Annotated in this window: 44 protein-coding genes and 1 tRNA gene; 25 read left to right on the top strand and 20 right to left on the bottom strand. The window is 68.5% G+C overall.

Annotated features, from left to right (window positions below; all coding sequences use genetic code 11):
• The 3 genes from EBL85_RS10185 to EBL85_RS10175 all read right to left on the bottom strand — a co-directional run.
• Window positions 1–582 (bottom strand): glucokinase (locus EBL85_RS10185; protein WP_190288067.1); only part of this gene is annotated, 582 nt, incomplete at its 3' end.
• Window positions 583–711: 129 nt separating this feature from the next.
• Window positions 712–1,014 (bottom strand): sulfur globule protein CV3, encoded by a 303-nt coding sequence (locus tag EBL85_RS10180; protein ID WP_369964128.1) that lies wholly within the window; start codon window positions 1,012–1,014, stop codon window positions 712–714.
• A 236-nt stretch (window positions 1,015–1,250) separates the two neighbouring features.
• Window positions 1,251–3,158 carry a bifunctional diguanylate cyclase/phosphodiesterase gene (locus EBL85_RS10175; RefSeq protein ID WP_123139346.1) on the bottom strand — a complete coding sequence of 636 codons (1,908 nt, stop codon included), beginning with the start codon at window positions 3,156–3,158 and terminating at the stop codon, window positions 1,251–1,253.
• A 365-nt stretch (window positions 3,159–3,523) separates the two neighbouring features.
• Between EBL85_RS10175 and EBL85_RS10170 the strand changes: the two genes are divergently transcribed.
• From EBL85_RS10170 to EBL85_RS10155, 4 genes are all read left to right on the top strand, one after another.
• Window positions 3,524–4,267 carry a glutathione peroxidase gene (locus EBL85_RS10170; protein WP_123139347.1) on the top strand — a complete coding sequence of 248 codons (744 nt, stop codon included), beginning with the start codon at window positions 3,524–3,526 and terminating at the stop codon, window positions 4,265–4,267.
• Window positions 4,268–4,452: 185 nt separating this feature from the next.
• On the top strand, window positions 4,453–5,844 hold the full coding sequence (gorA, locus tag EBL85_RS10165; protein ID WP_123142851.1) for a glutathione-disulfide reductase: 1,392 nt from the start codon (window positions 4,453–4,455) through the stop codon (window positions 5,842–5,844).
• 148 nt (window positions 5,845–5,992) lie between these two features.
• Complete coding sequence (gene dusA / locus EBL85_RS10160) at window positions 5,993–6,982, top strand: tRNA dihydrouridine(20/20a) synthase DusA (protein ID WP_123142850.1); 990 nt, start codon at window positions 5,993–5,995, stop codon at window positions 6,980–6,982.
• 15 nt (window positions 6,983–6,997) lie between these two features.
• Window positions 6,998–7,876, top strand: a complete 879-nt coding sequence (locus tag EBL85_RS10155) for an EamA family transporter (RefSeq protein WP_123139350.1) — start codon at window positions 6,998–7,000, stop codon at window positions 7,874–7,876.
• Window positions 7,877–7,883: 7 nt separating this feature from the next.
• Here EBL85_RS10155 and EBL85_RS10150 read toward each other — a convergent pair whose 3' ends face one another.
• Window positions 7,884–9,485, bottom strand: coding sequence for a bifunctional aminoglycoside phosphotransferase/ATP-binding protein (locus EBL85_RS10150; protein ID WP_123142849.1), 1,602 nt, complete (start codon window positions 9,483–9,485; stop codon window positions 7,884–7,886).
• A gap of 114 nt (window positions 9,486–9,599) precedes the next feature.
• On the opposite strand from EBL85_RS10150, the gene EBL85_RS10145 reads away from it, so the two are divergent.
• Complete coding sequence (locus EBL85_RS10145) at window positions 9,600–9,800, top strand: DUF2892 domain-containing protein (RefSeq protein WP_123139352.1); 201 nt, start codon at window positions 9,600–9,602, stop codon at window positions 9,798–9,800.
• A 39-nt stretch (window positions 9,801–9,839) separates the two neighbouring features.
• Here the strand turns inward: EBL85_RS10145 and rimO are convergent, their stop codons facing one another.
• Complete coding sequence (gene rimO / locus EBL85_RS10140; RefSeq protein WP_200189299.1) at window positions 9,840–11,144, bottom strand: 30S ribosomal protein S12 methylthiotransferase RimO; 1,305 nt, start codon at window positions 11,142–11,144, stop codon at window positions 9,840–9,842.
• 335 nt (window positions 11,145–11,479) lie between these two features.
• On the opposite strand from rimO, the gene EBL85_RS17205 reads away from it, so the two are divergent.
• The 5 genes from EBL85_RS17205 (at window position 11,480) to EBL85_RS10120 (ending at window position 15,111) form a co-directional block, all read left to right on the top strand.
• Window positions 11,480–11,617 (top strand): hypothetical protein, encoded by a 138-nt coding sequence (locus EBL85_RS17205; protein WP_165913451.1) that lies wholly within the window; start codon window positions 11,480–11,482, stop codon window positions 11,615–11,617.
• A gap of 94 nt (window positions 11,618–11,711) precedes the next feature.
• On the top strand, window positions 11,712–12,194 hold the full coding sequence (locus EBL85_RS10135; protein WP_123139354.1) for a peptidylprolyl isomerase: 483 nt from the start codon (window positions 11,712–11,714) through the stop codon (window positions 12,192–12,194).
• 95 nt (window positions 12,195–12,289) lie between these two features.
• The gene (gene ispH / locus EBL85_RS10130) at window positions 12,290–13,237 is read left to right on the top strand and encodes a 4-hydroxy-3-methylbut-2-enyl diphosphate reductase (RefSeq protein ID WP_123139355.1); all 948 of its coding nucleotides are present in this window, start codon (window positions 12,290–12,292) and stop codon (window positions 13,235–13,237) included.
• A gap of 130 nt (window positions 13,238–13,367) precedes the next feature.
• On the top strand, window positions 13,368–14,456 hold the full coding sequence (gene thiO / locus EBL85_RS10125; protein WP_123142847.1) for a glycine oxidase ThiO: 1,089 nt from the start codon (window positions 13,368–13,370) through the stop codon (window positions 14,454–14,456).
• Between the two features lie 579 nt (window positions 14,457–15,035).
• Window positions 15,036–15,111, top strand: a tRNA-Thr gene (locus tag EBL85_RS10120).
• An 18-nt stretch (window positions 15,112–15,129) separates the two neighbouring features.
• Here the strand turns inward: EBL85_RS10120 and EBL85_RS10115 are convergent.
• The 5 genes from EBL85_RS10115 to EBL85_RS10095 are packed head-to-tail and all read right to left on the bottom strand — an operon-like array spanning window position 15,130 to window position 18,117.
• Window positions 15,130–16,011 carry an ATP-binding protein gene (locus EBL85_RS10115; RefSeq protein ID WP_223806116.1) on the bottom strand — a complete coding sequence of 294 codons (882 nt, stop codon included), beginning with the start codon at window positions 16,009–16,011 and terminating at the stop codon, window positions 15,130–15,132.
• Window positions 16,008–16,856: an ATP-binding protein gene (locus EBL85_RS10110; protein WP_123142846.1), complete on the bottom strand. Its 849-nt coding sequence runs from the start codon at window positions 16,854–16,856 to the stop codon at window positions 16,008–16,010. The genes EBL85_RS10115 and EBL85_RS10110 overlap by 4 nt, the downstream gene beginning before the upstream one ends.
• A 3-nt stretch (window positions 16,857–16,859) precedes the next feature.
• On the bottom strand, window positions 16,860–17,351 hold the full coding sequence (locus tag EBL85_RS10105) for a NifB/NifX family molybdenum-iron cluster-binding protein (RefSeq protein WP_123142845.1): 492 nt from the start codon (window positions 17,349–17,351) through the stop codon (window positions 16,860–16,862).
• A gap of 23 nt (window positions 17,352–17,374) precedes the next feature.
• Window positions 17,375–17,743 (bottom strand): NifB/NifX family molybdenum-iron cluster-binding protein, encoded by a 369-nt coding sequence (locus EBL85_RS10100; protein ID WP_123139360.1) that lies wholly within the window; start codon window positions 17,741–17,743, stop codon window positions 17,375–17,377.
• Window positions 17,743–18,117 carry a DUF134 domain-containing protein gene (locus EBL85_RS10095; RefSeq protein ID WP_123139361.1) on the bottom strand — a complete coding sequence of 125 codons (375 nt, stop codon included), beginning with the start codon at window positions 18,115–18,117 and terminating at the stop codon, window positions 17,743–17,745. Before EBL85_RS10095 ends, EBL85_RS10100 begins: the two co-directional genes overlap by 1 nt.
• Before the next feature lie 240 nt (window positions 18,118–18,357).
• Between EBL85_RS10095 and petA the strand changes: the two genes are divergently transcribed.
• From petA to EBL85_RS10060, 7 genes are all read left to right on the top strand, one after another.
• Entirely contained in the window at window positions 18,358–18,951 is a 594-nt protein-coding gene (gene petA, locus EBL85_RS10090) for a ubiquinol-cytochrome c reductase iron-sulfur subunit (RefSeq protein WP_123139362.1), read from the top strand.
• 157 nt (window positions 18,952–19,108) lie between these two features.
• Window positions 19,109–20,092, top strand: a complete 984-nt coding sequence (locus EBL85_RS10085) for a hypothetical protein (protein WP_123142844.1) — start codon at window positions 19,109–19,111, stop codon at window positions 20,090–20,092.
• 81 nt (window positions 20,093–20,173) lie between these two features.
• Complete coding sequence (locus EBL85_RS10080) at window positions 20,174–20,728, top strand: ankyrin repeat domain-containing protein (RefSeq protein ID WP_123139364.1); 555 nt, start codon at window positions 20,174–20,176, stop codon at window positions 20,726–20,728.
• A 392-nt stretch (window positions 20,729–21,120) separates the two neighbouring features.
• Entirely contained in the window at window positions 21,121–21,579 is a 459-nt protein-coding gene (locus EBL85_RS10075; protein WP_123139365.1) for an SRPBCC family protein, read from the top strand.
• A 51-nt stretch (window positions 21,580–21,630) separates the two neighbouring features.
• Complete coding sequence (locus tag EBL85_RS10070; RefSeq protein WP_123142843.1) at window positions 21,631–22,089, top strand: PAS domain-containing protein; 459 nt, start codon at window positions 21,631–21,633, stop codon at window positions 22,087–22,089.
• Between the two features lie 778 nt (window positions 22,090–22,867).
• On the top strand, window positions 22,868–23,764 hold the full coding sequence (locus EBL85_RS10065) for a hypothetical protein (RefSeq protein WP_123139367.1): 897 nt from the start codon (window positions 22,868–22,870) through the stop codon (window positions 23,762–23,764).
• Complete coding sequence (locus EBL85_RS10060; RefSeq protein WP_123139368.1) at window positions 23,761–24,078, top strand: BolA family protein; 318 nt, start codon at window positions 23,761–23,763, stop codon at window positions 24,076–24,078. The genes EBL85_RS10065 and EBL85_RS10060 overlap by 4 nt, the downstream gene beginning before the upstream one ends.
• Window positions 24,079–24,094: 16 nt before the next feature.
• Here the strand turns inward: EBL85_RS10060 and EBL85_RS10055 are convergent, their stop codons facing one another.
• Window positions 24,095–25,432: a sodium:alanine symporter family protein gene (locus EBL85_RS10055; protein WP_123139369.1), complete on the bottom strand. Its 1,338-nt coding sequence runs from the start codon at window positions 25,430–25,432 to the stop codon at window positions 24,095–24,097.
• Window positions 25,433–25,642: 210 nt separating this feature from the next.
• Between EBL85_RS10055 and EBL85_RS10050 the strand changes: the two genes are divergently transcribed.
• From EBL85_RS10050 to EBL85_RS10040, 3 genes are all read left to right on the top strand, one after another.
• On the top strand, window positions 25,643–26,317 hold the full coding sequence (locus EBL85_RS10050; protein ID WP_123139370.1) for an inner membrane-spanning protein YciB: 675 nt from the start codon (window positions 25,643–25,645) through the stop codon (window positions 26,315–26,317).
• A 1-nt stretch (window position 26,318) separates the two neighbouring features.
• On the top strand, window positions 26,319–26,630 hold the full coding sequence (locus EBL85_RS10045; protein WP_123142842.1) for a YciI family protein: 312 nt from the start codon (window positions 26,319–26,321) through the stop codon (window positions 26,628–26,630).
• A 122-nt stretch (window positions 26,631–26,752) separates the two neighbouring features.
• Window positions 26,753–27,589 carry a peptidylprolyl isomerase gene (locus EBL85_RS10040; RefSeq protein WP_123139372.1) on the top strand — a complete coding sequence of 279 codons (837 nt, stop codon included), beginning with the start codon at window positions 26,753–26,755 and terminating at the stop codon, window positions 27,587–27,589.
• Window positions 27,590–27,635: 46 nt separating this feature from the next.
• Here the strand turns inward: EBL85_RS10040 and EBL85_RS10035 are convergent, their stop codons facing one another.
• The 9 genes from EBL85_RS10035 to EBL85_RS10000 all read right to left on the bottom strand — a co-directional run bounded on the left by EBL85_RS10035 (window position 27,636) and on the right by EBL85_RS10000 (window position 40,863).
• On the bottom strand, window positions 27,636–28,418 hold the full coding sequence (locus EBL85_RS10035) for a carbonic anhydrase (protein ID WP_123142841.1): 783 nt from the start codon (window positions 28,416–28,418) through the stop codon (window positions 27,636–27,638).
• Between the two features lie 4 nt (window positions 28,419–28,422).
• Window positions 28,423–28,695 (bottom strand): segregation and condensation protein A, encoded by a 273-nt coding sequence (locus EBL85_RS10030; RefSeq protein ID WP_123139374.1) that lies wholly within the window; start codon window positions 28,693–28,695, stop codon window positions 28,423–28,425.
• Between the two features lie 363 nt (window positions 28,696–29,058).
• A complete protein-coding gene (locus EBL85_RS17080) occupies window positions 29,059–30,573 on the bottom strand; it encodes a P-loop ATPase, Sll1717 family (RefSeq protein ID WP_148040530.1) in 1,515 nt (504 codons plus the stop codon).
• Between the two features lie 102 nt (window positions 30,574–30,675).
• Window positions 30,676–32,943, bottom strand: coding sequence for an NAD-dependent DNA ligase LigA (gene ligA / locus EBL85_RS10025; RefSeq protein ID WP_123142840.1), 2,268 nt, complete (start codon window positions 32,941–32,943; stop codon window positions 30,676–30,678).
• A complete protein-coding gene (locus tag EBL85_RS10020; protein WP_123142839.1) occupies window positions 32,940–33,665 on the bottom strand; it encodes a cell division protein ZipA C-terminal FtsZ-binding domain-containing protein in 726 nt (241 codons plus the stop codon). The genes ligA and EBL85_RS10020 overlap by 4 nt, the downstream gene beginning before the upstream one ends.
• Before the next feature lie 342 nt (window positions 33,666–34,007).
• Complete coding sequence (smc, locus tag EBL85_RS10015; protein ID WP_123142838.1) at window positions 34,008–37,499, bottom strand: chromosome segregation protein SMC; 3,492 nt, start codon at window positions 37,497–37,499, stop codon at window positions 34,008–34,010.
• 92 nt (window positions 37,500–37,591) lie between these two features.
• A complete protein-coding gene (mepA, locus tag EBL85_RS10010; protein ID WP_123142837.1) occupies window positions 37,592–38,425 on the bottom strand; it encodes a penicillin-insensitive murein endopeptidase in 834 nt (277 codons plus the stop codon).
• A gap of 43 nt (window positions 38,426–38,468) precedes the next feature.
• Window positions 38,469–40,262: an SLC13 family permease gene (locus EBL85_RS10005; RefSeq protein WP_123142836.1), complete on the bottom strand. Its 1,794-nt coding sequence runs from the start codon at window positions 40,260–40,262 to the stop codon at window positions 38,469–38,471.
• 13 nt (window positions 40,263–40,275) lie between these two features.
• Entirely contained in the window at window positions 40,276–40,863 is a 588-nt protein-coding gene (locus EBL85_RS10000; protein WP_123142835.1) for a hypothetical protein, read from the bottom strand.
• 84 nt (window positions 40,864–40,947) lie between these two features.
• Between EBL85_RS10000 and EBL85_RS09995 the strand changes: the two genes are divergently transcribed.
• From EBL85_RS09995 to EBL85_RS09975, 5 genes are all read left to right on the top strand, one after another.
• The gene (locus EBL85_RS09995; RefSeq protein WP_123142834.1) at window positions 40,948–41,625 is read left to right on the top strand and encodes a Fe2+-dependent dioxygenase; all 678 of its coding nucleotides are present in this window, start codon (window positions 40,948–40,950) and stop codon (window positions 41,623–41,625) included.
• A gap of 180 nt (window positions 41,626–41,805) precedes the next feature.
• Window positions 41,806–42,345, top strand: a complete 540-nt coding sequence (locus EBL85_RS09990; RefSeq protein ID WP_005222440.1) for a glycine cleavage system protein R — start codon at window positions 41,806–41,808, stop codon at window positions 42,343–42,345.
• A gap of 81 nt (window positions 42,346–42,426) precedes the next feature.
• Window positions 42,427–42,897, top strand: a complete 471-nt coding sequence (locus EBL85_RS09985) for a peroxiredoxin (RefSeq protein WP_123142833.1) — start codon at window positions 42,427–42,429, stop codon at window positions 42,895–42,897.
• Between the two features lie 224 nt (window positions 42,898–43,121).
• Entirely contained in the window at window positions 43,122–44,540 is a 1,419-nt protein-coding gene (locus EBL85_RS09980; protein ID WP_123142832.1) for a PhoH family protein, read from the top strand.
• 72 nt (window positions 44,541–44,612) lie between these two features.
• Window positions 44,613–45,032, top strand: coding sequence for a DsrE family protein (locus EBL85_RS09975; RefSeq protein ID WP_123139384.1), 420 nt, complete (start codon window positions 44,613–44,615; stop codon window positions 45,030–45,032).
• Window positions 45,033–45,042 lie beyond the last annotated feature (10 nt).

Genomic DNA, 45,042 nt, shown 5'->3' with positions numbered 1-45,042 from the left:
CATCCCGGAGACCAGCCGCTCCCAGCTCACCCGGGCGTGACGGCGCCGGAGGAATTCACGCAGCGCCCATTCACGGGCATCGGTCGCGGCGAACTCGGCGTGCCCGCCCTCGGTGGCGAAGGGATGATGGCGATGTCCGTCCCAGAACAGACCGGCCTCGCCGAGCCCGGTCCCGGCGGCGATTACGCAGCGGTTGCCGACGGCCCCGGGCTCACCCGGCTGGAGCTCGCAGACATCCTCCGGCGCCAGCGCCGCGATTCCCCAGGCCACCGCCTCGAGGTCGTTGAGCAACAACACTCGCGAGAGACCGAGCGCCCGCTCGAGGGCATCGGCGTCGATCTGCCAGGTCAGGTTGGTGACCTGGCTGCGGCGCCCCGACACCGGGCCGGCGATGGCGAACGCCGCACCGCTGCAGGAGACCGCGTGCGTGGCCAGATAATGGCGCACGATCGACTCGAGCCCCGCATGCTCGGCACTCGGATAGCGTTCGGGATGGTGCAGCACGAGACCACCGCCGGCGTCCGGCGCGGCGATGGCGAGCGCCGTCTTGGTGCCCCCGATGTCCCCCACCAGGATGCGCATGGCGCAGACCTCCACAGGGTGCGGACGGCGGCCTGGCGGGACCGCCGTCGGTGCGTGTGGCGGGGATGATAGCAGCCGCGCGGGCGACGATGACAGCGCCCCGCCGGCGGGCGGGGCGCACGGGCTGACTCAGTCGTTGCTGGCCGTCGGCTGGTTGGCGGCGGGGTCGCCGTAGTAGGGCTGACCGTAGACCGGCGCGCCCCAACCGTAGGGGGCACCCCAGGCGCCATAGGGGACGTGATAGGGATAGCCGTAGCCATAGGGATGGTGATAGCCGTAATAAGGCGCGCCGCCATACCAGGGGCCACCCCAGGGACCGCCCCAGCCACCCGGGAACATCCCGAACGGCCCCCAGCCCCAGAAGGCGTTGGCGGACATGGAACCGAGCGCGGAGACACCCGCGACGGTGGCTGCAAGCATCAGTCGTTTCATGCGCGTCATCGCTCAACTCCCATAGATGATTCAGGGAAACGCCACCACGCCCCGTCCCTGGGGCAGGCGGCGCGGTCGCGACAGGGAACCGCGACCCGTGGACCCGGCCCAGGCGTCATCCCTGGCCAAGGGCCGGAGGACGGCGCCTGAGGCCGTCCTCGGGGCTAGCCTAGGCCGCGCCCGAGACGACAGCGTTGACGTCAATCAATATTCGCTAATATTCAACTGCACGAGGATCAACGGCCATAGGTCTCGAGGATCTCGCGCGCCGAGACCGGCCGTCCGTAGAGAAATCCCTGCCCCGCCCGACAACCCTCGCGCGCCAGGAAGAGCACCTGGTCGTCGCACTCGATCCCCTCGGCGAGCACCTCCAGGCCCAGGGTCTTGCCGAGACCGATGATGGAGCGCACCGTGGTCTCGTCGGCCGAGTCACGACCGATGTCACCGACGAAGGAGCGATCGATCTTGAGCTGGTCGATCGGCAGTCGATGGATGCGCCCGAGCGAGGAGTAGCCGGTACCGAAGTCATCGACCGCGATGCCGACGCCGAGCGCGCGCAGCGCATGCAGGTGCGCCAGCGCGCGCTCGGCCTGACGCATCAGCATCGCCTCGGTGACCTCCAGCTGCAACGCCCCGGGCGACAGCTGATAGCGCTGCAACACCCCCTCGACACGCTCGACGAAATGCGCCTGCTCGAGCTGCTGCAACACCAGATTGACGGCCATGCGCGGCACCTCCAGCCCGCTGTTGCGCCAGGCGGCGAGCTGGGCGCAGGCCGTCTCCAGCACCCAGTCGCCGACCTCGCCGAGCACGCCGATCTCCTCGGCCAGGGCGATGAAGCGCGCCGGCGGCAACAGCCCCTGACGGGAGTGGTGCCAGCGCAGCAGCGCCTCCACCCCGAGCAGGCGACCGCTGCCGAGATCGATCTGGGGTTGGAAATAGAGCACGAACTCGTGCCGGCGCAGCGCGCCGCGCAGCGCGTGCACCAGCTCGAGCTGCGCGACCACGCCGCCGGCCATGTCGGCATGGAAGAACTGGAAGTCGTTGCGCCCGCGCGACTTGGCCTCGTACATGGCGATGTCGGCGTGCCTGAGCAGGGTGTCCGGATCGGTGCCATCGACCGGATAGAGGCTGATGCCGATGCTGGCGCTGACCTGGAAGCGTTCCCTGCCGACCTGGAAGGGCGGGCCGAAGACCTGCAGCAACCGGTTGGCCACCCGTCCGGCGCGCCGCGCGCAGTCGGCGTCCTCGAGCAACACCACGAACTCGTCGCCGCCGACCCGCGCCAGGGTGTCGCTGTCGCGCAGCTGGCCTTGCATCCGCTCGGCCACCTCGCGCAGCAGCTCGTCGCCGGCGCCATGACCATAGCGGTCGTTGATGATCTTGAAGCGGTCGAGATCGACGAACAGCACCGCCATCACCCCATGATGACGGTGGGCGCGACTCACCCCCTGGGCGAGCCGGTCGTTGAGCAGGGTGCGATTGGGCAGGTGGGTGAGGGTGTCGTGATGGGCGAGGAACTCGAGCTTCTCCTCGGAGCGGCGCAGCGCATCCTGCTGGCGCAGCAGCTTGCTCAGATCGAGCACCGCGCAAACGAACTGCGACGGCTCGTCGGCGTCGACGGCCAGTCGCGCCATGTGCAGCTCGCCACCGAAGACATCACCGCCATCGGCGAGGAAGTGCACCCCCTCGACCACCTCGCCCTCGCTCTGTCGCGCCCGACTCAACGCCGAGGCCAGCCGCTCACGATCGAGCGGGATCACCAATCGCTGCAGGAAATGATGACGCAGATGCCGGTTGCCCAGCCCGAACAGCTGCTCGGCAAGCGCATTGGCATCGAGCACCAGGCCGTTACCATCGACCACCAGCTGCGCCAGCGGCATTGCCGAGAACAGCGTGTTGTAACGCTGCGCCATGCGCTCGGAGGCGACCTGGGCCTCGCGCAGCTCGGCGTTCTGCACCTCGAGCTCAGCCTGATAGATGCGCAGCTCCTCGGTCAGCGTGGTGAGATCGATCTCACCCTGCCCGAGCAACCGACCGAGCCGGTCGAAATCGCCGCGCTCCAATGCCCGTCTGGCCTGTACATAGAGGTCTTGTGCCATCTCGTCCTGAGCGGGCACCTTCGGATCCTCGGAACCTGTCATTCTGGGGGACTCCTGCGTCCGTCGAGGAGGATCCGATCGTCGCACACTTGGCCGATCGCTTGGGCAGTCCCCTTGGTTCACAGGGGGAACTGCCGCATCCTTAAGTGTGGGTGTGCGCCGAGCGTCGCCGGAACCGCAGCGGGTGAGCGGTGCTGTCTGGATGGCAACAGACACGATCAGGTGTGCGCCAGACCGAGCCGAACGATCGTCTCAGACAATCAGATCAATTTTTATTATCCATTTCACGCATCGGCCATCAGGACGTAATCTTAGCACCGTCGACACGCCATCCTCTTCGGGGGCGCGACGATCGCTCAAGAACTTTTGACCCAAATCCCACAGCGACAACCATGGAGAATCGACACATGTTGCAAGATCGCACCGGAAGCCGCGTTCCTCAGGTCACCTTCCACACCCGTAGCGGACACGAGTGGGTCGACCTGACCACCGACGAGATCTTTGCCGGTAAGACCGTGGTGGTGTTCTCGCTGCCGGGTGCCTTCACCCCCACCTGCTCCTCCTCGCACGTGCCGCGCTACAACCAGCTGGTACCGATGTTCAAGGAGCACGGGGTCGATACCGTGGCCTGCGTCTCGGTCAACGACACCTTCGTGATGAACGAGTGGCAGAAGACCCAGCACGCCGATGACCTGCTGTTCATCCCCGACGGCAACGGCGAGTTCACCGAGGGCATGGGGATGCTGGTCGAGAAGGACGATCTCGGCTTCGGCAAGCGCTCCTGGCGCTACTCGATGCTGGTACGCGACGGCGTGGTGGAGAAGATGTTCATCGAGCCCGAGGTCGAAGGCGACCCCTACGAGGTCTCCGACGCCGATACCATGCTCGCCCACCTCGCCCCGAACGCGCCCAAGCCGATGGACGTGAGCGTGTTCACCCGCGACGGCTGCCCGTTCTGCGTCAAGGCCAAGGAGGCCCTGCGCAACGCCGGCATCGACTTCGAGGAGCTGGTGCTCAACGAGGACTACACCGAGCAGACGCTGCGCGCCGTGGCCAACGCCCGTACCGTGCCGCAGGTGTTCGTCAACGGTGAGCTGATCGGTGGCTCGGAGGCGGTCGAGGGCTGGCTCAAGGAGCGCGCCAGCGCCTGATCCGGGAGCACGCCGGAGGACCACAGCTGCCGACGCCGGCCGGCGTCGGCAGATTCGAGGGGGTCGGGCAACCCATGGGTTACCGACCCCTTTGCTATGGACAGGACCGCTCTCGGACCACCCGCTGCGCCTCATCCGGGCCACGGGTATGATCCTCGGTCACAGCATTATCAGGAAGCAGAACCATGACCCAGCATTTCGACCTGATCGCGATCGGCGGTGGCAGCGGCGGCCTGGCGGTGGCCGAGAAGGCCGCCGCCTTCGGCAAGCGCGTCGCCCTGATCGAGTCCAAGGCGCTCGGCGGCACCTGCGTCAACGTCGGCTGCGTACCCAAGAAGGTGATGTGGTACGCCTCGCACCTCGCCGAGGCGGTGCGCGACGCCCCCGGCTTCGGCGTCCAGGCCAGCGGCGGCGAGCTCGACTGGCCCAAGCTGGTGGCCGGGCGCGATCGCTACATCAGTGCCATCAACAGCTTCTGGGACGGCTATGTCGAGCGCCTCGGCATCACCCGGGTCGATGGCCACGCCCGCTTCGTCGACGCCCACACCATCGAGGTCGAGGGTCAGCGTCTCAGCGCCGATCACATCGTCATCGCCACCGGCGGGCGCCCGATCGTGCCGCGTCTGCCCGGCGCCGAGCTCGGTATCACCTCCGACGGCTTCTTCGCCCTGCAGCAACAACCCAAGCGCGTGGCCATCATCGGTGCCGGCTATATCGGCATCGAGCTGGCCGGGCTGCTGCGCAGCTTCGGCTCCGAGGTCACCGTGGTGGCGCTCGAGGACCGGTTGCTGTTCCAGTTCGACCCCCTGCTCAGCGCCACCCTGGCCGAGAACATGCACGCCCAGGGCATCGAGACCCATCTCGAGTTCGCCGTCGCCGCACTCGAGCGCGACGCCCAGGGCACCACCCTGGTGGCCCAGGACGGCACCCGGATCGAGGGCTTCGACAGCGTGATCTGGGCCGTCGGGCGCGCGCCCAACACCCGCGACCTCGGGCTCGAGACCGCCGGCATCGAGGTCCAGCCCAACGGCATGGTGCCCACCGACGCCTATCAGAACACCAATGTCCCCGGCGTCTACGCGCTCGGCGACATCACCGGACGCGACCAGCTCACCCCGGTGGCGATCGCCGCCGGGCGCCGCCTCGCCGAGCGCCTGTTCGACGGCCAGAGCGAGCGCAAGCTCGACTACGACAACATCCCCACCGTGGTCTTCGCCCACCCGCCGTTGTCCAAGGTCGGGCTGAGTGAGCCGGAGGCGCGCGAGCGCCTCGGTGACGTGCTCACCGTCTACGAGACCAGCTTCACCCCGATGCGCTACGCGCTCAACGAGCACGGCGCCAAGACCGCGATGAAGCTGGTCTGTGCCGGTCCCGAGCAGCGCGTGGTCGGTGTCCACGTCATCGGCGACGGCGCCGACGAGATGCTCCAGGGCTTCGCCGTGGCGGTGAAGATGGGCGCGACCAAGGCCGACTTCGACAACACCGTCGCCATCCACCCCGGCAGCGCCGAGGAGCTGGTCACCCTCAAGGAGCCGGTACGCCGTCCCGGCGACCCGCTCCCCGAGGGCGCGGCCTGAGGCTGCCCGCCCGCCGCCCGGCGGGCGGACCTCGCCGCGAGCGCGCCGATGATGGAAAAAATCGGCCCGGTCGCGGACAATCCCCGCTCGAGATCAACGACCCGGCCACGCCTCCGCCGGCGTCCCCAGCCCGAGCCCGACCCGCGCCATGCCTGCACCGCTAGACCGTCGTCTGTCCATCGCCCCGATGCTCGACTGGACCGATCGCCACTGCCGTTATTTCCTCCGGCTGATCAGCCGTCACACCCTGCTCTACACCGAGATGGTGACCACCGGCGCGCTGCTTCACGGCGACCGCGAGCGCTTCCTGCGCTTCGATCCGAGCGAGCATCCGGTGGCGCTGCAGCTCGGCGGCTCCGATCCCGCCGACATGGCCACCTGCGCCCGACTCGGCGCCGAGTACGGCTACGACGAGATCAACATCAACGTCGGCTGCCCCTCCGACCGGGTGCAGAACGGGCGCTTCGGTGCCTGTCTGATGGCCGAGCCCGGGGTGGTGGCCGACTGCGTGCGGGCGATGAAGGACGCGGTGGCGGTCCCGGTGACGGTCAAGAGCCGCATCGGCATCGACGATCGCGACAGCTACGGCGAGCTGGTCGACTTCGTCGGCGCCCAGGTCGAGGCCGGCTGCGACGCGCTGATCGTGCACGCGCGCAAGGCCTGGCTCTCCGGGCTGAGCCCGAAGGAGAACCGCGACATCCCGCCGCTGCGCTACGACGTGGTGCTGCAGCTCAAGCGCGACTTCCCCGCGCTCTCGATCAGCCTCAACGGCGGGGTGCAGGACCTCGACCAGGCCTGCGCCCTGCTCGAGACCCTCGATGGGGTGATGATCGGTCGCGAGGCCTACCACAACCCCTGGATCCTCGCCGCGGCCGACGCGCGCATCTTCGCCGACCCGACCCCGCCGCCGCCCCGCCACCAGGTCATCGAGCGGATGCTGCCCTATATCCAGCGCGAGCTCGACGCCGGGGTGCCGCTGACCGCGATCAGCCGTCACCTGCTCGGACTCTTCCAGGGCCGTCCCGGCGCGCGCGTCTGGCGCCGCTGGATCAGCGAGCACGCCCATCTCCCCGGCGCCGGCTGCGAGGTGCTGACCGAGGCGCTGCCGCGGCGCATGCAACCCGCCGCCGCCGACTGATCCGGCGCCGCGGCCATGGACTGGGTGAGCCTGTCGCTGCTCTGCGCCCTCGCCCTGGCCAGCGCCGATGCCGCCACCAAGGCCTGGCTCGGCGCGCTCTCGGCCGCCGAGCTGGCGCTGGTGCGCCTCACCCTGAGCGGCGTGCTGCTCGCCCCGCTGCTCGCCGACCTGCCGCCGCTCGCCACCCTCGCGCCCGCCTTCTGGGGCTGGCTGGCGGCACTGGTGCCGCTGGAGATCGCGGCGATGCTGCTCTACATGCGCGCCATCCGCGACCACCCGCTCTCGCTCACCCTGCCCTATCTCGCCTTCACCCCGGTGTTCGTGCTGCTGGTCGCCTGGCTGCTGCTCGACGAGACGGTGAGCGCGCGCGGCGCCTTTGGGGTGGTGCTGGTGGTGGCCGGGGCCTGGCTGCTCAACGTCGGCCATGCCCGGGCGCGCGACTGGCGCAGCTGGCTGCGCCCGCTCGGCGCCATCCTCGAGCAGCGCGGCGCGCGGCTGATGCTCGCGGTGGCGGCGATCTACGCCCTCACCGCCACCCTCGGCAAGGGCGCGATGCAGTATCTGCCGCCGGCGCAGTTCGGCGCCTTCTACTTCGCCCTGCTCGGGGTCGTCGCACTGCTGGTGCTGGCGCTGCCGCGCCCGCGCCGGCTGCTCGCGCTGGCGCGCCATCCCTGGGCGGTGCTGGCGGTCGCGGCGCTGAGCGCGGTGATGGTCTACACCCACTTCCTCGCCATCGCCGCGACCGAGGTCGCCTACATGATCGCGCTCAAGCGCACCAGCCTGCTCTTCGGCATGCTCTACGGCGCGCTCTGCTTCGGCGAGCGCGGGCTGCGTGCGCGCCTGCCCGCCGGCGTGCTGATGCTCGCCGGCGCGGCGCTGGTACTGCAGGGATGAGACGGACTCAGTGGGGCGGCTCGGCGAGGTCGCAGGACTGGGTCTGTCCGGCGAACACGGTCTCGAGCTGCTCGCTCACCCGCTCGATGGCGGGGTCGGCGCTGGTGTCGACGCGCACCAGCCGGTCGCACTCCTCGCCCTGCGGCGGCTCGCAGCGCGCATGCTGGCGCTCGAGCACCGCGAGCGTCGCCTCGGAGGCGTCGTTACCGGCGGCCAGACGCCGAGTGACGCGCTCGCGCAGCACCGCCAGCGGCGCCTCCAGCGCGAGGATGGCGAACCCGGCGTGATGACGGCGCGCCAGCGCAGCGAAACCGACGCGCCGCTGGTGCGCGGTGAAGGTGGCATCGACCAGCACGTCGTGGCCACTGGCGAGGATGGTCTCGGCCAGGTGCAGCAGCCGCTCGTAGGTCCAATCGGTGGCCGAGGGGAAATAGATCCCGCCATCGACCCCGGTATTGGTGCGCGCCTGCGCCTCGAGCCCGAACAGTCGCTTGCGCTCGACGTCCGAGCGCAGATGGACGAAGGGCAGCCGCTCGCAGAGCGCGCTGGCCATGTGGCTCTTGCCCGAGCCCGACAGCCCGCAGGCGATCAGCAGCCGCGGCCGTCTCGCCCGGGTATAGCCCTCGGCCAGCGCCAGATAGCGCGCGCACGCATCCCAGGCGGCGGCGCGCTCAGGCGCCGCCAGCCCCGTCTGACCGGCGCGGATCGCGCCGACCTTGGCGCGCACCATCGCCCGATAGCACTGATAGAGACGCAGCAGTGCCAGCAACCCGTAGTCACCGCCGCGCTCCAGATAGCCGTTGAGCAGACGCTGCGCCAACCCCGGCTCACCGGCGGCCTCCAGGTCCATGACCAGGAAGGCGAGCTCGCTGGCGGTGTCGATCCAGCGCAGCTCGGGGGCGAAGTCGATACCGTCGAAGATCTGCGGCTCGCCGTCGATCAACGCGATGTTGCCGCGATGCATGTCGCCGTGACACTCGCGGATCCAGCCCTCGGCGCGACGCTGCTCGAGCAGCGGACGCAGCACCCGCCAGCGTGCCCGGGTCCAGTCCTCGATGCGTTGGAGACGCCTCAGCAGCGCCGGCGCCTCGACCCGCGCCCGGATCTGCTCGACGTTCTCGATCATCGGCGCGAGCACCATGTCGGGCGCCCCCCAGGGGGCATCGGGCGCGGCGGCCGGGATGGCGGCGTGGAAATCGGCCAAGCGCTCGGCGAGCCGGTCGATCAGGGGACCGTCGAGGGGGCGGTGCGCGAGCAACGCCGACTGCGCGAAACGGCGCATCCGTACGGCGTACTCCAACACCGCGCCCGCGGCGCCGATGCGCGGGTGCGCGGCCTCGCCGCCGATCGCCACCACGTCGAGATAGATCGTCGGCGCGAGCCGGCTGTTGAGGCGAATCTCCTCCTCACAGCAGTGACGACGCAACGCCAGGGTGGAGCAGTCGAGAAAGCCAAGATCGAGCGGCTTCTTGAGCTTGTAGGCGAAGTCGCCGGCGAGCAGCACGTGGGAGATATGGGTTTCGATGTGCTCGATCCGATCGACCGGATGGGGATAGGCCTCGGGGCGCTGCAGCGCCGCGATCAGCCGGGGGAACTCACTGGCATCCATGACACCACCTCCAAGACAGCCGACGGTCTCGGTGACTGCCCGATCTTGAATCAAGTATAAGCATTGGTTAATACTCCGCCGCTTACACCCATCGCAACCGAAACGGAAGCACCCATGTCCATCGAACGTATCGTCTTCGCCGTCGCCGGCGCCTTTGTGCTGCTCTCGGCCATCCTCGCGGCCACCGTCAGCATCCACTTCCTGTGGTTCACCGGCTTCGTCGGCGCCAACCTGCTGCAGTCGGCCTTCACCGGCTTCTGCCCGCTGGCGATCATCCTCAAGAAGCTCGGCAAGACCCCCGGCCCGGCCTTCTGATCGGCCGCCGGGCGGCACCCCGCCGCCCGGCGCCAAGGCTCATGCCGGATCGACCGGCTGGGCCCACAGGTCGTGATCGCCCGAGGCGGTGATCTCGACCTCGATGAAGTCGCCGGGGTCGATCTCCCAGGCCCCCGGCACCAGCACGTTGCCGTCGATCTCGGGCGCATCGCCATAGCTGCGCGCCACCACCTCGTCTTCGTGCACCTCGTCAACCAGCACCGTCATGCGCTCGCCGACCCGCGCGGCGAGCTTGTCGCGGCTGATCTCGGCCTGGACCTCCATGAAGCGCTCGCGGCGCTCCTCGCGCTCTTCGGCAGGCACCGCATCGGCCAGATCGTTGGCCGCCGCGCCGTCCACCGGCGAGTAGGGGAAGCAGCCGACGCGGTCGAGCCGCGCCTCGCGGAGGAAGTCCAGCAGCGACTCGAACTCGGCCTCGGTCTCACCGGGGAAGCCGACGATGAAGGTGCTGCGCAGCACCAGCTCGGGACATTGCGCGCGCCAGCGTGCGAGACGCTCGAGCACCCGCTCGGTGGCCGCCGGACGGCGCATCGCGCGCAGCACCCGGGTGTTGCCGTGCTGCAGCGGCATGTCGAGATAGGGCAGGATCAGCCCCTCGGCCATCAACGGGATCAGCTCGTCGACCTGGGGATAGGGGTAGACGTAGTGCAGTCGCGTCCACGCCGGCAACTGGCCGAGCTCGCGCGCCAGGGTGGTGATGTCGGTACGCAGCGGTCGCCCGCCGTGGAAGCCCGGCGCGTACTTGAGGTCGCGGCCATAGGCGCTGGTGTCCTGGGCGACCACCAGCAGTTCGCGCACCCCGGCCTCGACCAGCCGTTCGGCCTCGCCGAGCACCTCACCGAGACCACGACTGACCAGGTCGCCGCGCAGGCTGGGGATGATGCAGAAGGTGCAGCGATGGTCGCAGCCCTCGGAGATCTTGAGATAGGCGTAGTGACGCGGGGTGAGCCGCACGCCTTGGGGCGGCACCAGACTGGTGAAGGGGTCGTGCGGGGCAGGCAGCGCCTCGTGCACCACCGCCATCACCTCCTCGAGCGCGTGCGGTCCGGTGATCGCCAGCACCTCGGGATAGGCGGCGCGGATGCGTTCGGCGCGGGCGCCGAGACAGCCGGTGACCACGACCCGGCCGTTCTCTTCCAGGGCCTCGCCGATCACCTCCAGCGACTCGCGCTCGGCGGCGTCGATGAAGGCGCAGGTGTTGATGACCACCAGCTCGGCGTCGTCATAGTCGTGCACCACCCGATAGCCCTCGGCGCGCAGCCGGGTGAGGATGAGTTCGGAGTCGACCGTGGCCTTGGGGCAGCCGAGGCTGACGAAGCCCACGGTGGGCACGGCGGCGGATGGGGATGAGATGTCCAAATGAAGCTCGCTGATCTGGTTGCGGTTGGGGACTGGCGGGCATTATCGCCCAGCCGAGACCGGGCGCACGTCATCGCGGCGACGCGTCGTGCTTGATCGTCCCCTGTATATCGGTAACGATAGCGGCGTTTGCCATCTAACGCGACGGCATCACGGGACACGCTTGAAGAGACGTGACACGGCCAGGACTCCGAGGCGGGATCGATACTGGCAGCGATCGCCCCCGCGCGCGCCAATGGCGCGGCGCGAACACGGACAGGCCGGCGCCCGGGCGCATGGCAACAGGAGGGTCGAGACAGATGAAGCACTGCAAACTCTGCAAGTTCAGCGCACTCTGCAACGACCTGCCCGGCGTCTGCGTCCTGATCCCGTACGTCGCGATCGCGGTCGTCGCGACCTCGCTCGGTTACCTCTTCGTGACCCAGGAGCTGTTGTAGCGGCGCCCACCCTATCCGTAGCGGGGGCGGGAGACGTCGAGCCCTTGCGGGCCATCCGGTCCCGCCCTCGCCGTTGCAATGGACCCACTGCACCATGGTCATCAACGACACCCTGTCCACGCCCGCCGAGACCGTCAGCGAGCCACCGCTCGCGGTCGCCGCGGGACGACGCATCGCCTTTCACCTCCAGGTCCGCTTCCCGGACGGTTTCGTCGCCTTTTCCACCTTCAAGGAAGAACCGATTCGTTGCACCGTCGGCGACGGCACCCTGACCCCGGCACTGGAGACGGCCATCGACGGACTGCTCGCCGGCAGCGAGACCGAGTTCGCCGGCGACGGCTCCGAGCTGTTCGCCACCTACGACGAGAACAATGTCTTCTGGCTCGAACGCAGCGAATTCCCGCCCGAACTCCAGCCCGAGCCGGGCAAGGTCATCGCCTTCGAGACCCCGGCCGGCCAGGAGACCAGCGGCATGGTGCTGGAGACCGAAGGCGAGCGGGTGCGGGTCGACTTCAACCACCCCTTCGCCGGACGCGCGTTACAGCTGCGCATCGCCATTCTCTCCGTCGAGACCTGAACCCGGGCGCGGCCGGCGCCACCGGCCGCGCGCAATAACCCCGAACACCACCCGCTGTTTTCAATCCCCGCCGACCGCCTATCCTGTTCCGAGCCATGACTATCCTGCTAGCCAATCCCCGCGGTTTCTGTGCCGGCGTCGATCGCGCCATCGCCATCGTCGAGCGCGTCCTCGAACGCTACGGTGCGCCCATTTATGTCCGTCACGAGGTGGTGCACAACCGCTTCGTCGTCGAGGGACTGCGCGCGCGCGGCGCCATCTTCGTCGAGGACCTCGACGAGGTGCCGGACGACGCCACCCTGGTGTTCAGCGCCCACGGCGTGCCCCAAGCGGTACGGCGCGAGGCCGAGGCGCGCGGGCTGCGGGTGTTCGATGCCACCTGCCCGCTGGTCACCAAGGTCCACCTCGAGGTCACCCGGCACTGTCGCAACGGCATCGAGACCGTGCTCATCGGCCATCGCGGTCATCCCGAGGTCGACGGCACCCTCGGCCAGTGCGACCCCGAGGGCGCCCCGGTGCACCTGGTCGAACGTCCCGAGGACGTCGCCGGACTCGAGATCGCCGATCCCGAGCGCATCGCCTACGTCACCCAGACCACGCTGTCGATGGACGACACCACCACCATCGTCGCGGCACTGCGCGAGCGCTTCCCGGCCATCCAGGGACCGAAGAAGAGCGATATCTGCTACGCCACCCAGAACCGCCAGGACGCGGTCAAGACCCTGGCCGAGAGCTGCGAGCTGCTGCTGGTGGTCGGCTCGCCCAACAGCTCCAACTCCAACCGGCTGCGTGAACTGGCCGAAAAGCGCGGCTGCAGCGCCTATCTGATCGACGGCCCCGAGGACATCGAGCGCGGCTGGCTCGAGGGCATCTCGCGCATCGGCCTCACCGCCGGCGCATCGGCCCCCGAGGTCCTCGTCGAGCGGGTCATCGCCCAGCTGCGCGACTGGGGCGTGGAGCAGGTCGAGGAACAGCCCGGCATCCGCGAGCAGGTGGTGTTCGCGCTGCCGCGCGAGCTGACCAGGGAGCCGGCCGAGGACTGAACCCCGCCCCTCGCGCTTGCACCTCGACCGACCGAACCGCACCTAATGAGGCTGGAGGCGGCCAGACAGGCCGCCCCGGTCCCTGAGCGAGACGGCCCGGCGCCCGCCAGGCCGCGAGGAGAGGAGTTGCATGAGCGAGATCCTGGTCATCGGTGGCGGCGTCATCGGGTTGCTGACCGCGCGCGAGTTGGCGCGCGCCGGTGTCGACACCACCCTGGTCGAGATGGGCAAGACCGGCCAGCAGTCGTCCTGGGCTGGCGGCGGCATCCTCTCCCCACTCTACCCCTGGCGCTATCCCGACGCGGTCGGGCGGCTGGCCGCCTGGAGCCAGCGGGTCTATCCGGCGCTGGCCACCGAACTGCTCGACGAGACCGGGATCGACCCCGAGCTCACCGTCAACGGCATGCTGGTGCTCGACACCGAGGAGCGCCAGCGCGCACTCGACTGGGCCGCGCGCCACGACACCGCCATCGAGGTGCTCGACGCCCGCCAGCTCCACGCCAGCGAGCCCGAGCTCGGCCCCCGTCCCGAGCAGGCGCTGCTGCTCCCGGGCATCGGCCAGGTGCGCAACCCGCGCCTGACCCGCGCGCTGCGCCGCGCCATCGAGCGCAAGGTGACGCTGCGCGAGCAGGAGGAGGTGCTGGAGCTGCTGATCGAGGGCGGGCGCGCGGTCGGGGTGCGCACCCCCAAGGGCGAGATCCGCGCCGAGCGCGTCATCATCTGCGCCGGCGCCTGGACCGCCAAGCTGCTCGAACAGCTCGGCAACAGCCCCGAGATCCAGCCGGTGCGCGGCCAGATGATCCTCTTCTACGCCCACCCCGGCCAGGTCCATCACATCACCCTGCACCGCGAGCGCTACATCATCCCCCGGCGCGACGGTCGCATCCTCTTCGGCTCGACCCTGGAGCAGGCCGGCTTCGTCAAGCGCACCACCGCCGAGGCCAAGGAGGAGCTCTATCGCGCCGCCGTCGAACTCTACCCGCTGCTCAAGCGCACCCCGATCGAGGACCACTGGTCCGGACTGCGACCCGGCTCGCCCAGCGGCATCCCCTATATCGGCGCCTACCCCGGCATCGACGGGCTCTATTTCAACGCCGGCCACTACCGCAACGGCCTGGTCACCGGCCCGGCCTCGGCCCGCCTGCTCACCGACCTGGTGCTCGAGCGCGACCCCATCCTCGACGCCGCGCCCTATGCGCTCGACGCGACGCGGGACTGATCGAGGGCGATCAGCCGCCAGCCGCCAGCCGCCAGCCGCCAGCCGCCAGCCGCCAGCCGCCAGCCGCCGGGGATGATGAACCGTGAAGATACCGTCTTGCCTGTCAATCGACGATCATGCAACACCTGCCTCCCCGACTGGAGGCTGGAAGCTGATCGCTGGAAGCTGGTTCGAACCGCAAAGACACAAAGCACGCAAAGGGGAGAAAAGCCTTCAGCGACCAACCTCCAGCCCGTCGGTTGGGTTGCTCATGCACTACCTGATCGACGAATCGCCGGGATGCCAGGACGGGCAACCCAACATCGTCATCAGGCGGCAGCCAGCGGATCGAACCGCAAGGCCGCAAAGAACACGGAGAGAAGAAAGGCTTCCTACGATCAGCCTCCGGCAAGAAGAACAGGCTTATCTCGTACCGCCAAGGTTGACTGCAAACCGACACTGGAGGCTGCTTGCTGAAGGCTGGTCGCTTTCTTCACGTCCTTGGCGGCTTCGCGGTTCAATCTTCCGGCGGCTGGAGGCTTTCCCCAGACAGGGATTGATGTCCGGCGGAAAGCTGGCTAAAATTCGTGGGCTTGAGTAGCCGATGTAGCTCAGTTGGTAGAGCAACGCATTCGTAATGCGTGGGTCAGCGGTTCGAATCCGCTCATCGGCTCCATCTCCCCAAGCGCCCGTCTCACTCCACCCCCAGGCGCGATCTCACCCGTTCCCACAGTTCGATCACCGCCCGTGATGCGGCACCGCCGTCGTACTCGGCGAGGCTCTTGCGCGCGACCAAGGCGCGGGCGACCACGGGGTCGAAGGGCAGTTCACCGATCACATCGATGTCGCGCGCACCACACCACTCCCGGATCGTCACACCGTTCTCCAGGTTGAGATCGGCCTTGTTGATGCAGACGACCAAGGGGATGGCGAAGTGGACGCAGAGTTCAGCGACGCGCTGCAGGTCGTGCAGCCCGGAGAGGGTCGGCTCGGTGACGGCGAGCACCAGATCGACACCGGTGATGGCGGCACTCACCGGACAGCCGATCCCGGGCGGGCCGTCGTTGAGGATCAGCGTCGCGCCCTCGGCCTCGGCCTGACGTCGCGCCTCGCGCCGCACCAGGGTGACGAGCTTGCCGGAGTTGTCCTCACCGACGCCGAGCTGGGCGTGGACCAGGGTGCCGTGACGGCTGTCGGAGACCATCCAGCGACCGTTCGGACGGGTCTCCAGGACGATCGCCTCCTCGGGACAGACCCGCGCGCACAGCCCGCAGTGCTCGCAGGCGAAGGGGTTGATGCGATAGCCCGCGTCGAAGTCGAGCTCGATCGCCTCGAACCGGCACCAGGCGGCGCAGTCCCCGCACTCGGCGCACAGCTCGGGGTCGATCCGTGGTGTCGCGCCGCCGACGAAGTCGCCGCCGGTCCGTTCACGCGGGTCGAGCAGCAGGTGCATATCGGCGGCGTCGACGTCACAGTCGGCCACCACCTTGTGCTGAGCCAGGGTGGCGAAGGCGGCGCTCACCGTGGTCTTGCCGGTGCCGCCCTTGCCGCTGATGATGGTGAGTTCCTTCATCATGACGGGAGCATCCCCTCGATCTGTGCATAGAGCTGTTGGAAGCGCGCGCGCCACTCGGGCGCGGTACGCACCCAGGGCTCGCCACGCGCGTAGGCCTCGGCGAGCGCGCGGGTGAAGGGGATCTCGAGCAGCACCGGGATCGACTCGGCGCGACAGTACTCCGCCACGCCCTGATCGCCGATGTCGCAGCGGTTGATCACCACTCCACAGGGCACCCCGAGCGCCCGCGCCACCGCAACGGCGAGGCCCAGGTCGTGCAGCCCCGAGGGGGTGGGCTCGGTGACCAGCAGACAGAAGTCGACCCCATCGAGGGTCTCGACCATCGGGCAGGCGGTGCCCGGCGGGGCATCGAGGATGGTCGCGAGGCCCGGCTCCAGACGCCGCTTGAGCGCCTTGATCACCGGCACCGCCGAGCGCTCGCCGATGGCGAGTTCGCCCTGGAGCACCGGCAGGGTGTCGGCCTGACCGGCGGCGATCTCGCCGATCGGGCGCTCGACCTCGCCGAGCGCGCCCTCGACACGGCAGACGTAGTCGCAGGCACCGCAACCGTGGCAGAGCTCGTCGAACACCATCAGCTCGTCGGGCGTGAGCGCCAGGGCGTTGAAGGCACAGGCCTCGACACAGTCGCCGCACAGGGTACAGCGCCCGGGGTCGATGCGCGGAACGCGCACCCCGACCGGCTCACGCCGGTCGAAGTGCGGGCGCAGGAACAGGTGCCCGTTGGGCGCCTCGACGTCGCAGTCGGCGTATTGCACGCGCTCGAGCGCCAGCGCCAGATTGGTCGCCACCGTAGTCTTGCCGGTGCCGCCCTTGCCGCTGGCCACGGCGATGGTCAGCGCCCGCATCGCTCAGCCCCGACCGCGACCGTTGCCCAGCCCGCGACCAACGCCCATGCCGCGCCCGGCACCGGCACCGGCACCGGCACCGGCACCGGCACCACGACCATGTGCCATGCCACGACCACCACCGCAGCGCGCAATGCCGTCGCAGGGTTCGCGGCCTGCCACGGCGGCGGCGAGCGCCATCCCCTGCCCGGCATGGCGCTCGACGGCCTCGGCCACGGTGCCGGAGACACCCTCGACGACCCGCACCCCGGCGCGCTCGAGCACCATCGCCGCCTTGGGGCCACAGCGGCCAGTGATCAGCAGCTCGGCGCGCTGGCCGGCGATCCACTGCGCGGTGCGGGTGCCGGCGCCACCGTTGGTCTCGAGGAAGGGGTTGGGCATGCTCTGGAAGTCACCGCTCTCGGTATCGACCACGGCGAAATAGGCGCAGCGTCCGAGTCGGGCGTCGACCGGGGCGTCCTGACCCTGGCCGGCTGCGGAGATCACGATCTTCATGGGGCAATTCCTCGTTGTTCGATTCAGTGGGCGTGGTCGTGGGCGCATTGGGAGACGCCGTTCAGTTCACCGGCGAGATAGGCGTTGAGGGTCTCGCCGACGCCGGGACGGGCGCCGGTGACCACCTCGATGCCATTGCGCGCGAACAGCTCGATGGCCTTGGCGCCCATACCGCCGGCGAGCACCACATCGGCGCCGAGCGACTGGATGTAGGTCGGCAGCTGCCCCGGCTGATGGGCGTCGGCGAAGGGGTTGGCCACCACCTCGGCGCCGACGAGCCGGTCGGTGTCATCGAGCTGGGCAACCACGAAATGGCTGCAATGGCCGAAGTGCATCGACATCTCGCCGGCCAGTCCGAGCGCATCGTTGGCGGTCATCACGATCTTTTTCATCAGGTCTCATCTCTCTGTCCGGCACAACCGGGCACCGAACGGGGGTGGTCGTTGTCAGAGTGTTGGATACCTTGCGGCGGCTCTTCCCCGTGCTCCGGGATCTGGATCACCAGCCGCTGTCCGGTGAGCAGTGCGCCAGCGACCTTGGCGCGGGCCCGGGCGATGGTGCGCGACAGGGTGGTGCGCGAGATCCCCATGCGCCGGGCGCTCTCCTCCTGGTAGAGCCCCTCGAGATCGCACAACCGCAGCGCCTCCATCTCGTCGGCGCGCAACATCACCGTCTCCAGGGTGTGACCGTGGCGGCCACAGGGCTTGAAACAGATCCGCCCGGGATCGAGTCCGATCCGGCGGACGCGTCGTCTTCGACCGGGCACAGTGCCTCCGCTTGGCTGTCTCGGGTAGGTTCGAGGATGCATTCAAACGCACATATGTGCGTTTTGCATTGACAAATATCAGGGTGTTTTAGTCAAGAAAGGCGAGACACTGGGATTCATCGTTAAGAGATTCTTTTTCGCAACGACACGCATCCCGAGCGGACGCCGGGCGATCACGGTTGCCCCGAGCGCCACCCGACATCCATGCAGGGATACGCATCACACAAGGAGCCTTGAATCATGAGCGCTACAGCGGTCAACAAGACACGGCGTCGCCTGCTGGTCGCAGCGACCAGCGCGGTCGGCGCCGTCGGTGCCGGCTTCGCCCTCGTACCCTTCGTCGCCTCGATGAACCCGAGCGCGCGCGCCCGTGCCGCAGGCGCGCCGGTCGAGGCCGATATCAGCAAGATCGAGCCCGGCGCGCTGCTGCGCGTCAAGTGGCGCGGCAAACCGGTGTGGGTGGTGCATCGCACACCGAAGATGCTCGAGATGCTGGCGAGCAACGACCCCAAGCTGGTCGACCCCGCCTCCGAGGTGCCGCAGCAGCCCGAGTACTGCCAGAACCCGACCCGCTCGATCAAGCCCGAGTATCTGGTCGCCATCGGCATCTGCACCCACCTCGGCTGCTCGCCGACCTACCGCCCCGAGTTCGCCCCCGAAGACCTCGGCGCGGACTGGAAGGGCGGCTTCTTCTGCCCCTGCCACGGCTCGCGCTTCGATCTCGCCGCGCGCGTCTTCAAGGGCGTGCCGGCCCCGACCAACCTGGTCATTCCCAAGCACACCTATCTCAACGACACCACCCTGCTGATCGGCGAGGACGGCAGCGCCGCCTGACCCCTCCCCCGCTCGACAGCGCCAGACGCTTGGCGTAGATTTCCGCCCCTGGGTCGGACACGCGACCGCCGGTCCTGTGTCCGACCTGCCCGTCGCCCCACCCCCAATCAGGCGACCGCCTCTTCCCCGTCATCCAGAACCGACAAGAGGACTCGGCGTGAACCGACGTCTGGCTGCCCATCTCCCCCTGTTCATGCTCGCCGCCTGGCTGCTCGGCGGCTGCGCGAGCGGCCCCGACACCCGACCCCAGTCGCTGATCCCGGCCAACCTCTCGAGCCTGCCCCAGATCCAGCTCGCGGCGAGCGAGCGCGACCAGGTGCGATCGCTGGCGATGGGCGCGGCCCGCAGCAAGGGCTGGCGGATCACCCAGAGCGACCCCGAACGACTGCTGCTCGAGCGCCCCGTCACGCCCGACTCGACGCTCGCCCGTGTCCTCGACCTGCCCCCGGGGCAGTTGCCGACCGACACCAGACTCGAGGTCGCCAGCTATTTCATCGACGAGGGGACTGCCGTGCGGGTCGCCTCGGCCGCCGCCCTGATCCGCCCACGCACCGATCAGCCCGAGCCGGAACGACGCGACGTCACCAGCCGCTTGCAGCCGCTGCTGACCCAGTCGCTCGCCGCGCTCGAACGTGCCTGGCAGACCCATCACCAGCGACTCGCCGAGGCCGCCCCGCCGCTGCCGCAACCCGCCCCGAGCACCGACGGCGAGGCGACTCCGGCAGGGACGCTGGCGGCCATCCCCGCCGCGCCCATCGAGGGCAGCGAGACCACACAGCGCCAACCGCTGACTGCAGCGACACAAACCGACAACCCGGCGAACGCCTCGCGAGACGTCCGCCCTCAGCAGGGACCGGCCCCGGTGATCGACGCCACACCGATGCTCCGTGAGGCACCGCCGCTCGCGCCCGAGCCGCCGCAGGCGCAGACCCAGATGCTCAGCCTCACCCCGCAGCAGCGTGACGTCACCTGGGCGGCCTATGCCGAGCAATATGCGAGATTGCGCGGTTGCGTGTTGACCGACGAGGGCGCGGTGCTGATCGACAACCGCTCCGATGGCGAGATCCACAAGGTCCCCTGCGAGGGCACCGACAGCATCCTGGTGCAGTGTCACGACGGCCTCTGTCGCGGACTGCTGTAACGGCGCCAGATTGCGGATTCGCATTGTCGCGGGACGTCAGGCCGGGTGAATAATAACCAATCATTCAACTCGGAAAACGCCATGACTCCCGCACGCATTCTCCTTCTCGTCACCCTGCTGCTCGCCGCCCTCACCGGCTGCGGCGGTCCGGACGACCAGGGGGCGGGCGACCCCGCCCTGCTCGAGTTCGCCGAACAGGGCGATCTCGGCGCGCTCGATGGACTGCTCTCGCGCACCGGACGCCCCGACGTGCGCGACAGCTGTGACTGGACCCCGCTGATGAAGGCCGCGCTCAACGGTCACACCGCCGTGGTCGAGCGCCTGCTCGCCGCCGGCGCCACCGTCGACGCCGAGGACAAGGGCGGCTACACCGCGATGATGCTCGCCGCCTCCAACAACCACGCCGAGATCGTCGAGATGCTGTTGCAGCAGGGCGCGATGATCGACCACCAGGAGCAGACCAAGGGCTGGACCGCGCTGATCTGGGCCACCACCCAGGGCCGCACCGCCGCCGTCGAGACCCTGCTGAAACACGGCGCCGATCGCACCCTCAAGGACTTCGAAGGCAACACCGCCGCCGACTGGGCACGCCTCAACGACAAGCCCGAGATCCTCGCACTGCTGCAGGCGGGTTGATCGAGTACGGCATTCAGGAGACTGAACCGCCAAGTCGCAAAGAACGCAAAGGTTTTTCGAGCGTTCGACCTCCGAGCGCCACCTTGCTCTCCCCCTTGTCAGCGGGGAGGCAGGGTGGACGCATCAGCAAGACGATCGTGGACCGGCGTCAACCCTCAGTCCTCGGCCATAAGCGTCGCTCAATCCGAGCGATCAACGAAGACCGCTGACTGGACATTTCCTTGGCGTCCTTCGCGTCTTTGTGGTTCGTCCCCCCCGACAGCCCCCCTGGAATTCCCCCCACCCCGCCGCCAGATAGACCAGCGGGCCGTTTCGGGCCCGATCGCGCATGCCCGTCCAGCGTCCGCCCGCGCACGGACGCGCCGACTCCAGCCACACGGCAGCCGATACCCATGGTCAGAACACAAGCGAGCACGCACATCGCCCGCCCGCCGGATCAGGTCTTCGCCTTCGTCGCCCTCGACTTCTTCAGCAATTACCAGCGCTGGTCGCCCGAGGTGGTCTCGCTCGAGGCGCTCTCGCCCGGTCCGATCCGGCTGGGCAGCCGCGGCCGACAGGTACGGGTCGATCACGGTCGCCGCACCGAGGCGACCTTCGAGGTCTGCGTCTTCGAGCAGGACCGTCGCATCGACTTCCAGGGACTCAGCGCCCCGATCTACATCAGCTACCGCTTCGAGCCGAGCGCCGACGGCACCCGCCTGACCTTCGTCTTCGAACTGTCGCGGCTCGAGCTGTTCATGCGTCCCTTCGAGAAGCTGATCCGCGCCGCCATCCAGGAAGGCGGCGAGCGCGTCGTCGGCAACATCAGGGGGCTGCTCGAACAGGCCCCGACAGCCGTATCGCAGCACTGAGGCAAACACCCGGCGAGGCACGATCCATCAATCTTGTAGCGAGGTCACCACATGGAATTCGTCGTCGACAAAGATGCGGGGGTGATCCCCTTCGTGCTCTCGCAGATCCTCGACACCTGCGTCAACGGTATCACCCTCTCCGACCCCGACCAGGACGACAACCCCATCGTCTATGCCAACGCCGCCTTCGAGTTGATCACCGGCTACAGCCGCGAGGAGATCCTCGGACGTAACTGTCGCTTCCTTCAGGGCGAGGACCACGATCAGGAAGGGGTGGCGCAGATCCGCGAGGCGATGGTCGGCAACCACCCGGTGACCGTCACCCTGCGCAACTACCGCAAGGACGGCAGCCGCTTCTACAACCGCTTCACCATCCGCCCGCTGTTCGACCGCGAGGGGCGGCTGATCTACTACCTCGGCATCCAGCACGACGTCACCAACCAGGTCGAGGCCGAGGCCGAGGTCGCGCGCCTCAACGCCCTGCTTGCCAAGACGGACGCCGGCGGCTAGGTTGGGCGCCGCCAGCCGCCAGCCGCCAGCCGCCAGCCGCCAGCCGCCAGCCGCCAGCCGCCAGCCGCCAGCCGCCAGCATGGATTGAACCGCGAAGGCACGAAGGACGCAAAGCAAGCGAACGGTCTGCAGATCCGCAGACCGGGCAAGGCGCAGTCTCCCCGACTGGAAGCTGGAGGCCGATCGCTGGAAGCTGTTCGAACCGCCAAGGCACGAAGGACGCAAAGCAAGCGAACAGTCTGCAGATCCGCAGACCGGGCAAGGCGCAGTCTCCCCGACTGGAAGCTGGAGGCTGATCGCTGGAAGCTGTTCGAACCGCCAAGGCACGAAGGACGCAAAGCAAGCGGACAGTCTGCAGATCCGCAGACCGGGCAAGTCGCAGTCTCCCCGACTGGAGGCTGGAGGCTGATCGCTGGAAGCTGGTTCGAACCGCCAAGGCACGAAGGGCACAAAGCAAGCGAACGGTCTGCAGATCCGCAGACCGGGCCAGGCGCAGTCTCCCCGACTGGAGGCTGGAGGCTGATCGCTGGAAGCTGTTCGAACCGCGAAGGCACGAAGGACGCAAAGCAAGCGGACAGTCTGCAGATCCGCAGACCGGGCAAGTCGCAGTCTCCCCGACTGGAGGCTGGAGGCTGGAGGCTGATCGCTGGTCGCTGGTCGCTGGTCGCTGATCGCTGGTCGCTGGAGGCTGATCGCTGGTCGCTGATATCTCGGCGGCTCAAATGCCCGACGGCTGGAAGGCTGGCTCCCGCCGCGACCAAGCGGCTATCATCCGTACATGTCCAGTCTGCGCGAACGCATGGCCGAGCACGGGTTCGAGTCGAACGACGACTACGAATTCGAGATCCGCTGTCTGCTCGAGAGCAGGCCGCGCGGGCTGCGCGCGCTCAATGTCGCCGGCGACGGTGGCCGACGCAAGAGCGCCTTCGCCAACGCCCTGGCCCGGGCACTGGGGATGGACCAGATCGTCTATCACGACTTCACCGACGCCCATCCTCCCCAGCCCGAGGTGATCCTGCCACCGAGCCGCGACGAACTCGGTCGCGAGGAACCGCCGATCGCGCCCCTGGACCTTGCCGTCAGCGAGGCCTGCGCGCAGAGCGAGGGTGAACCGACGGTGCTCATCCTCGACCAGCTCCAGGCCGCCGACTTCCGCGAACACATCCGCATCCATCGCCTGGTGCGCGAGTGCCGTTGGCAGGTACGCGACGCCCCCTACGACGCCAACCGGCATCATCTGCTGGTGTTCCTGATCTCGGAGCAGGCGCTCTATCACGCCCTGCACAAGGAGAGCTACCGGGTCTGGGTCGGACGCGACACCACGCTGCGCGACTGGGATCCGCGCGAGTTCGGGCTCGATACTCGTGCCCGGGGGCTGTTCACCGCGCTCGCCGAGCTGTTCCATACCCTCGGTCAGGCGCCCACCCGCAGCGAACTCGAACACCTCATCGAGGACCTGCGCCACCAGATCCACACCCGCGAGCACCTGCGCCGCGCGCTCTATGGCCGGGTCGAGGGCATCGACCACGCCGCGCTCGCCGATCCGCGTCACGACCCCGCGCTCGATCAGGTCCTGGCGACCATGCAACAGTCACTGCGCTGGACCGAGCACATCGAGATCACCGGCGGCGCAGCGCCGCCGATCCAATCGAACCAAGGGAGAGATGAGCAATGAACCGACGGACCCGCATCGAGCGCCGCATCCGCGAGGCATTCGACCCCATGCACCTCGACGTGGTCGACGAGAGCTACATGCACGCCGTCGCCCCCGACGCCGAGTCGCACTTCAAGCTGCTGGTGGTCAGCGAGGGCTTCTCCGGACAGCCGCTGATCGAGCGTCACCGAGCCATCAACAGCCTGCTCGCCGACGAGTTCGAGCAGGGCCTGCACGCACTCAGTCAGCACACCTGGACCCCGGAGGAATGGCACGAGAAGGGCGGCGCCGCACCGCAGTCGCCGCCCTGCCAGGGCGGCTCCGGCGCCGCCTGACCCCGGGAGCCCGACCTCAGGCGCGGGCGAAGTGCTCGCGCGTCAGCCGGAACACCACCGGGCTGAGCAGCACCAGCGCCAGCAGGTTGGGCAGCGCCATCATCGCGTTGAGGGTGTCGGCCACCAGCCACACGAACTCCAGCTTGACCATCGCGCCGACCGGGATCGCCGCCACCCACACCAACCGGAACGGCAGGATCGCGCGCACCCCGAACAGATACTCGACACAACGCTCGCCGTAGACGCTCCAGCCGAGGATGGTGGTAAAGGCGAACAGCGCCAGACCCAGCGCCACCACATAACCGCCGACCCCGGGCAGACCGGCGCCGAAGGCCGCGGTCGAGAGGCTGGCGCCGGTCTCACCACTGGTCCAGGCGCCGGTGACCATGATCACCAGCCCGGTGATGGTGCAGATGATCAGGGTGTCGATGAAGGTGCCGAGCATGGCGATGGTGCCCTGCTGCACGGGGTTGTCGTTCTTCGCCGCGGCGTGCGCGATCGGCGCGCTGCCGAGCCCGGCCTCGTTGGAAAAGACGCCGCGTGCCACCCCCATCTGGATGCCCATCATCACGGTCGCGCCGGCGAACCCGCCGACCGCGGCGGTGGGCGAGAAGGCATACTCGACGATCTGCACCACCGCACCGGGCAGCGCCTCGGCATTGAGCCCGAGCACCACCAGCCCGCCGAGCACATAGGCGATCGCCATGAAGGGCACCAGCTTGCCGGCGACCTGGGCGATCCAGCGGATACCGCCGATCAGCACCAACCCGACCAACAGCGCCATCACCCCGCCGACCCAGGCCTTGGGCAGCGCGAACTTGGAGTTGAGCGCGTCGGCCACCGAGTTGGCCTGCACCATGTTGCCGATACCGAACCCGGCCATGGCACCAAACACGGCAAAGGCCGCGCCCAGCCACAACCAGCGCCGCCCGAGACCGTTCTTGATGTAGTACATCGGACCGCCGACATGGTTGCCCTTGGCGTCGACCTCGCGGTACTTCACCGCCAGCACGCCCTCGGCATACTTGGTCGCCATGCCCACCAGTGCGGTGCACCACATCCAGAACAGCGCCCCGGGACCGCCGATCGCGATCGCCGTGCCGACACCGGCGATGTTGCCGGTCCCGACGGTTGCCGACAGCGAGGTCATCAGCGCGTTGAACGGGGTGATGTCCCCCTCGCCACGCCCACGCCGTCCCGACCACAGCATGCGAAAGCCGTAGCCGAGCCGGAGCCAGGGCATCAGCCGCAGGCCGAGCAGCAGGAACAGCCCGGTGCCGAGGATCAACACCAGCATCGGCGGCCCCCAGACCCAGCCGTTGAGCACCCCGATCCATGTCGTCATGGATTCCATCCACACCTCCTCTCGAATCAAAGCCTTCAGGACGAGCGGGCACTATACAGCGCCCGCCCCTGTTGATTACAACGCCGGCGCGGCCCCATTTACCGCGACCGGCCCTTGCCCGTATGCTCTTGAAGAGGAGTCGGGTGCCGCCGGAGCGGTCGCGCGACCATCCGGCGCCGGGCACGGACCAGAGGCCAACGAAGGACACCACCACACACCATGAAACTGCTGATCGACTTTTTCCCCATCCTGCTGTTCTTCGTCGCCTACAAGCTCGCCGGCATCTATGTCGCCACCACGGTGGCGATCCTCGCCGCGGCGCTGCAGCTCGGCTGGACCTGGTGGCGCCAGCGCCGGGTCGAGACCATGCACCTGGTCACCCTGGGGCTGCTGGTGGTGTTCGGCGGCATGACCCTCGCCCTGCGCGACCCGATCTTCGTGATGTGGAAGCCGACCATCGTCAACTGGCTGTTCGCCGCGGCCTTCCTCGCCAGCCAACTGGTCGGCCAACGCACCCTGGTCGAGCGCACCATGGGGCACGCGGTCAGCGTCGAACCGATGGTGTGGCGCCGGCTCAACCTGATGTGGGTCGTCTTCTTCCTGGTGCTCGGACTGACCAACCTGTTCGTGGTCTATGTCGCCAGCGGCTTCTTCGCCGCCCATCAAACGCTGCTCGCCGGCAGCGGGCTTGCCAGTGTCGACCTCAGCAGCTGCGCCGCCCAGTTCCAGGGCGAGCTGCTCGCGCTCTGCACCAGCGCCCAGGCCAGCGAGGAGATCTGGGTCAACTTCAAGCTGTTCGGTATGATGGGGATGACCCTGGTCTTCGTGCTGCTCCAGGCGTTCTATCTCGCCCGTCACATCGAAGACGAACCCCGCCCGCAGGAGGCCGACTGACGTGCTCTATGCCATCATCGCCGTCGATACCCCGGAGAGCCTCGAACGCCGCCTCAAGGCCCGCCCCGCGCACCTCGAGCGACTGCGTGAACTGCACGACGCCGGGCGCCTGGTGCTCGCCGGTCCGCACCCGGCGATCGACGCCGCCGACCCCGGCAGCGCCGGCTTCACCGGCTCGCTGGTGGTCGCCGAATTCCCCGATCTCGACGCCGCCCGTGCCTGGGCCGAGGCCGACCCCTATCGCGCCGCCGGTGTCTACGCCGAGGTCGAGGTACGCCCCTTCAAGCAGGTCTTTCCGCCCACGGCGGGTTGAACGCCAAGGAACCGACGTCGCCGTCCGGGGTCGCAGAAAGCGCCGAACGCGGATTCGTCGACAGGTCGCCCCGTGAGCGATCCGGCACCTGCCCATTCACCCCAACCCACGGAAGTTTCACCATGAAGAGATCCACCCTCTCGCTCCTGGTCTGCGCACTGCTCGCCGCCGGACCGGGTAGCGCGCTGGCCGAGCCCGACGCCGACACCGTCATCGCCACCGTCAACGGTGTCGAGTACCCGCTCGACCTCTTCCGGCTGTTCTATGTGGAACGGCTGCAGCAGAACCCCGAGGCCGACACCCAGGCGGTGCAGCAGCGCGCCTTCGACGAGTTCATGAACCTGGTGGTGGCCTCCCAGGAGGCCGAGCGGCGTGACCTCGACGACAGTCGCGAGGTCGCCATGGCACTTGAACTGCAGCGCATGAAGGTGCTCTCCAGCGCCGCGCTCGGCGCCATGGCCGAGGACATCGAGCCGACCGACAAGGCGCTCAAGGAGGCCTACGACCAGGTCGTCGAGCGTGCCGCCCGCACCGAATACAAGGCCCGTCACATCCTGGTCAAGGACGAGGCGACGGCCAAGAAGCTGATCAAGCAACTCGACAAGGGCGCCGACTTCGCCGAACTGGCCAAGGAGCACTCGCTCGGCCCGACCGGCAAGAACGGCGGCGAACTCGACTGGTTCGACGCCGGGCAGATGGTCGCCCCCTTCGCCGAGGCGGTCGCCGAGATGAAGCCCGGCAGCCACTCCGAGAAGCCGGTGCAGACCCAGTTCGGCTGGCACGTCATCGAACTGCAGGAAACCCGCAAGGCCGAGCCGCCGAGCTTCGAGGATGCCAAGCCGCAGCTCAGCGCCATGCTCAAGCGTCGCGCGCTCGGCGAGCAGCTCACCGAGATGCGTGACGGCGCCATGGTCGAGCTCAACGAGGAGATCGTCACGGTCACGCCCAAGGAGGATTGACCCGAGTCCCCGCGTCCCGGCGGGACGCGGGACACCCCCGCCCGGTTCAGTAGCGCGGCAGCGCCAGCACCTCGCGCCCGTTGCGCGGCTGAACCGGGCGGGCATTCTCGCCGATCACGGCACGCAGCCGTTGCAGCTGCCGCACCCCCACCTCGAGCGGCTCACCGAACACCAGCCACAGCGCCGACTCGCGGCACGGCGGCTGGGTGAGCGAACCGTGATAGCGGAAATAGCCGCGATCGAGCGGCAGCAGGAAGAGCGGATTGACCCCGATCTGACGATGACGTGTGCGTTCGCCCGGGCGCGCCGGCAGATGATCGAGGATACGCTCGAAGATGCGATTGTCGCGCTCGGCGGCGCGCAGGCCCACCGCCACCACCGCATGACCACCCTGACGATCATGATGCACCAGCTGCAGCTCGGCATCGTAACGCTCGCCCTCGATGCGGTGCTCGCCAGGGACATGGAAGTCGACGTAGGAGAGATCGTAGGCGCTGCCCCGGATGACCAGCGCGCTCCCCGGCGGCGTGAGCAGTCGGATCCCCCGCCCGGTGTTGACCAGCTCGAGCAGGTGCGAGCGATAGCGAAACAGCAGCGGCGTGTAGACGATGCGGCGCGCACCACGGATATCGATCGGCGACTGCGAACGCCCCTCGGCGCAGGTGGCGAAGGACGGATCCAACTCCCCCCAGTGCTCCGGGCCGGCGTCGCCGACATAGTCCCAGGGCGGATCGACCGGGAAACTCAGGCCGTCATCGCCCACCGCGCCGCCGCCCCACAGCGCCGCCAGCACGGCCAGCCCGACCGCGCACCGGTATTGGCTCCTCACCGGCTCAGTCCTTGCGCGACCTGAGGCTGTCGATCGGCACCACCTGCGCCGCGCCGGGCTGATCGGCATAGACCGGACGCTCGCCGCCGCGCCCGTCGCGCTCGGCGAGCAGACGCTCGCGCTCGGCGATCATGCCGAGACAGCGACGCACGTCGTCGATGGTGGAGGCCGAGAGAGGATGGCGCATCCCCTGCGGCGGAGTGAGATCACGCACGATCGCGGTCAGCGTCTTGCGCATGGTGATCAGGATCTGCTGCTCGGGGGACAGTTCGCTCATGATCGATCCCTGCGGTGAGGGCGGCATGCCGCCGTGAAACCCCGCGGGCGAGACCGCCAGCCCGCGCCCCAATCTTGCATCAGCCGCCGCCGCCGGGCAATGGGGGAAGGGGCGACAGTCGCCAGCTACCAGCGATCAGCCCCCAGCTGCCAGTGGGCGTGCACACCGGCGTCAGCGGCGACAGACGAGCCCGCCCACCAACTGGTGACTGGCGGGCAGAGCCTCCCCTGCTCGTCTCGATCGTCTTTACCGCTGTCGTCGAGTACCAGCTTCCACACGAAAACTGGTCGCTAAAGCGCCCGGGCTCACAGGCGGCAAACGCGGAGCGCAGCGGAGAGTTTGGCGTCCTTGTGTAGCCCATTGTTAGCCTTTCTTCCCACTTCGCCAGGATCGTTCTTTTTGCAGTGCAATTAAGTACGAGCGAAAAGCGGGATGAACCTCCCACCTAGCTCTCTGTAGCTCATTCCACCGGGACGGCTGAACCAAATGCGGATCATCAAGGAACCCAATATGGCGATAATTATCAGTTTTCCTACTATCAGGAACACGAGCGTTCAGGAATCCGGACTCGTGAAGCAGTGAAAGAAGTAACAACGCGTCATCATCGTCTTCGGGCTTTACGACGCGAGCACCAATTTTTAGCGAGAAACGGCTAGGAACACTGCGCAGATGCTGACGAACGGTCTCGAAATCACTTTCAAAATCAACATCAGAAAATGATCGAACGACATCCAAAAATCCAGGGCAGTCAAAGCCCATTTCAATTGCAAGATCCTCGGCTCGTTCCTTTGAGTAAGTTTCCATAGCCGTCTCGGCATCCGCCGACCCGATATGGTCGGAGTTGCGAGCTTTCGCAGCAGAAGCCAAATGATTCACGAGCTGAATCATATCTCGGGGCCTTTCTCTAGACGACTTAGTTAGGAATTGCTCCCAGCTTCTGCGCTCATCGCTTGTTGGCAAATTCATCCACTCATCGTCAAAGAAATGGCGTATCGGAACTGACCCGTTGAAACGATCTTCCGCTGCAGCAAGTGCGAGCCGCTTCTTCAAGATTGATTTGATCAGTTCTTCAGGTGCACGAAGAAACATCACGAGCGGTCTAAAATGATCGATCTGATCTCTTTGTCCTTTTTCATTGCGAAGAAGGCGCATCCACACTTCTGTTCTCAGCGTTACAACACATTTGATTTTCGGGTTAGTGGAAGTCAGCTTCCGCACGGCCAATAAAAGACCCCATAGACGGTTCAAATGCTGAGGATCATCGAGAGTTGCAACTTGGTCCGTGTCATCGATGAGGATCAAGAAAAGTCTCTTTTCGCTGAACAGGTAGCTCTGAACCACATCAGCCAACCTTTCTGTTGAGAGGCTCTGCTTGGCTAGATCACGAGCAAGATCAGAGGCGTCAATTTGCGCAACTGGCTTCGATAGCTTACTCAATAGTGTAAGCAGCTTTTCCATCCAATCTTCTTCCCGGGCACCACGGGCCACAGATTCTTTGTAAAGCTTTGCGGCACTACCCTTGAGTAATCCTGATAATTTCTGACCTATGGCAGAAGCGACTGCATCCAAAAAGCAATCGTACATACCCCGTTTGATGCTCGATACGTCGCTTACGTTCGCAATACTAGCTAGGTCGAGATCGTCGGGGCGGAGAAAAATAGTGGGGATTTGTTTCTTCTTCGCCGCAGCGAATAGCCATTCAAGAATCGCAGTTTTTCCTACACCCTTGTTTCCAACAAGCACTCGCGGGCTACCTGTTGGGACGGCCAAGACTTCGGGGAGTTGTTCTGGCGCTATGAATATTCTGTCAAGTAAACGTCTATCACCTTCCGTGGTTCCGGTTGGAAAGTATTTTTTTAGGGTGTCCATCTTTGACATGGTAATTGCGCCTTTGCGTATTTTTTTGAGGCTAACGCTTTTTTAAAACGCTCTTTGCGCCCTTTGAGTCTTAGCGGTTCAATTTGCTGGCGGCTGGCGCCCCTACCCAGCGCCGCCGATCAGCGCCTCGAGGCCGGCCTCGTCGAGGACCTCGACGCCGAGATCGCGGGCGCGGGCGAGCTTGGAGCCGGCGGCCTCGCCGGCGAGCAGATAGTCGGTCTTGCCCGAGAGGCTGCCGCTCACCCGCGCGCCCAGCGACTCGACCCACGCCTTGATCTCGGGCCGGGGGCGGCTCAGGGTGCCGGTGATGACCAGGGTCAGACCGGCGAGCGGTCGGGCTTCGGGCTCGACCGGGGCGTCATCGGCCTCCGCCGCGCCCTGCTCCGGCCAGTGCACGCCGACCTCGCGCAAGGCCGCGATCGCCTCGCGATTGTGCGGCTGGGCGAAGAAGGCGACGATGTGCGCCGCGACCACCGGACCGATGCCCTCGATCAGGCTCCGGGTCTCGGCGCGCAGGTCCTCGGCGCCGGCCGCGCGCAGCGCCTCGAGGGTGCCGAAGTGCTCGATCAGCGTCTCGGCGCGAGGCCGGGTCAGACCGCGTACGCCGAGACCGAGCAGCCAGTCGACCGGCCTCGTCCCCGGGGCTGGATCGGCGGACTCGGCCAGGGCCGCGGCCAGGGCCGCGGCGGTCACCGGACCGATCCCGCGCACCCCGCGCCGCTGCACGAAGTCGCCCTCGCGCGCCGCCATCAGCGCGTCCAGCGAACCGAAGCCACGCGCCAGCGCGCGCGCCGTGCTCTCGCCGACCTCGCGGATGCCGAGCGCATAGACGAAGCGGGCGAGATCGGTCGAGCGGGCGCGATCGAGCGCGGCGATCAGGTTCGCCGCCGATTTCTCGCCCATGCGTTCGAGCCCGGCGAGCCGTGCCTGATCGAGCCGGAACAGATCGGCCGGTCCGTGCACCAGCTCGCGCTCGACGAGCTGATCGATCAGCTTGTCGCCCAGCCCCTCGATGTCGAGCGCGCGACGCGAGGCGAAGTGCTTGAGCGCCTCCTTGCGCTGCGCCGGGCAATAGAGCCCGCCGGAGCAGCGCGCCACCGCCTCGCCCTCGGGACGGACGACATCGGCCCCGCACACCGGGCAGTGTGCGGGCAGCGCCACCGCCTCGGCGTCCGCGGGACGACGCTCGACCAGCACCCGCACCACCTCGGGGATGACATCCCCGGCGCGCCGCACATAGACGGTGTCACCGATGCGCACGTCCTTGCGCACCACCTCGTCCATGTTGTGCAGGGTCGCGTTGGCGACCGTGACCCCGCCGACCTGGACCGGGGCGAGCCGCGCCACCGGGGTGACGGCGCCGGTGCGCCCGACCTGGAACTCGACCGCCTCGACCCGGGTGAGCGCCTCCTGGGCCGGATACTTGAAGGCGATCGCCCAGCGCGGCGCGCGGGCGACGAAGCCGAGGGAGGCCTGATCGGCCAGCGCGTCGACCTTGAACACCACCCCGTCGATGTCATAGGGCAGCTGTTCGCGCAGCGCGCCGATGCGGCGCTGGTAGGCATCGCAGCCGTCCAGCCCGCGCACCCGTTCGAGCTGCGGCGAGAGCGGCAGTCCCCAATCGCGCAGTGCCTGCAGCATCTGATACTGGGTCGCGCACGCCGGCCCGCCCTCGACCGCGCCGAAGCCGTAGCAGACGAAGGCCAACGGTCGGGTCGCGGTGACCGCGGGGTCGAGCTGGCGGAGGCTGCCGGCGGCGGCGTTGCGCGGATTGGCGAAGGTGCGCTGATCGCTCTCGCGCATCCGCGCGTTGAGCCGGACGAAGCCTGCGGTCGGCAGCACGATCTCGCCGCGCACCTCGAGCAGGTGCGGCCAGTCGGCACCGCGCAGCCGTAGCGGCACGCTGCGCACGGTCCGCACCTGGGCGGTGACGTCCTCGCCCCGGCGACCGTCGCCGCGGGTGGCGGCACGGCTCAGCACCCCGTCCTCATAGGTGAGATTGATCGCCAGCCCGTCGAGCTTGGGCTCGGCGACGAAGTCGACTGCCTCGCGCCCGAGCGCCCTGCCTACCCGGGTGGCGAAGGCGGCCAGCTCCTCGGTGCTCTTGGCGTTGTCGAGCGAGAGCATCGGCAACCGGTGCTCGACCTCGGCGAAGGCCGCCAGCGGCTCGGCGCCGACACGCTGGGTCGGTGAGTCGGGGCTGACCAGCTCGGGGTATTCGGCCTCGAGCGCCTGCAGCTCGCGCAACAGACGATCGTACGCGTCGTCCGGGATCTCCGGATCGTCGAGCACGTAATAGCGATAGTTGTGGTGGAGCAGTTCGGCGCGCAGCGCCTCGGCGCGGGCGCGCGCCGAATCGGGCGGGTTCAATTCAGGGTCACTCCGGCCCACAGGCGCTCGTTCTCACGGACTGCGCGGCGCATCTCTTCTTCTTTCTTGATCGACAGCGGTCTGCGGTGATCGTCGTGGACCTCGCCGTCGAGCATGGTGGCGAGCTTGCGGGCGGTGGCGATCATCTCGTCGAACACCGCCATATCCTCCGGCTCACCCTCGAGCTGGGCGAACAGCAACAGCCCGGGGGTGGAGAAGGTCTCCATCTCATCGAAAGGGAAGATACCGGGTTTGACCATGTTGGCCATGCTGAAGGCGTAACGCGGCTCGCCGTCGAGAGTATCGGTGTAGTGGAAGATCTCCATCTCGCCGGGGTGCAGGCCACAGGTCTCGGCCACGTCCATCAGCGCCTCGCCGGTGAAGGGCCGTTCGTCCGGGGCGACCACGCTCACCTGCAGCAACAAGGGCGCAGGCGGCTCGAGCGCCTGCTGGTGCGCGGCCTCGAGCGCGTCATCGAAGTCCTCGGGGGCGTCCTCTCGCGCCTCACGATGACGGGGATCGCGCGGCTCGTCACCGGCATCGAAGTCGCCGAGCGCCGGCTCGCGCTTGGCGCGGGTCGAGGCGCGCGCGGGCCCGGCGTCGTCATCGTCATCGGGACCGGCGGGGTCCTCGAGCTCGTGACCACGCTCCCAGAGATAGAGGGCAAGGATCAGGATGGCCCCCACGACCAACAGAATCAGGCGAAGCGTATCGGCGTCCATTCGGCTCTCGGTTGCTGCACGGGTGACGGGATCTCGCCCCGCGCAGAGGCGCGGGATTCCAGCGGACGGCCATGGCGCGACTCGGCCCCAGGCCCGCGTTTTCGTGCGCATGAGTATAACAATGCCAAGGCCCGGCGCTGTAGAGGGGCAGCGCCGCGCGAGCGCGATCAGTAACGGTGAACCGCAAAGACACAAAGGGCGCAAAGGATGAACAAAGTGATCAGCTACCAGCAAGCAGCCACCAGCGGGGATTGGCGCCAGTGCTGAAGCGGTAAGCATGGACTTTTCTTTGCGTCCTTCGCGCCTTGGCGGTTCAATCCCTTGGTCGCTGGTCGCTCGCTCTCACACCGCCGCCAGGCGCACCGCCTCGTCGACGTCGACGGCGACCAGGCGCGAGACGCCGGGCTCGTGCATGGTGACGCCGAGCAGGTGGTCGGCGATCTCCATGGTCACCTTGTTGTGGCTGATGAAGATGAACTGCACCCGGTCGGACATCGAGCGCACCAGCTCGCAGAAGCGCCCGACGTTGGCGTCGTCGAGCGGGGCGTCGACCTCGTCGAGCATGCAGAAGGGCGCCGGGTTCAACTCGAAGATGGCGAACACCAGGGCCACCGCGGTGAGCGCCTTCTCGCCGCCGGAGAGCAGATGGATGCTGGAGTTGCGCTTGCCCGGCGGGCGCGCCATCACGCTCACCCCGGTCTCCAGCAGGTCGTCGTCGGTCAGCTCCAGATAGGCGTGACCGCCGCCGAACAGCCGCGGGAAGATGGCCTGGAAGCCGCTGTTGACCTGCTCGTAGGTCGCCTTGAAGCGGGTGCGGGTCTCGCGGTCGATCTTGCGGATCGCCTGCTCCAGGGTCTCGAGCGAGTCGGAGATGTCGGCGTGCTGGGCGTCGAGGTAGGTCTTGCGCTGCGACTGTTCCTTGAACTCGTCGATGGCGGCGAGGTTGATCGCGCCGAGTCGCTGGATGCGATTGCCGGTCTGGGTCAGGCGTTGCTGCCAGACCTCCTCGGTGGCCTCGGGGTCGAGACCCTCGAGCAGCGCCGGGGCGTTGGCGGCGGACTCGGCGAGCTGCTCCTCCAGGGTGCGCTGGCGTACCAACCGCTCCTGTCGCGCCAGGCGCAGCGCATCCAAGCCCTGATGGGCGCCGGCGAGCAGCTGTTCGAGACGCTGGCGTTCCTGTTCGAGCGCGCGCTGCTCGGCCTCGAGGGTCTCGACCCGGGCACGCGCCTCGCCCAGCCGGGCCTCGACCTCGAGGCGCAGTTCGAGCTGCTCCTCCAGCCGCTCGCGCTGCTCGGCGAGCGGCTCGACCCCCGCCTCCAGGCTGTCGAGCAGGGTCTCGCGCCGCTCGGCGAGCTGGGCGCCGCGCTCCTCGGCGCGGTCCAGGCTGTGACGGGTGGCGGTCTGCGCGGTGCGGTTGGACTCGACCCGCACCCGTAGCGTCTGCGCCTGTTCGCGACAGCCTCGCTCGCGCTCGCGCCCCTCGGCGACCACCGCGCGCAGCCGCTCGCGTTCGCCGTCGAGCGACTCGCGCCGCTCGGCCAGGGCGTCGACCTCGGCGAGCAGGTCGTGCAAGCGCTCGCGCCGGTCCTCCATCTCCAGCAGCGCCTCGGCGCGCTGCTCCTCGAGCTCGGTCCGCTCCTCGGCGAGCGCCTGCAGACGGGCACGCTGGTGCTCGTCACGGGTGCGCAGCCCGGCCAGCTCGGAGCGCAGCGTGGAGAGCTCGCGCTGGTACTCGGCGAGGGTGGCGGCGCTCGCAGCACGCGCCTGCTCGGCCTCGGCGCACGCGGCGCGACGCTGCTCGTCGTCCTCGAGCAGCGCCTGCTCGCGCGCCGCCAGATCATCGAGCCGCTGCTCGAGACCGCGGATCGCCTCGGCGCGTGCCAGCACGCCGTCGTCGCCGCTCGGCGGCGCGCACCACCAGTCGCGACCGACGCGCAGCCCCTCGCGGGTCACCCAGTACGCGCCGGCGGCAAGCCCGGCGCGATCGGCGAGCGCCTGCTCCAGGTCCTCGGCGGCCCATGCCCCGGCGAGCAGCGCGGTCAGCGGGCCGCCGCCGCGCACCCGCGCCGCCAGGGCATGGGCCGGCGCGGGCTCGGGGGCGGCGGCGGTGTCGAACAACATCATCCCCGGCGGGATCGATTCGGGGCGCGCGAGCAGGCGCTGCGGCTGGGCGCAACCGAGCGCGCCGAGACGCTCGCCGAGCACGCACTCGATCGCCCGCTCCCAGCCCGGCTCGACCGTCAGCCCGTCGAGCAGACGGGGCGCGTCCTCCAGCCCGGCCTCGGCGAGCCACTGCGCGCGCGCGCCGTCGGCCTCGGCCAGCGCCGCCTCCTGCAGCGCCTGCAGGGAGGCGTGACGCCCCTTGGTCTGCTGCAGCTCGGTGCGGACCTGATCGAGTTCGGCGGCGAGCGCGCGCAGCGCCCGATCGTGCTCGGCGAGCGTCTCGGCGTGGGTGTGCTGGCGCTGCTCGAAGTCGTCGATCCGCGCCAGAGAGACCTCTTCCTGTTCCTCCAGCACCTCGATGCGCTCGTGGACGTCGGCCGAGCGCAGCCGCGAGACCTCCTCCTCGATCCGGCGCAGCCGCTCGCGATCGCGTTCGATCCGCTGCTCGATGGCATTGATCTGCGCGCGCTCGACCTGCGCCTGCTCGGCCGGCTGCGCCGCCTCGCGGTTGAAGCGGTCCCACTCCGCCTCCCACACCCGCAGTTGCTCCTCGGCGGTCATCACCGACCCGGCGACCTCGGCGAGCGCTTGCTCGGCGCGGGCCAGCTCGGGCTCGTCGGCGGCGAGCGCCTGCTCCAGCTCGACCAGACGGGCGCGATCGCGTTCGAGATGACGCACCGCGTCGCCCTGTTCCTGGTCGAGCCGCGCCAGCTCGGACTCGGTGCGCGCGCGCGCCTGGCTGGCGAACTCGATCGCCTGCTCGGTGCGGGCGATCTCGGCGCCCACCGCGTAGAACTGCTCCTGGACCCTGTTGAAGACCTCGCCGGCCTCGGCGCGCGCCGCGCGACGCTGCTCGAGCGCGGACTCGACCCGGCGCTGCTCGGCGAGATGGCCCTCGGCGCCGGTCTCGGCCTCGGCGATGCGCCGATCGTCGGTGGCGATCTCGGTGGCCAGCGCGCGCCAGCGCAACGCCTTGAGTTCGAGCCCGAGCTGGCGTTCATCGGCCTTGAGCCGGGTGTACTTCTCGGCGGTGGCGGCCTGGCGTTCGAGGTGTTCGAGCTGCTTGCCGACCTCCTCGCGCAGGTCGTCGAGCCGCTCCAGGTTCTCGCGGGTGTGGCGCATCCGGTTCTCGGTCTCGCGGCGGCGCTCCTTGTACTTGGAGATGCCGGCGGCCTCCTCGAGGAACAGACGCAGGTCCTCGGGGCGGGCCTCGATGATCCGCGAGATCATCCCCTGCTCGATGATGGCGTAGGAGCGCGGCCCCAGACCGGTGCCGAGAAAGAGGTCCTGGATGTCGCGCCGACGACAGCGCGCACCGTTGAGGAAGTAGGTCGACTGGCCGTCGCGGGTGACCTGACGCTTGACCGAGATCTGCGCGAAGCGCGCGTACTCGCCGCCGGCGCGACCATCGCTGTTGTCGAACACCAGCTCGATGCTCGCCGTGCCCACCGGCTTGCGCCCGGTGCTGCCGTTGAAGATGACGTCGGCCATCGACTCGCCGCGCAGCATCTTCGCCGAGCTCTCGCCCATCACCCAGCGCACCGCGTCGATCACGTTGGACTTGCCACAGCCGTTGGGGCCGACCACCCCGACGAGGTTGCTGGGGAAGGCGACGCTGGTGGGGTCGACGAAGGACTTGAAGCCGGCGAGTTTGATCTTTTCGAGACGCATGCGAGAAACATACCGGAAGCCATGCAACGGGTACAGCGAAACGCGCCGAGCCCGCATGGCCAGCGGGCTGGCGCGTCATCGGGCGGACCGGTTCAGGGGGCGCGCAACAACCGCGCGCAGGCCGCCGGCGGGGTCGGCTCGACGGCGCGCCCTCCGCCGCCCGGGCTGCGCGCCTCGGCGCTGAACCACCAGTCGAGTTCGGCGCCACAGCCCGGCCCCGCCGGGATCGGGGACTGCGGCTCGCAGGCCGGGCTGTCCTCCGGGCAGGCCAGACGCACGTGCGTGTGGGCGTCGTGTCCCCACCACGGGCGTACCTTGCGCAGCCAGTCGCCGGCGCCACCGGTGGCGTCACAGAGCGCGCGCTTGATCGCCGGGTTGACGAACAGACGGTCGACCTCGGGGCGGCGCGCCGCCCACTCGATGAGAAAGCGCGCATCCTCGCCCCAGCGCCCGTTGACCCGATCGCCGCCGACCAGACTCGGCGGGTCGCCCTCGTCGAGTAGCGCTCGCGCATCGGTCGGCGACGCCGCCAGGGTCAGCCACAGGTCGACGTCGAGCCCGTGCTGGTGGCTGCGATGACCGCCGGACATCCGCCCGCCGCGCGGCTGTGAGAGATCACCGACCATCACCAGCCGCTCGTCGCGCGCCTGCTGCGCCCGGCCGAGCGCCTCGATCAGCGCGAGCAGACGCGGATGGCCGTAGTAGCGACCACGCCAACGGCGTACGTCGAGATAACCGACCCCGCTCGCGGGCAGTGCCACGGCACCGGCGAGACAGCCATTGGCCGGGGCGCCGATGACCTGCGCCGGACCGGCGCTCGGGCGCTCGACCCCGGGCCAGGGGTTGGCGACGGCGACGGCGCCCCAGCCCAGAGACAGCGACAACAGCAACAGGGGACGCAACGGGCGAGAGCACAAGGGCGACATCCGGACCTCCGGGCCAGTGACGGGACGATGCCCCGAGCTTAACTCAGGGCCGGAAGGGCCACACCAACGGCGTCAGCGCGACGGTCACCACGCCCACCAGCAGGGTCAGCGGCACCCCGGCGCGGACGAAGTCGCCGAAGCGGTAGCCGCCGACGTTGAACACCATCAGGTTGGTCTGATAGCCGATCGGGGTGGCGAAGCTCGCCGAGGCGGCGATCATCAGCGTCAGCACGAAGGGCTCGAGCGCCACCCCCATGGTGCGCGCGGTCTCGACCGCGATCGGGAACACCAGCACCGCGGCGACGTTGTTGGTGGCCAGCGAGGTGAGCAGCGCGGTGGCGACGAACACCAGACCCAGCGCCGACCACGGCTGGCCGTCGGCGAGCCCGATCAGACCGCCGGCGAGCAGCGCCGCGGCGCCGGTCTTCTCCAGCGCCGCGCCGATGCCGAAGGATGTGGCGATCACCACCAGCACCTGCCAGTCGGGCGCGCGCCGGGCGATGCGCCCGCTGGTGCAGCCGGTGAGGATCATGCTGCCGGCGGCCAGCAGCGCCGCCTCGAGCATGCTCAGCCAGCCGAACGCGACCACCGCCACCATCGCCAGCACGATGGCGATGGCCAGTGGGGCGCGACCGTGCTCGAGCGGGTGCGAGTCGCCGATCTGGCTCACCAGCAGGAAGTCGCGGACGTTGCGTTGGCGCTCGACGAAGTCCGGACGCGTTTCCAGCAGCAGGGTGTCGCCGGGGGCGAGGACGATGTCGCCGATCTTGCCGCGCACCCGTCGGCCGTTGCGCGAGAGCGCGATGATCACCGCGTCGTAGCGGTTGCGAAAGCGCCCGTCGCGCACGCTCAGTCCGATCAGCGGCGACTTGTCGGAGAGTACCGCCTCGACGAAGCAACGCCCGGGGCGCGGCAGGTCGAGCTTGAACACCTGGTCGGTGGCGGGGATCAGCCCGCGGGTGCGCTGCAGCTCCATCATCGAGTCGATCACCCCGACGAACACCAGCCGATCGCCGGCCTGGAGCACCGCCTGCGGGGAGACGGCGGGCAACACCTGGGCGCCGCGCTCGATCTCGACCAGGAACAGCCCCGGGAGCTGACGCAGCCCGGCGGCCTCGATCGAGCGCCCGACCAGCGCACTGCCCGGCTCGACCAGCATCTCGGCGACGTACTCGCGCAGGTCGCCGTAGCCGGCCGCCGGGGGCTGGCGGCGCGGCAGCAGCCAGTCGCCGGCGAGCAGCAGGAAGCCGAGGGTGACCAGGGTCACCGGCAGACCGATCCACAGCGGCTCGAACAACCCCAGCCCGGCGCCGCCCTGGTGCTCGATATAGAGCCCGTTGACCACCAGATTGGTACTGGTGCCGATCAGGGTGCAGGTCCCACCGACGATCCCGGCATAGGACAGCGGAATCAGCAACCGCGACAGCTCCAGACGATGACGTCTGGCCCAGTCCTGCACCGCGGGGATGAAGATCGCCACCACCGGGGTGTTGTTGAGCAGCGCACTGAGCGCGGCCACCGGCGCCATCAGCCGCACCCGCGCCGCGCGCGGTCCGCGCGGGCGGCCGAGCAGGCGCGGGCCGAGCCAGCCGATGGCGCCGGTCTCGGCCAGCCCGCTGACCACCACGTAGAGCACCCCGACGGTGAGCATGCCGGGGTTGGCGAAACCGGCCAGGGCCTCCTCGGCGGTGAGCACCCCGCTGACCAGCAGCAGGGTCAGCGCGCCACTGGTGACGATGTCGGGGGCGACCCGGGTGAAGGCGAACAACACGAAGCAGCAGGCCACCATCGCCAGACTGAACCAGCCCTGCCAGTCGAGTTGCGTCAACGCCTCCATGCCCGCCTCGCGCTCAGTCGGCGCGCCCCCGCTGCAGCGCCTCATAGCGCGCCTTGAAGGCCGCCTCGCGCAGCCGCGCCGCCTCCGCCTCGGCGCCGCACAGCGGACCGTCGCGCCAGGCGCCGCTGGCGTGGTCGAACACCGAGAAGCGATAGCCGCGACCGACCTTGAACACCGCCGTGACCTCCTCGCCGGCGCGTGCCAGCGCCGCGAGCTTGTCGAGCCCGAGCGCCGGGGTGGCGGTCTCGACATCGACGACGGGCGCGGCATCAGGCGCGACGACGAGATTGAAACGATGGTCGTGGATCTCGCCATCGACGGCGAGCGCCACGGATTCGAGTTCGGGCAGGCGATCGAGCAGATAGCCGGCCATCAGCAGCCCGAGCCGGGTGTTGCCGTCCTCGATCGCGGTGAGCAGCTTGTCGGCGACGATCCGGCAGCGCTGCTCGCGATCCGGGTGCTCGACCCAGGTGCGTCCGAGCTGCCAGCCACGGTCCATGTCGCGATCGAGTTGGGCGAAGAACGCCGCCGCCTGTTCGAGCAGCGCCTCGGGCACCTCGAGTCGATGGGTCCGGTCATCGATGCTGACCTGCAGGATCATGTCGCCGCCTCCCTCGTGTCTCGACCAATCCGATCGCCCCGGGCGCGGGGCGACCATCACCGAGATCCCGACCAAGGAGATCCCATGTTGCAGATCATCCCCCAGCTACTCGGCCCGGCTCAACTCGACAAGGTCCACGCCACGCTGGCCGAACTGCCGGCGGTCGCGGGCACCCGCAGCGCCGGGCGCAGCGCGGCACGGGTCAAGCACAACCAGGAGCTGCAACCCGACCCCGAGCGGATGCAGCGACTCGCGCGCATCATCATGTCGGCGCTCGGCCATCACCCGGTGTTCCGCGCCGCCGCCCTGCCCGAGCGGGTCGCCGACCCGATCTTCGCCCGCTACCGCCCGGGGATGCACTACGGCGAGCACGTCGACGAGCCGATCATGGGCGGGGCCGGGGGACGGATGCGCAGCGACCTGGCGCTGACCCTGTGGCTCAGCCCGGCGGACGACTACGACGGCGGCGAACTGGTGATCCGTACCAGCTTCGGCGAGCAGCGGGTGCGGGGCGAGGCCGGCGACGCGGTGCTCTACCCCGCCTCCAGCCTCCACCAGGTCGCCCCGGTGACCCGGGGCGAGCGGCTGGTGGCGGTGACCTGGATCCAGAGCCTGGTGCGCGACCCGGCCCGCCGCGAGCTGCTCTACGAACTCGGCCAGGCCCGCGGGACCCTGCTCGAGCGCGCCCCCGACGACCCCGCCGCCCAGCGGGTCGACCGCAGCTATGTCAACCTGCTGCGGATGTGGGCCGAGCCGGGGTGAGGGAGATTCGAGCCATCAGCCATCAGCCGCCAGCCGCCAGCCGCCAGCCAAAGTAGCCGACCCTTCCCCACTGACGACTGGTAGCTGGTAGCTGGCGGCCGAAAGCCGCCGATAGGGGTGCGCAGACACGCCATGCTACACTCAGCGTTGTCTCCTCAACCCTCCACCTTCGGCAAGGACATGACCAGGCAGAAGACCTACCTCGTGATCTCGGCGCTCGGCGAAGACCACCCCGGTATCGTCGATCAGATCTCCCGGACCGTGCTCGAGCACGGCTGCAATATCGAGGACAGCCGGATGAGCGTCCTGGGTGGCGAGTTCGCCGCCATGCTGCTGGTCGAAGGAAAATGGAACACCCTCGCCAAGATCGAGAACGCGCTGCCCGAGCTCGAGCGCCAGCTCGGCATGACCATCGTCTCCAAGCGCACCGGCCAGCGTAACGCCGGGGCCAACCTGCTGCCCTACGCGGTCGACGTGGTGTCGATGGATCATCCGGGGATCGTCAACAACCTCGCCGCCTTCTTCGCCGAGCGCCGGATCAACATCGAGGACATGGCCACCAGCACCTATGCCGCGGCCCATACCGGCACCCCGATGTTCTCGGTGCATATCGCCGTGGGCATCCCCGCCGACATCCATATCGCCGGCCTGCGCGACGAGTTCATGGACTACTGCGACGGACTCAACCTCGACGCGGTGCTCGAGCCGCTCAAGAGCTGAGTCGACGGCGATGCCCGCTTCCAATCCGGCGACGGCGACCGCACATCGGCGGATGAGCCATCGCTACAGGGAGCAAGACGCATGAGCATTGCCATCGGTGACCCGGTCCCCGACCTCGAGCTGACCGCCACCGGCGACCAGCGGATCCGGCTGACCGACTATCGTGGCCGCAACCTGGTGCTCTACTTCTACCCTAGGGCGAGTACCCCGGGCTGCACCCAGGAGGGGCTGGACTTCACCGCCGCCCACGCCGACTTCGGCGCCGCCGACACCCTCATCCTCGGCGTCTCGCGCGACGGTCTGCGCGCGCAGCAGAACTTCAAGACCAAGCAATCCTTCCCCTTCGAGCTGATCGCCGACACCGACGAGCAGCTCTGCCGCGCCTTCGACGTGATCAAGCTCAAGACGCTCTACGGTCGCGAGAGCCTCGGTATCGAACGCAGCACCTTCCTCATCGACGCCACCGGCACCCTGGTGCGGGAGTGGCGCAAGGTGAAGGTCAAGGGGCACGTCGACGAGGTACTTGAAGCGGCCAGGGGCCTGGCCCAGTAGCAGGCGGAGAGGGCGCGCCATCGCATCATGTCCCGCCACGCCCGCCGCAGGCCCCTCGCCTCCCCCCATCCTCACCCCGCCGGACGGACCTCCAGGGTACCGCCGGGCACGACCCCGACCGGTCGCACCCGGCCCTCGAGGCCCGCCACGCGGGCGTCCGCAACGGCGCGACCGACGCAGCCCTGCGCGCCAGGCCACGCCCCAACCGCTCCCTGCAGACCGTCATGATCAAACGCGAAAACGACACCACCTGTCTGTTCGTCCTCGACACCAACGTGCTGATGCACGATCCGAGCGCACTGTTCCGCTTCCAGGAGCACGACCTCTTCCTGCCGATGGTGGTGCTCGAGGAACTCGACCGCGGCAAGAAGGGCATGTCCGAGGTCGCGCGCAACGTGCGCCAGGTCAGCCGCTTCCTCGACCAGCTGATGGCCGGGGCGGACAAGACCGAGATCGACGCCGGACTGGCGCTCGGCCCGCTCGCCGGCAACGGCGGCGGGCTCGAGGCGGCCAGTGGCCGGCTCTATTTCCAGACCACGGCCTTCGAACTCGACCTGCCCGAGGCGCTCCCCGGCACCGTCGCCGACAACCAGATCCTCGGCATCGCCCAGGTGCTCAGCCGCGAGCGCCCGGACCGCCAGGTGATCGTGGTCTCCAAGGACATCAATCTGCGTATCAAGGCGGCGGTCCTCGGCATCGTCGCCGAGGACTACAGCAACGACCGCGTGCTCGACGACGCCGAGCTGCTCTACAGCGGTCACGACGAGCTGCCCGCCGACTTCTGGGAGCGACACCAGAAGGCGGTCGACGCCTGGCAGGAGGATGGCCACACCTTCTACCGCGTCTCCGGACCCGACATCGCCGACTGGTACCCGGCGCAGTGTCTCTCGCTCGATCGGGACGACGGCTTCGAGGCGATCGTGCGCGACAAACCCGCCGAGACCGAGGCGGTGATCGAGCTGGTCGAGGACCATCGGGTGACGCGCCACAACGTCTGGGGCATCACCGCACGCAACCGCGAGCAGAACTTCGCGCTCAACATGCTGATGGACCCCGAGCTCGACTTCGTCACCCTGCTCGGCACCGCCGGCACCGGCAAGACGCTGCTGGCGCTCGCCGCCGGGCTGGCGCAGGTGCTCGACCAGAACCGCTATCGCGAGATCATCATGACCCGGGTGACGGTCCCGGTGGGCGAGGACATCGGCTTCCTGCCCGGCACCGAGGAGGAGAAGATGACGCCCTGGATGGGCGCGCTGATGGACAACCTGGAGGTGCTCACCCGCCCCGAGGGCGGCGGCGACTGGGGGCGCGAGGCAACCAACGACCTGCTGCGCAACCGCATCCGCATCAGCTCGCTGAACTTCATGCGCGGGCGCACCTTCCTCGACAAGTACATCATCCTCGACGAGGCGCAGAACCTCACCGCCAAGCAGATGAAGACCCTGATCACCCGCGCCGGTCCCGGCACCAAGGTGGTCTGTCTCGGCAACATCGGTCAGATCGACACCCCCTACTTGACCGAGACCACCTCGGGCCTGACCTATGTGGTGGACCGCTTCAAGCACTGGGAGCACGGCGGGCACATCACCCTGATGCGCGGCGAGCGCTCGCGTCTGGCCGACTTCGCCTCGCAGACACTGTGACCCCTGCCGGCGGACCCCAGGGTCCGCCCCTCCCGGTGCACAACCGACACCCCGCACCGGGAGGAGCCAACCATGCACGCCCGCGCCACCCTCGCGCTGCTGTCCGCGCTCATCGCCCCCGCCGCACTCGCCGAGCAACCCCCGCTCGACGTCGTTTATCACGTCTCCGAGACCGCCAAGGTCGCCTTCGTGCTCAACAACATCCAGAACCACATCGACGGCGCCGGCGGGCCCGAGCGGCTCAACGTGGTGCTGGTCGCCCACGGCCCGGCGATCCGCGCGCTCGACCAGATCGAGACCACCGACCGCATCCGCGACGCCACCGAGAGGCTGCGCGCGCAGGGCGTCGCCCTGGAGATCTGCGGCAACACCCTCAAGGGCTACGGCTATGCGCTGGAGGACCTGGTGCCCGGCTTCAGCATCGTCGAACAGGGCGGGGTGACCCGGATCGCCGAGCTGCAGTCGCGCGGCTATGTCTATCTGCGACCCTGAACGACGAGAT

The organism is Marichromatium sp. AB32 (genome assembly GCF_003718675.1).
GTDB lineage: Bacteria > Pseudomonadota > Gammaproteobacteria > Chromatiales > Chromatiaceae > Marichromatium > Marichromatium gracile.
Note: the sequence above shows the minus strand (reverse complement) of the source record. Positions and strands in the feature narration are given on the sequence as shown.

Bases quoted from the DNA above. Each gene is read 5' to 3' on its own strand.
- EBL85_RS10180 (WP_369964128.1), bottom strand. From the start codon at position 1,014: ATGAAACGACTGATGCTTGCAGCCACCGTCGCGGGTGTCTCCGCGCTC.
- EBL85_RS10175 (WP_123139346.1), bottom strand. From the start codon at position 3,158: ATGACAGGTTCCGAGGATCCGAAGGTGCCCGCTCAGGACGAGATGGCA.
- EBL85_RS10170 (WP_123139347.1), top strand. From the start codon at position 3,524: ATGTTGCAAGATCGCACCGGAAGCCGCGTTCCTCAGGTCACCTTCCAC.
- gorA (WP_123142851.1), top strand. From the start codon at position 4,453: ATGACCCAGCATTTCGACCTGATCGCGATCGGCGGTGGCAGCGGCGGC.
- dusA (WP_123142850.1), top strand. From the start codon at position 5,993: ATGCCTGCACCGCTAGACCGTCGTCTGTCCATCGCCCCGATGCTCGAC.
- EBL85_RS10155 (WP_123139350.1), top strand. From the start codon at position 6,998: ATGGACTGGGTGAGCCTGTCGCTGCTCTGCGCCCTCGCCCTGGCCAGC.
- EBL85_RS10150 (WP_123142849.1), bottom strand. From the start codon at position 9,485: ATGGATGCCAGTGAGTTCCCCCGGCTGATCGCGGCGCTGCAGCGCCCC.
- EBL85_RS10145 (WP_123139352.1), top strand. From the start codon at position 9,600: ATGTCCATCGAACGTATCGTCTTCGCCGTCGCCGGCGCCTTTGTGCTG.
- EBL85_RS17205 (WP_165913451.1), top strand. From the start codon at position 11,480: ATGAAGCACTGCAAACTCTGCAAGTTCAGCGCACTCTGCAACGACCTG.
- EBL85_RS10135 (WP_123139354.1), top strand. From the start codon at position 11,712: ATGGTCATCAACGACACCCTGTCCACGCCCGCCGAGACCGTCAGCGAG.
- ispH (WP_123139355.1), top strand. From the start codon at position 12,290: ATGACTATCCTGCTAGCCAATCCCCGCGGTTTCTGTGCCGGCGTCGAT.
- thiO (WP_123142847.1), top strand. From the start codon at position 13,368: ATGAGCGAGATCCTGGTCATCGGTGGCGGCGTCATCGGGTTGCTGACC.
- EBL85_RS10115 (WP_223806116.1), bottom strand. From the start codon at position 16,011: ATGATGAAGGAACTCACCATCATCAGCGGCAAGGGCGGCACCGGCAAG.
- EBL85_RS10110 (WP_123142846.1), bottom strand. From the start codon at position 16,856: ATGCGGGCGCTGACCATCGCCGTGGCCAGCGGCAAGGGCGGCACCGGC.
- EBL85_RS10105 (WP_123142845.1), bottom strand. From the start codon at position 17,351: ATGAAGATCGTGATCTCCGCAGCCGGCCAGGGTCAGGACGCCCCGGTC.
- EBL85_RS10100 (WP_123139360.1), bottom strand. From the start codon at position 17,743: ATGAAAAAGATCGTGATGACCGCCAACGATGCGCTCGGACTGGCCGGC.
- petA (WP_123139362.1), top strand. From the start codon at position 18,358: ATGAGCGCTACAGCGGTCAACAAGACACGGCGTCGCCTGCTGGTCGCA.
- EBL85_RS10080 (WP_123139364.1), top strand. From the start codon at position 20,174: ATGACTCCCGCACGCATTCTCCTTCTCGTCACCCTGCTGCTCGCCGCC.
- EBL85_RS10075 (WP_123139365.1), top strand. From the start codon at position 21,121: ATGGTCAGAACACAAGCGAGCACGCACATCGCCCGCCCGCCGGATCAG.
- EBL85_RS10070 (WP_123142843.1), top strand. From the start codon at position 21,631: ATGGAATTCGTCGTCGACAAAGATGCGGGGGTGATCCCCTTCGTGCTC.
- EBL85_RS10065 (WP_123139367.1), top strand. From the start codon at position 22,868: ATGTCCAGTCTGCGCGAACGCATGGCCGAGCACGGGTTCGAGTCGAAC.
- EBL85_RS10060 (WP_123139368.1), top strand. From the start codon at position 23,761: ATGAACCGACGGACCCGCATCGAGCGCCGCATCCGCGAGGCATTCGAC.
- EBL85_RS10055 (WP_123139369.1), bottom strand. From the start codon at position 25,432: ATGGAATCCATGACGACATGGATCGGGGTGCTCAACGGCTGGGTCTGG.
- EBL85_RS10050 (WP_123139370.1), top strand. From the start codon at position 25,643: ATGAAACTGCTGATCGACTTTTTCCCCATCCTGCTGTTCTTCGTCGCC.
- EBL85_RS10040 (WP_123139372.1), top strand. From the start codon at position 26,753: ATGAAGAGATCCACCCTCTCGCTCCTGGTCTGCGCACTGCTCGCCGCC.
- EBL85_RS10030 (WP_123139374.1), bottom strand. From the start codon at position 28,695: ATGAGCGAACTGTCCCCCGAGCAGCAGATCCTGATCACCATGCGCAAG.
- EBL85_RS17080 (WP_148040530.1), bottom strand. From the start codon at position 30,573: ATGTCAAAGATGGACACCCTAAAAAAATACTTTCCAACCGGAACCACG.
- EBL85_RS10020 (WP_123142839.1), bottom strand. From the start codon at position 33,665: ATGGACGCCGATACGCTTCGCCTGATTCTGTTGGTCGTGGGGGCCATC.
- smc (WP_123142838.1), bottom strand. From the start codon at position 37,499: ATGCGTCTCGAAAAGATCAAACTCGCCGGCTTCAAGTCCTTCGTCGAC.
- mepA (WP_123142837.1), bottom strand. From the start codon at position 38,425: ATGTCGCCCTTGTGCTCTCGCCCGTTGCGTCCCCTGTTGCTGTTGTCG.
- EBL85_RS10005 (WP_123142836.1), bottom strand. From the start codon at position 40,262: ATGGAGGCGTTGACGCAACTCGACTGGCAGGGCTGGTTCAGTCTGGCG.
- EBL85_RS10000 (WP_123142835.1), bottom strand. From the start codon at position 40,863: ATGATCCTGCAGGTCAGCATCGATGACCGGACCCATCGACTCGAGGTG.
- EBL85_RS09995 (WP_123142834.1), top strand. From the start codon at position 40,948: ATGTTGCAGATCATCCCCCAGCTACTCGGCCCGGCTCAACTCGACAAG.
- EBL85_RS09990 (WP_005222440.1), top strand. From the start codon at position 41,806: ATGACCAGGCAGAAGACCTACCTCGTGATCTCGGCGCTCGGCGAAGAC.
- EBL85_RS09985 (WP_123142833.1), top strand. From the start codon at position 42,427: ATGAGCATTGCCATCGGTGACCCGGTCCCCGACCTCGAGCTGACCGCC.
- EBL85_RS09980 (WP_123142832.1), top strand. From the start codon at position 43,122: ATGATCAAACGCGAAAACGACACCACCTGTCTGTTCGTCCTCGACACC.
- EBL85_RS09975 (WP_123139384.1), top strand. From the start codon at position 44,613: ATGCACGCCCGCGCCACCCTCGCGCTGCTGTCCGCGCTCATCGCCCCC.